Annotated in this window: 58 protein-coding genes and 1 other annotated feature (2 of these 59 running past the window's edge); of the genes, 23 read left to right on the forward strand and 35 right to left on the reverse strand. The window is 37.6% G+C overall.

Features of this window, described 5'->3' with window-relative positions; translation table 11 throughout:
* From AC4D4B_RS09435 to AC4D4B_RS09480, 10 genes are all read left to right on the forward strand, one after another.
* Positions 1–452, forward strand: partial view of an acyl-CoA dehydrogenase family protein gene (locus tag AC4D4B_RS09435; protein WP_490999782.1) — the final stretch only. 739 nt of this gene lie to the left of the window's left edge; the window shows 452 of its 1,191 coding nt (coding positions 740–1,191); its start codon lies beyond the left edge, outside the window; it ends in the stop codon at positions 450–452.
* Positions 453–473: 21 nt separating this feature from the next.
* Positions 474–1,610, forward strand: a complete 1,137-nt coding sequence (locus AC4D4B_RS09440; RefSeq protein WP_490999783.1) for an acyl-CoA dehydrogenase family protein — start codon at positions 474–476, stop codon at positions 1,608–1,610.
* Between the two features lie 46 nt (positions 1,611–1,656).
* Positions 1,657–3,126, forward strand: a complete 1,470-nt coding sequence (locus tag AC4D4B_RS09445) for an aldehyde dehydrogenase family protein (protein ID WP_490999784.1) — start codon at positions 1,657–1,659, stop codon at positions 3,124–3,126.
* A 73-nt stretch (positions 3,127–3,199) separates the two neighbouring features.
* Positions 3,200–4,945 (forward strand): class I adenylate-forming enzyme family protein, encoded by a 1,746-nt coding sequence (locus AC4D4B_RS09450; protein ID WP_490999785.1) that lies wholly within the window; start codon positions 3,200–3,202, stop codon positions 4,943–4,945.
* A 309-nt stretch (positions 4,946–5,254) separates the two neighbouring features.
* Entirely contained in the window at positions 5,255–5,695 is a 441-nt protein-coding gene (locus AC4D4B_RS09455) for a MaoC family dehydratase N-terminal domain-containing protein (protein WP_490999786.1), read from the forward strand.
* A 20-nt stretch (positions 5,696–5,715) separates the two neighbouring features.
* Positions 5,716–6,135, forward strand: a complete 420-nt coding sequence (locus AC4D4B_RS09460; RefSeq protein ID WP_490999787.1) for a MaoC/PaaZ C-terminal domain-containing protein — start codon at positions 5,716–5,718, stop codon at positions 6,133–6,135.
* Positions 6,136–6,161: 26 nt separating this feature from the next.
* Positions 6,162–7,322, forward strand: coding sequence for a thiolase C-terminal domain-containing protein (locus AC4D4B_RS09465; protein WP_490999788.1), 1,161 nt, complete (start codon positions 6,162–6,164; stop codon positions 7,320–7,322).
* A gap of 12 nt (positions 7,323–7,334) precedes the next feature.
* A complete protein-coding gene (locus tag AC4D4B_RS09470; RefSeq protein ID WP_490999789.1) occupies positions 7,335–7,751 on the forward strand; it encodes a Zn-ribbon domain-containing OB-fold protein in 417 nt (138 codons plus the stop codon).
* Between the two features lie 318 nt (positions 7,752–8,069).
* The gene (locus tag AC4D4B_RS09475; protein ID WP_490994530.1) at positions 8,070–8,516 is read left to right on the forward strand and encodes a YaiI/YqxD family protein; all 447 of its coding nucleotides are present in this window, start codon (positions 8,070–8,072) and stop codon (positions 8,514–8,516) included.
* A 35-nt stretch (positions 8,517–8,551) separates the two neighbouring features.
* Entirely contained in the window at positions 8,552–8,743 is a 192-nt protein-coding gene (locus AC4D4B_RS09480; RefSeq protein WP_490999790.1) for a hypothetical protein, read from the forward strand.
* A gap of 1,437 nt (positions 8,744–10,180) precedes the next feature.
* Here AC4D4B_RS09480 and AC4D4B_RS09485 read toward each other — a convergent pair.
* The 3 genes from AC4D4B_RS09485 to AC4D4B_RS09495 all read right to left on the reverse strand — a co-directional run bounded on the left by AC4D4B_RS09485 (position 10,181) and on the right by AC4D4B_RS09495 (position 12,823).
* Positions 10,181–11,290 carry a metallophosphoesterase gene (locus tag AC4D4B_RS09485; RefSeq protein ID WP_490999845.1) on the reverse strand — a complete coding sequence of 370 codons (1,110 nt, stop codon included), beginning with the start codon at positions 11,288–11,290 and terminating at the stop codon, positions 10,181–10,183.
* Positions 11,291–11,737: 447 nt separating this feature from the next.
* A complete protein-coding gene (locus AC4D4B_RS09490) occupies positions 11,738–12,268 on the reverse strand; it encodes a hypothetical protein (RefSeq protein WP_490999791.1) in 531 nt (176 codons plus the stop codon).
* Between the two features lie 390 nt (positions 12,269–12,658).
* Positions 12,659–12,823 carry a hypothetical protein gene (locus AC4D4B_RS09495; protein WP_490994533.1) on the reverse strand — a complete coding sequence of 55 codons (165 nt, stop codon included), beginning with the start codon at positions 12,821–12,823 and terminating at the stop codon, positions 12,659–12,661.
* A 249-nt stretch (positions 12,824–13,072) separates the two neighbouring features.
* Between AC4D4B_RS09495 and AC4D4B_RS09500 the strand changes: the two genes are divergently transcribed.
* Both AC4D4B_RS09500 and AC4D4B_RS09505 read left to right on the forward strand, forming a co-directional pair.
* Entirely contained in the window at positions 13,073–13,459 is a 387-nt protein-coding gene (locus AC4D4B_RS09500; protein WP_490994534.1) for a hypothetical protein, read from the forward strand.
* A 117-nt stretch (positions 13,460–13,576) separates the two neighbouring features.
* A complete protein-coding gene (locus AC4D4B_RS09505; protein WP_490994535.1) occupies positions 13,577–13,825 on the forward strand; it encodes a hypothetical protein in 249 nt (82 codons plus the stop codon).
* A gap of 88 nt (positions 13,826–13,913) precedes the next feature.
* Here the strand turns inward: AC4D4B_RS09505 and metG are convergent, their stop codons facing one another.
* Positions 13,914–15,551: a methionine--tRNA ligase gene (metG, locus tag AC4D4B_RS09510; protein WP_490999792.1), complete on the reverse strand. Its 1,638-nt coding sequence runs from the start codon at positions 15,549–15,551 to the stop codon at positions 13,914–13,916.
* 60 nt (positions 15,552–15,611) lie between these two features.
* Positions 15,612–15,877 (reverse strand) — a binding site (T-box leader).
* A gap of 144 nt (positions 15,878–16,021) precedes the next feature.
* Positions 16,022–16,324, reverse strand: coding sequence for a MerR family transcriptional regulator (locus AC4D4B_RS09515; protein WP_490994537.1), 303 nt, complete (start codon positions 16,322–16,324; stop codon positions 16,022–16,024).
* Positions 16,325–16,551: 227 nt separating this feature from the next.
* Between AC4D4B_RS09515 and AC4D4B_RS09520 the strand changes: the two genes are divergently transcribed.
* From AC4D4B_RS09520 to AC4D4B_RS09535, 4 genes are all read left to right on the forward strand, one after another.
* Positions 16,552–16,881, forward strand: coding sequence for a MerR family transcriptional regulator (locus AC4D4B_RS09520; protein ID WP_490994538.1), 330 nt, complete (start codon positions 16,552–16,554; stop codon positions 16,879–16,881).
* A 146-nt stretch (positions 16,882–17,027) separates the two neighbouring features.
* Positions 17,028–18,302: an ammonium transporter gene (locus AC4D4B_RS09525; RefSeq protein WP_490999793.1), complete on the forward strand. Its 1,275-nt coding sequence runs from the start codon at positions 17,028–17,030 to the stop codon at positions 18,300–18,302.
* Positions 18,303–18,360: 58 nt separating this feature from the next.
* Positions 18,361–19,353: a DUF294 nucleotidyltransferase-like domain-containing protein gene (locus AC4D4B_RS09530; protein WP_490999794.1), complete on the forward strand. Its 993-nt coding sequence runs from the start codon at positions 18,361–18,363 to the stop codon at positions 19,351–19,353.
* On the forward strand, positions 19,340–20,074 hold the full coding sequence (locus AC4D4B_RS09535) for an exonuclease domain-containing protein (RefSeq protein ID WP_490999795.1): 735 nt from the start codon (positions 19,340–19,342) through the stop codon (positions 20,072–20,074). The genes AC4D4B_RS09530 and AC4D4B_RS09535 overlap by 14 nt, the downstream gene beginning before the upstream one ends.
* A 113-nt stretch (positions 20,075–20,187) precedes the next feature.
* Here AC4D4B_RS09535 and AC4D4B_RS09540 read toward each other — a convergent pair whose 3' ends face one another.
* From AC4D4B_RS09540 to AC4D4B_RS09550, 3 genes are all read right to left on the reverse strand, one after another.
* A complete protein-coding gene (locus AC4D4B_RS09540) occupies positions 20,188–20,412 on the reverse strand; it encodes an NINE protein (protein WP_490999796.1) in 225 nt (74 codons plus the stop codon).
* A 266-nt stretch (positions 20,413–20,678) separates the two neighbouring features.
* Positions 20,679–20,870 (reverse strand): YkvA family protein, encoded by a 192-nt coding sequence (locus AC4D4B_RS09545; RefSeq protein ID WP_490994543.1) that lies wholly within the window; start codon positions 20,868–20,870, stop codon positions 20,679–20,681.
* 15 nt (positions 20,871–20,885) lie between these two features.
* Positions 20,886–21,548 (reverse strand): hypothetical protein, encoded by a 663-nt coding sequence (locus tag AC4D4B_RS09550; protein ID WP_490994544.1) that lies wholly within the window; start codon positions 21,546–21,548, stop codon positions 20,886–20,888.
* Positions 21,549–21,702: 154 nt separating this feature from the next.
* Between AC4D4B_RS09550 and AC4D4B_RS09555 the strand changes: the two genes are divergently transcribed.
* Both AC4D4B_RS09555 and AC4D4B_RS09560 read left to right on the forward strand, forming a co-directional pair.
* Entirely contained in the window at positions 21,703–22,185 is a 483-nt protein-coding gene (locus AC4D4B_RS09555) for a glutathione peroxidase (protein ID WP_490999797.1), read from the forward strand.
* Positions 22,186–22,191: 6 nt separating this feature from the next.
* Positions 22,192–22,623: a MarR family winged helix-turn-helix transcriptional regulator gene (locus AC4D4B_RS09560; RefSeq protein WP_490999798.1), complete on the forward strand. Its 432-nt coding sequence runs from the start codon at positions 22,192–22,194 to the stop codon at positions 22,621–22,623.
* Between the two features lie 46 nt (positions 22,624–22,669).
* Here AC4D4B_RS09560 and AC4D4B_RS09565 read toward each other — a convergent pair whose 3' ends face one another.
* On the reverse strand, positions 22,670–23,629 hold the full coding sequence (locus AC4D4B_RS09565) for a YsnF/AvaK domain-containing protein (RefSeq protein ID WP_490999799.1): 960 nt from the start codon (positions 23,627–23,629) through the stop codon (positions 22,670–22,672).
* Positions 23,630–23,933: 304 nt separating this feature from the next.
* On the opposite strand from AC4D4B_RS09565, the gene AC4D4B_RS09570 reads away from it, so the two are divergent.
* Positions 23,934–24,137 (forward strand): hypothetical protein, encoded by a 204-nt coding sequence (locus AC4D4B_RS09570; RefSeq protein ID WP_490999800.1) that lies wholly within the window; start codon positions 23,934–23,936, stop codon positions 24,135–24,137.
* A 63-nt stretch (positions 24,138–24,200) separates the two neighbouring features.
* Here the strand turns inward: AC4D4B_RS09570 and AC4D4B_RS09575 are convergent, their stop codons facing one another.
* The 10 genes from AC4D4B_RS09575 to AC4D4B_RS09620 form a co-directional block, all read right to left on the reverse strand.
* Complete coding sequence (locus AC4D4B_RS09575; RefSeq protein WP_490999801.1) at positions 24,201–25,175, reverse strand: Gfo/Idh/MocA family protein; 975 nt, start codon at positions 25,173–25,175, stop codon at positions 24,201–24,203.
* 178 nt (positions 25,176–25,353) lie between these two features.
* Positions 25,354–27,420, reverse strand: coding sequence for a thioredoxin domain-containing protein (locus tag AC4D4B_RS09580; protein ID WP_490999802.1), 2,067 nt, complete (start codon positions 27,418–27,420; stop codon positions 25,354–25,356).
* A gap of 257 nt (positions 27,421–27,677) precedes the next feature.
* Complete coding sequence (locus AC4D4B_RS09585) at positions 27,678–28,346, reverse strand: hypothetical protein (RefSeq protein ID WP_490999803.1); 669 nt, start codon at positions 28,344–28,346, stop codon at positions 27,678–27,680.
* 349 nt (positions 28,347–28,695) lie between these two features.
* Complete coding sequence (locus tag AC4D4B_RS09590) at positions 28,696–29,952, reverse strand: exo-beta-N-acetylmuramidase NamZ family protein (protein WP_490999846.1); 1,257 nt, start codon at positions 29,950–29,952, stop codon at positions 28,696–28,698.
* 25 nt (positions 29,953–29,977) lie between these two features.
* Positions 29,978–32,068: a glycoside hydrolase family 3 protein gene (locus tag AC4D4B_RS09595; RefSeq protein WP_490999804.1), complete on the reverse strand. Its 2,091-nt coding sequence runs from the start codon at positions 32,066–32,068 to the stop codon at positions 29,978–29,980.
* Between the two features lie 8 nt (positions 32,069–32,076).
* Positions 32,077–33,729 carry a serine hydrolase domain-containing protein gene (locus AC4D4B_RS09600; RefSeq protein WP_490999805.1) on the reverse strand — a complete coding sequence of 551 codons (1,653 nt, stop codon included), beginning with the start codon at positions 33,727–33,729 and terminating at the stop codon, positions 32,077–32,079.
* 446 nt (positions 33,730–34,175) lie between these two features.
* Complete coding sequence (locus AC4D4B_RS09605; protein ID WP_490994554.1) at positions 34,176–34,937, reverse strand: sporulation protein; 762 nt, start codon at positions 34,935–34,937, stop codon at positions 34,176–34,178.
* A gap of 192 nt (positions 34,938–35,129) precedes the next feature.
* The gene (locus AC4D4B_RS09610; protein ID WP_490999806.1) at positions 35,130–36,560 is read right to left on the reverse strand and encodes a sensor histidine kinase; all 1,431 of its coding nucleotides are present in this window, start codon (positions 36,558–36,560) and stop codon (positions 35,130–35,132) included.
* A 461-nt stretch (positions 36,561–37,021) separates the two neighbouring features.
* Entirely contained in the window at positions 37,022–37,183 is a 162-nt protein-coding gene (locus tag AC4D4B_RS09615; RefSeq protein WP_490999807.1) for a hypothetical protein, read from the reverse strand.
* A 423-nt stretch (positions 37,184–37,606) separates the two neighbouring features.
* Entirely contained in the window at positions 37,607–38,368 is a 762-nt protein-coding gene (locus AC4D4B_RS09620) for an ion channel (RefSeq protein WP_490999808.1), read from the reverse strand.
* A 462-nt stretch (positions 38,369–38,830) separates the two neighbouring features.
* Here AC4D4B_RS09620 and AC4D4B_RS09625 point away from each other — a divergent pair, with 462 nt between their 5' ends.
* Positions 38,831–39,655, forward strand: a complete 825-nt coding sequence (locus AC4D4B_RS09625; RefSeq protein ID WP_139891957.1) for an STAS domain-containing protein — start codon at positions 38,831–38,833, stop codon at positions 39,653–39,655.
* Between the two features lie 80 nt (positions 39,656–39,735).
* Here AC4D4B_RS09625 and yutH read toward each other — a convergent pair whose 3' ends face one another.
* Entirely contained in the window at positions 39,736–40,764 is a 1,029-nt protein-coding gene (gene yutH / locus AC4D4B_RS09630; RefSeq protein ID WP_490999809.1) for a spore coat putative kinase YutH, read from the reverse strand.
* A 109-nt stretch (positions 40,765–40,873) separates the two neighbouring features.
* Between yutH and AC4D4B_RS09635 the strand changes: the two genes are divergently transcribed.
* On the forward strand, positions 40,874–41,371 hold the full coding sequence (locus tag AC4D4B_RS09635; protein WP_181161997.1) for a phosphatidylglycerophosphatase A family protein: 498 nt from the start codon (positions 40,874–40,876) through the stop codon (positions 41,369–41,371).
* Between the two features lie 188 nt (positions 41,372–41,559).
* On the opposite strand, the gene AC4D4B_RS09640 is transcribed toward AC4D4B_RS09635, so the two are convergent.
* Complete coding sequence (locus AC4D4B_RS09640; RefSeq protein WP_180349962.1) at positions 41,560–41,733, reverse strand: hypothetical protein; 174 nt, start codon at positions 41,731–41,733, stop codon at positions 41,560–41,562.
* A gap of 350 nt (positions 41,734–42,083) precedes the next feature.
* On the opposite strand from AC4D4B_RS09640, the gene AC4D4B_RS09645 reads away from it, so the two are divergent.
* On the forward strand, positions 42,084–43,850 hold the full coding sequence (locus AC4D4B_RS09645) for a glycoside hydrolase family 3 protein (protein ID WP_490999810.1): 1,767 nt from the start codon (positions 42,084–42,086) through the stop codon (positions 43,848–43,850).
* A 60-nt stretch (positions 43,851–43,910) separates the two neighbouring features.
* Here AC4D4B_RS09645 and AC4D4B_RS09650 read toward each other — a convergent pair whose 3' ends face one another.
* The 13 genes from AC4D4B_RS09650 to AC4D4B_RS09710 form a co-directional block, all read right to left on the reverse strand.
* Positions 43,911–45,560 (reverse strand): FAD-binding dehydrogenase, encoded by a 1,650-nt coding sequence (locus AC4D4B_RS09650; protein WP_490999811.1) that lies wholly within the window; start codon positions 45,558–45,560, stop codon positions 43,911–43,913.
* Between the two features lie 180 nt (positions 45,561–45,740).
* Positions 45,741–46,148 (reverse strand): hypothetical protein, encoded by a 408-nt coding sequence (locus AC4D4B_RS09655; RefSeq protein WP_490994559.1) that lies wholly within the window; start codon positions 46,146–46,148, stop codon positions 45,741–45,743.
* 614 nt (positions 46,149–46,762) lie between these two features.
* Positions 46,763–47,377, reverse strand: a complete 615-nt coding sequence (locus AC4D4B_RS09660) for a PH domain-containing protein (protein WP_490999812.1) — start codon at positions 47,375–47,377, stop codon at positions 46,763–46,765.
* A 110-nt stretch (positions 47,378–47,487) separates the two neighbouring features.
* Entirely contained in the window at positions 47,488–47,622 is a 135-nt protein-coding gene (locus tag AC4D4B_RS09665) for a DUF6254 family protein (protein ID WP_219847586.1), read from the reverse strand.
* A gap of 67 nt (positions 47,623–47,689) precedes the next feature.
* Complete coding sequence (locus AC4D4B_RS09670) at positions 47,690–47,836, reverse strand: hypothetical protein (protein ID WP_490994561.1); 147 nt, start codon at positions 47,834–47,836, stop codon at positions 47,690–47,692.
* 218 nt (positions 47,837–48,054) lie between these two features.
* Complete coding sequence (gene panF, locus AC4D4B_RS09675; RefSeq protein WP_490999813.1) at positions 48,055–49,503, reverse strand: sodium/pantothenate symporter; 1,449 nt, start codon at positions 49,501–49,503, stop codon at positions 48,055–48,057.
* Positions 49,500–49,772 (reverse strand): YhdT family protein, encoded by a 273-nt coding sequence (locus tag AC4D4B_RS09680; protein WP_490999814.1) that lies wholly within the window; start codon positions 49,770–49,772, stop codon positions 49,500–49,502. Before AC4D4B_RS09680 ends, panF begins: the two co-directional genes overlap by 4 nt.
* A 210-nt stretch (positions 49,773–49,982) precedes the next feature.
* Positions 49,983–50,234: a GlsB/YeaQ/YmgE family stress response membrane protein gene (locus AC4D4B_RS09685; protein WP_490999815.1), complete on the reverse strand. Its 252-nt coding sequence runs from the start codon at positions 50,232–50,234 to the stop codon at positions 49,983–49,985.
* Positions 50,235–50,416: 182 nt separating this feature from the next.
* Entirely contained in the window at positions 50,417–51,421 is a 1,005-nt protein-coding gene (locus AC4D4B_RS09690; RefSeq protein ID WP_490999816.1) for a MupG family TIM beta-alpha barrel fold protein, read from the reverse strand.
* Positions 51,418–52,782, reverse strand: a complete 1,365-nt coding sequence (locus tag AC4D4B_RS09695) for a PTS transporter subunit EIIC (RefSeq protein WP_490999817.1) — start codon at positions 52,780–52,782, stop codon at positions 51,418–51,420. Before AC4D4B_RS09695 ends, AC4D4B_RS09690 begins: the two co-directional genes overlap by 4 nt.
* Positions 52,783–52,804: 22 nt before the next feature.
* The gene (locus tag AC4D4B_RS09700) at positions 52,805–53,665 is read right to left on the reverse strand and encodes a MurR/RpiR family transcriptional regulator (RefSeq protein WP_490994567.1); all 861 of its coding nucleotides are present in this window, start codon (positions 53,663–53,665) and stop codon (positions 52,805–52,807) included.
* 25 nt (positions 53,666–53,690) lie between these two features.
* Complete coding sequence (gene murQ, locus AC4D4B_RS09705; protein ID WP_490999818.1) at positions 53,691–54,602, reverse strand: N-acetylmuramic acid 6-phosphate etherase; 912 nt, start codon at positions 54,600–54,602, stop codon at positions 53,691–53,693.
* Between the two features lie 188 nt (positions 54,603–54,790).
* Complete coding sequence (locus AC4D4B_RS09710; RefSeq protein ID WP_490994568.1) at positions 54,791–55,651, reverse strand: HAD family hydrolase; 861 nt, start codon at positions 55,649–55,651, stop codon at positions 54,791–54,793.
* Positions 55,652–56,226: 575 nt separating this feature from the next.
* Between AC4D4B_RS09710 and AC4D4B_RS09715 the strand changes: the two genes are divergently transcribed.
* A complete protein-coding gene (locus AC4D4B_RS09715) occupies positions 56,227–57,219 on the forward strand; it encodes an aldo/keto reductase (RefSeq protein WP_490999819.1) in 993 nt (330 codons plus the stop codon).
* A 158-nt stretch (positions 57,220–57,377) separates the two neighbouring features.
* Here the strand turns inward: AC4D4B_RS09715 and AC4D4B_RS09720 are convergent, their stop codons facing one another.
* Positions 57,378–57,671, reverse strand: the end of a protein-coding gene (locus AC4D4B_RS09720; protein ID WP_490999820.1) for a sugar ABC transporter permease. It continues 615 nt past the right edge of the window; 294 of the gene's 909 nt are visible here — the last part of the coding sequence; its start codon lies off the right edge, out of view; it ends in the stop codon at positions 57,378–57,380.

Here is a 57,671-nt window from a genome sequence, read left to right on the forward strand (position 1 = left end):
ATGAACGAACTGGAATTGGCGCACAAATATTCACTCTGGAGAAGCAATTTTCTGATTTAGTGTTGCTAACGAATGAACTGAAGGAAAATGGCCAACCGCTTATAAAGGACCCATTTACACGACAAAAAATGGTTGAGCTCTATACTCGTTGTCGAGGTGTACTTTTAACCTATTATCGCAATATTACTACCTCAATGAAAAGAGGCTATCCTGGTGCAGAAAGCTCGATGGATAAATTAATGAGCAGTGAATTAACAAAGGATTTGTTTGAGTTTGCTGTATCCATTCAGGGTCATCAGGGTGTTTTATGGAAAGAAGATGCACTGGCCAATCCTTTTTGGCAATTAGAATATTTATCATCCTTTGGGGTTACGATTGGCGGAGGTACAAGCGAAGTACAGAGAAATACGATTGGTGAAAGATTATTGGGATTGCCAAAGGATTTACGTTAATGAAACGGAGGTGCAATAAAAATGGATTTTTCTTTGAGTGAAGAACAGGAAATGTTTCGGGGATCGGTCCGAAAATATTTAGATGGCGCAGGGCAAACAAAGATTGCCCGGGAATTGGCGAGAAATAATACGAATTTGCTCACTAAGACATGGAAGGGTCTAGCACAATTGGGCTGTATGGGAATCACTGTGAAAGAAGAATACGGAGGAGCTGAATTAACTACAGTTGATCAAGTTCCTGTACTCGAAGAATTAGGACGTGCATTATTACCAGGATTGTATTTAGAAACCGTCGCATTTGCCGCTCCGATGATTGAAAAGTTTGGCACAACCGAACAAAAAGAAAAATACTTACCTGGAATTGCAGACGGTTCAAGAACCATTTCACTTGCATGGTTAGAGCCAGGGAAGAGTTTTAACCTGAACGATATTCAAATGACAGCAAAATACGACGGAGACACGATGATTCTTAACGGATCTAAAACATTAGTTCCTGAAGGCAATCTGGCAGATACATATCTTGTGCTAGTCCGCCCTGAATCAGAAATGGATGGAAAAGGTATTTCTTTTGTCCTTGTAGATAGAAAAGATGATGGTGTAGATTATCGGGTACTTCAATCAATGGATGAAACTCGTCATCTAACAGAAGTTAACTTCAAAAATGTAATCGTTTCCAACTCTCGAATTCTAGGTGAATTACATAGAGGCGAGGACACCATTGAGGAAGGGCTTTTATATCTGAACGCCGCCCTTGCTTCAATTATGGTTGGAGGCATGGATAAAATCGTCGAAATGTGTGCCGAATATGCAAAAATCCGTGTTCAATTTGGCCAGCCAATCGGACGTTTTCAAGCGATAAAGCATCGAATTGCAGATATGAAACTGGATTTGGAGACGGCAAGATCGTTAAGTTACTACGCTGTTTGGGCTCTGGATGAAAAGGCAGAGGATGCAGCAGTGGCAGTTAATAGTGCCCGGGCATTTATTACTGAAGCGTACCTTCGTTTAGCGGGACATGGGATTCAAATTCATGGTGGCATAGGAGTAACAGAGGAAATTGACTGTCATCTGTATTTAAAAAGAGCTCAATACTATCAAACATATCTGGGAAATTCAAGATTATATAGAGAAAAGGCAGCTACAGCTCTTAATTGGTAGATTTTCAGCCTAAACCATCTTTAAAAACAGGAAGGGATGAGTAAGTATGCCTGTAATCAATGAACTAAAAGAATATAAAAATATTATTAACGGTAATGCTGTTCCGTCAACAACCGGTGAATTTATTGAAAGTTTCAATCCCTCTATAGGTATTGCTTGGGCAAGGATACCGAGAAGCACGATAGAAGACGTGGAATATACAATCCAAGCTGCCCGCAATGCATTTCCCGATTGGGCTGCACTTCCACCATTACAACGGGCTGAATTATTAAGACAAATTGGCGATCGACTGACTGATCATGCTGAAGAATTGGCAACTCTGGAAACAAGGGACAATGGATGGGTCATAAGCAACACAAGCTATACGCTTATCACTTCATTAAAACAAATTTGGTATGATGCAGCCGGGCTTTGTAATTATGCGAGTAGAGGGGATACCATCCCAAAGGGGCCCACAACGTTTGGTTATACGTATCGTGAACCTCTGGGAGTGGTTGTAGGGATAACACCATGGAATGCCCCTCTATTTACTTTCACTATGAAAGCTGCCTATGCTTTGGCAGCAGGCAATACAGTTATCATTAAACCTTCTGAGCATGCGTCTGTTTCTTCCTTACGCTACGGAGAAATTTTGGCATCCATCTTACCTCCAGGTGTCATAAATGTCTTATCTGGATATGGAACTGAAATCGGTGATGCTTTAGTAAGCAATAAGGAAATAAATAAAATCAGTCTTACTGGCTCAAAAGCTACTGCAAGCGCAATTACCAGGGCAACTGTCAATAATCCAAAACCATTCATCTTTGAATTGGGCGGTAAATCTCCAAATATTATTTTTGAGGATGCAGACCTGGATAAAGTAATGGAAAGATTATTGCCTTATTCCATTTTTACCGGCAACGCAGGACAAATATGTGTGGCTGGATCCAGGATATTAATTCAGAAGTCCATCTTTGAAGAAGTAGTAAAAGGATTCAAGCAGGCTATGGAATCCGTAAAGCTTGGAAATACGTTAGATATGCAAACAACGATGGGCCCAATCGGTAATCTATCGCAATATAAGAAAGTGATTTCCTATATAGAGCTTGGAGAAAAAGAAGGAGAAATTATTGTAGGTGGGAAATCTGGCGGTAATGTCTTATTACAAGGAAATCAGGAGTTAGAAAACGGATATTGGGTAGAGCCAACTCTGATAAAGGTGGATAATCACCGTTATCGTGTATGCCAGGAAGAAATCTTTGGGCCTGTAGCAGTGGTCATACCATTTGAAACCGAAGAAGAAGCTATAGCCATGGCTAATGATACGGATTTTGGTTTGGCAGCAGGAATCTGGACGACTGATCTAGCCCGTGCAAAGCGATTAATAAGCAAGATAGATGCAGGAAATGTATGGGTGAATACGTATTCTCAGGTTGGAATTGATTTACCCTTTGGAGGATTTAAAGACAGTGGCTTTGGAACAGATTCGTTTATAGAATACACCCGGGAAAAAGCATGTGTAATAGAAATTGGATAAAAATATATCCCACTAAAGTAGACATCTATTAAGTTATGCTTACCTATTCTAATACCAATTGGAGTTGATAAAAATGTTTAATTGGTCAGATGAACGAATTTTTGATCCAGATATGCCAAGGACTATTGACTATCCTAATTTACCGGTAGGAGCGATTTTAAAAGGAAGCGCCAGCCGTTTTGGAAACCGAACCGCTTTTATTTATCGTGATACCCATATTAGCTATGAACAGGTTTACCGTGATTCACTGCGGTTTGCTTATTCATTGAAGAAGCTTGGCGTAGAAAAAGGTACAGTCATTTCAGTACATTTACCAACATGCCCTCAATATATTGTTGCTTATTATGGAATTGTTTTATCCGGTGCTATATATTCACCAATTAATCCTTATTTTCCAAAAGATGATGTCTGCTTTCAGCTTCAGGATTCGGATACTGAAATTATCATCACTCATGAGTCAACAGTGAATGATATACAAAGTCTGCAAGCAAACTTAAATTTAAAGAAGGTAATTGTGACTGGAGACCAGGAAATGTTTTCATATGATAACCCAGTGGATGTAAAGGATTACGGAAAGGATTGGTATAGCTTGGCGGATTTGATTGCTTCAGGTATAGAGGAGGAATTTGATCCCGGTATTGATCCAAAAAATGATCTTGTCCATATTGCGTATACGGGTGGAACAACAGGTAGACCTAAAGGTGTTATGATTACACATTCTAATTTGATCAGCAGTTTTCTGCAGACGGCAGCCTGGACGGCTGGATTATTGCCAAGAATTACAGACGATGGTGGACTTGAAGTTGTAAGAGTCGAGAAAGATATCGACAAATACCTAGCTAAATACCCGTGTATGACAGAGGAAGCCATTTCACTCAGTCCTTCACCTTTGTTTCATATATCCGGTGTCTATTCTTGTATGGCATATCCAATGTTAGTAGGGTACACTGTCGTTCTCATTGATCGTTTTAAACCGACTACATTTCTTGAATATATCGAAAAATATCAAGTGACACATGTGAGTGGTTCTCCATCCATGTGGAATGGCTTATTCGGTCATCCAGACATACATAATTATGATTTTTCATCTGTAAAGAATGCCGGATCCGGTTCCGCCCCATTAGTACAAGAGGAAATGAAACTATTAGCAAAAACATTTCCAAATGCCAAGATTGGAGAAGGCTATGGACAAACAGAAGCTACTGCAACAATCACCAATACCGTTATGTTCTGGTCTGGATTGCAAAAGATCGGAACAGTTGGACATCCACTTTTTGATACAGAAGTGAAAATCATCCCTGCTGATGGCAGCAGCGAAGAATCATTACCTACTGGATCTACAGGTGAAATATGTGCAAAAGGTCCACAAATTATGAAGGGGTATTATAATAAGCCCGTCGAAACAGAAGAAGCGCTTAGAGACGGCTGGCTCCATACAGGAGATATCGGTATGCTGGACGAAGATGGATTCATCACCATCGTTGACCGCAAAAAAGATATGTTGATTTATAAAGGTTATAACGTCTATCCAAGCAGGCTTGAGGATGCGCTATTTAAGCATCCTGCAGTAAGCAACGCCACCGTAATAGGGAAACCTTCAGCAGGTGTTGGAGAAATCCCAAAGGCATTTGTTATTCTCAAGCCGGGAGCAACGGCAACAGTGGAAGAACTCATCGATTTTGTTAATCAGGAAGTCGTTCACTATGCAAAAATACGAGAATTGGAGATTGTTGAAGAGTTTCCTGTATCACCAGCAGGTAAAATTCTCAAACGAATCCTGCGTGAAAAAGAATTAAAGACAATAAATAGCCCAATATGAAATAAATCATTTAATTTTTTCAGGAGCTTTACAAGACTACTGATTAGATTGAATCATTCTATGAAATTTTGAGAACACATATTTAAAAGTAGTTATAAATCTGTTAAATAAAAACAAATTTTTATCATTCAACTACAGCACAATGTGGTTTGTCCATGTAACGCTATCTACTATTGTAGTGTAGAACATTACAAGACTTTGTGGATATTTATGTTGAAACCTACATTGATGCTACATGTATATTATCTTAAAATTTGCATAAACAACCGTCATTTTTACACATAAAGCCTATTAATGGGAGGCAAAGCTATGGAGCTTGATAAAAGTATAATTGGTTTAGAAGGACGCACTTTTTCCGTTGAGGTAGAAAAGCGACATATTCGTCAATTTGCGGATGCTATAGGAGATCCTAATCCTTTATATACTGACGAAGAATATGCTAAAAATACATTTTATGAGGGCATTATTTCTCCTCCAACCTTTTTAATTGCCTTAAGCAGTGAAGGAAATCATCTTCCTCTAAAACTGGACGAAAAGCGGATGCTTCATGGAGAGCAGGAGTTTATTTATTATCGTTCAATTCGGCTTGGAGATCGACTCATTTGTAAAAGCAAGGTAGCGGATATATACGAAAAAGACGGAAATAGCGGTAAGATGCAATTTCTTGTTCTTGATACAGAATTCAAGGACGAGAGCGGAGAGATGGTAGCCATCAGCCGTATGAATATCATTTATCGAGCTGCTTTATGAAAAGATAGGGGGTCAAATGGATGGAGTTACAATATCAAGATTTAAGAGAGGGACAAGCGCTTCCTGTCTTAAAAAAACCGCCCATTACAAAGGTTCAATTAGTCAAATATGCCGGTGCATCCGGTGATTTTAACCCGCTACATACTGACGATGAATTTGCGCAAAAGATTGGCATGAATGGTGTAATTGCTCACGGAATGCTGATTATGGGCTTTTTGGGCCAATACATTATGGAGCTTGCAGGCACCACATCTGAAATTATACAGTTTAAAATGCGATTTGGAGCGATGACAATTCCGGGTGACTTAATTACATGTTCCTCAACTGTAGAAAAAATCTATGAGGAAGATGGCCTAAGAATGGCAGATTTAAATTTAATAGCTGAAAAGGAATCAGGGAAAGTTGTTGGTTCTGGTAAAGCTACTCTAAAATTTCGTTAACTTGTTCAGGAAAAGGAGGCATTAATGTGGGGGATATAAGCAATCGCTATGCCATTGTAGGAGTTGGAGAGAGTGAACGATCAAGAAAATCAGGAACCACACCACTCCATATGGCCTTGGTAGCTGCACGGAATGCATTGGAGGATGCTGGGCTTGAAGCTAAAGAAATTGACGGAGTTATGAGCTATAGCACTGGTGATTCCTGCTCTTCACACCAGCTAGCAACTTATTTAGGAATCCGTCCCAGTTATGTTAATGACGTCATGGGTGGCGGAAGCTCGACAGAAATGTTAATTGCAGATGCAGTTGGATTAATAGAAGCAGGCTTAGTAAAAACGGTATTAATTTGGAGATCAATGAATGGTTCTTCCGGAAAAAAGGTCGGTCGAGGATATGATCCTGATATGATTCAGGAAGCAATTGATGGAGGAAGCTTCATTATTCCGTATGGTTCTGCAAGTCCATCTCAGTGGTTTGGAATGTTTGCCACAAGGCATATGTATGAAACAGGAATTACACGTGAACATCTGGGCCATGTTTGTGTAGATTTTTATGAACATGCCCAACGAAATCCTAAAGCTTTCCTTAATGGTCATCCATTAACAATGGAGGAATATATGGAAACGCCATACATTAGCTATCCGTTTACTAAACACGATTGCTGTGTTGAATTGGATGAAGCGAATGCGATCATTGTTACGTCAGCTGAAAGGGCTAAAGACTGTAAGTCAAAACCAGTTTATATTATGGGAATGTCAGCAAGAGAATGTCATCCACATGCCCACTATTGGTCCGATTTGACTCAGGTAGCATCAGATTATGTCGCTCCACAGTTATATAAATCCGCCGGTGTACAACCATCAGATATTCAAGTAGCCTCTATATATGACTGCTTTAGCTGGGTTGTACTTCGCCAGCTCGAAGCCTTTGGGTTTGCTCCACGTGGAGAAGTGGGGGATTTCGTTGCTGCAGGAAACTTGAGGATAGGAGGGAGCCTTCCTACCAATACAGCAGGTGGAATGCTTTCAGAAGGCTATACTCATGGAATGAATAATGTACTTGAAATCGTTAGACAAATTCGTCACGAGTACAAAGGAACTGATCGTCAAGTTGAGAATTGTGAAATTGGAATCTGTACAGGTTGGGCAGGTCCAGATATAGCCGGTGCTATGATTCTTAGAAATTAGGAGGGATATAAAATGGCCTATCAAAAACCCATTCCACTAAAGAACCAGGATAACAAGCCTTACTGGGATTCGGCAGACAAACATGAACTTTCCATTCAAAAATGTGACTCCTGTCAAAAATATCAGCATCCTCCTGGTCCAGCCTGCTCAAAATGCGGTAGTCCTGAACTGAGTTGGGAATCATTCGGTAGCGAAGTATATGGAACTATTTATTCCTATATTATTTCATACCGACCATTTTTGCCTGGTTTTCAGGACGATCTGCCGACTGTTATTGCTCAGATTGAACTTGAAGGTCATCCTGACATCAAAATTACAGGTAATGTTTTAAACTGTAATCCTGACGAAGTAAAGATTGGCTTAGATGTACAAATGTTTTGGCAAGATATCAACGAAGAACGAGCTCTTCCTCAGTGGAAAATGAGGTAAATAATAAATTGTTAGACTGAAACCATGATTCTTTGGCAGCAAAGAGTTATGGTTTTTGTGTTTCTTACTATAATAAAATTATTGTTTAAATCTGGGGTATATTGGTAGCTAAACAGTGACATTCTAATCAAGTATTTAGTTCTAAGGTATCTTTTGTTGGCAATTGGAACACAATTCTATAAAGTATAATATAAGGATATAAAAAAACAGCAAAAGGAAGAACTCTTTGTTATTTTTAAACAAAAGTCATCAGTCCCTTTTATAGTTTAAAAAGATTAAGTTAAATAGTAAGTCGAACTTCTAAATGGGAGGGGAAAGATGAAAATTTATGTGGATGCAGATGCTTGTCCAGTGAAAGATATTATTATTTCTGAAGCAAGCGATTTTGAAATACAGGTTATCCTTGTTACAAGCTTTTCTCATTTTTCTAATGCAGAACAGCCATCAGGAGTGAAAACCATTTATGTTGATTCTGGAGCAGATGCTGCAGATTTTCGAATTGTGAAGTTAGTGGAAAAAGGAGATATTATCGTTACGCAAGATTATGGTCTTGCATCACTAGGTTTAGCAAAAGGAATTATCGTCCTCCACCATAAAGGTTTTAGATATACAAATGAAAATATTGACCAATTATTACAAACACGTTATTTAAGTGCACTGGCTAGAAAAGGTGGACAGCGAACAAAAGGACCAAAGCCTTTTACAGCTGAAGACCGGGAGCAATTTAGGAATCTTTTTAAACAGGTTATTTCTGTTAAAAATTAGGCTAAACTCAGAGATTTAAAAAGGAGATAAATATTTTGAAGTATTCAAAATCGCAAATGCAACAACTAATTAAGGGAAATAAAGAACTGCATACACGCTTTAAAGAGTTAAAGGTTGAGCATGGTCTTGAAAAAAACAATGCCATCAAGGCCTTGTACCATTCAGAAGTTGCGGATGGAGGAAAGTATCAGGCAGCTTACCAAGCACTTGATCAGCTCAAAAAGTAGATTCTTATATCTTATTTACACTTAAAAAATGCTGAAGATATAAGTGGATTAAGTTAGTAACCAAAATATGAAAGTAGGTTGCTGGGTAATACAAGGTTACTGTTCAATAGAAAAGGTTATTCAGCAATCGGGCGCTTTCCCTTAAGAAGGATAGCACCCATTTTTACATTTAAGGGCCAGTTTGTGGAAGATCGAACTTTAAGTATTTAAGAGTTTGGGAAGAAATATATTTATTGTAAAGATGAAATTAGCGGAGAAACAGTTGTTATTTGAAACATATTTAATCACTTAGTAAGAGTGAGTGATTTAGGTTTAATCAGACTTGCTTGTGGGTTCCCAGTTGATGCTGGATAAAGCGACGGACATGGGTCATGGTGATTGAAGCCAAATCAGTTGAACAGTTAAAAGTTGTTTAGACTATAAATCATTATGTAAAAATTATCATTATCGTTCAAGAGGAGAACTATCGTTCACATGAAAACGGTCCTAAATTATAAGGAATCTGCATTTCGAATGTACCAAAGTACAGATATTATTAAATACCTTGACTAACGACACAAATGTGTTGTCTTTTTTTTGTGTATAAAGAAGGTTTTTGTTTATAAGGGCAATCGTTATATGTCATTTTTTATTGACGTATAATAGATGCCCTTATGAATTTTTGACATATAATAATATCCCTTTATAACGATTTCTGCCATATCACTTTGGATAATTATAAAAATTCAATAAGATATGTCCGCTGTATATATACATAAAGAACTTTTTATAGATGATGACTCAAAGAAGAAAGGGTGATTTGTATATGTCATTAAGGAATATATCTATATGTCATTAGTCACATACCTAGGGGAAACCTCTAATCATTGTGTATTTTTTCTAGTTTACATAATATATATTATAGGAAGTTGTGAAAACCAATTAAACAAGCGTCTCATTAATCAAGATTACTTTAGCAATTGAGACAAAATAGAAAAAATTTCAAATATGGATTTCAATTTTATATATTTAATTATATTCTTTAATTTATTTGTTATTTAATCTGTATTATCCCTGGTTGTATTAATAATTTGTTTTTTTGATTTAATTTTGAACAGATTATCTATAGAATTTTAATTTTACTTTGCTAAAAAACCATGAACTAACTTAAAAATGTTAACTTGTATGTGAATTTAGATTTAAATCAATAGATTAGATTTTATAGTCTTGCTACCAAACTTCCATCTGATACACTTTTTAGTTTACATAATGTTATTATGGCAACTTTACTTCTCGTTTATTTATTAACACAATAAATTAGTAGCAATCGATAAAAATTACTTTGTTAAGACTTTTATATACGAACATCACTTCATTCAACAATAAAGTTTACAAATTGCTGCCATAAAAATAAGATCTCATGTTTTAATGAGATCTGCGGAATAATTCAGTACATTATCAGTATGTCTCCATAAGAACCTCTTTTGGTATCCAGCCTACCATTCCATCTTTTTTTATTAAGGTATACGCACCACAATTATTATCCAATATAGAGACTATATCTCCTTTGTTGACGTTTAATTGAGCACAGGAGACGTCCGTTCTAACTTTATAGCCTCCATCTTCATGCTGCTTTATATATTCATTTTTGATATAAATCCTTTTGTCGGTTTGATGCTGTCTGCAAAGTGTGAAATGCTCCCCTTCTTCTATTATAGATATTCCAAATAAAGGATATGATATCGAGCCTGTCATTTTGGGATCAGCCTTGATCTTATAATCTTTTTTAATCTCACATTTTGTGAAACGGTCTACATATGTGTAGGAATACTCATTTCCGAGCGGCCTTTTATTGATAATTAAAGCGTTTAATTGACCAGTTTCCTTAATAACATTTCCCCCATCAATTGCAATTATTTTCTTATCAAAATCCATAATCGGATTATAGGATGGGATTTCAGCTGGATAATTGATTACTGGCCAATGTCCGACAACAACCAATTTATTTGCTTGATGAGCTTCATCTAGGAAAGATGGCATTCTAAGAGCATTTTCTCTGCTAGTCATTTTCCAATCTTGAATGGAATCTAAACCGGCGTGTACAAAGATAAAATCTTCGGTTTCTATTGCTGTCGGTAAATCATTAAGCCAATTAAACTCTGGTGAAAAATTCTCCATAATAATCTCGTTTAATTCAGATATATTGCGAATGGTATCCATATTAACTCCTAGGTGTTTTAGACAATCATTCAGCAATGTATACTTTCTTTTGGATATGTAATTAAGTAACCAAGGGTCTTCTTCTAATAAGTTTTCTACTAAAGTATCACAGTTGCCTTCTAGTACATGTACCTTAGGGTTTTCTTCTGATAACTCCATAATATATTTTACAACAGCAAGACTGTTAGATCCTTTTTCACAAAGATCTCCATTAATGATTAAATAATCTTCCCTGTTGTAATTCACTTTTTGCAATAAGCTTTTTAATAAATCTATTTCCCCGTGTATATCTGAAATAACAACCACTCTTGCATAATCAGGTAATGATACGGACTTTATTTTGTCTATGATAAACCACTCCATCCCTTAATTGCGTGTGTTCAGCCTGCTCCCGCTCCACTTTAATTAAACCTTCTTTATTATTCAATAAAAAATAAAAAATTCCTTCTTTCTACATAAAAAGACAATAAGGATGCAATCAATTATTGGCTATATGATAGAGTATCACCTCGATATAGGAGGAAGTGTTTTGAGCGAACGATTGCTAATGTAGGTATAATACCGTAATAACTTAGTTATTGATTCTTTTTCTCTAGACTTTACTAAATAGTTCAATAAACTTTATTACGGCATTTCGCTAAATCTGCAATAATTTCACCAATAAAAAAACTGCCCATAAAGTATGATTCACTACTTTAAAAGACAGATTAATCTAGTATATGAAACTATATTTTCTATACAAATTACATGAACTGAATAACTAGCTGCAGCCATGACGGACTTTTGAATTGACCGTTAATTAATCATAGATTTATATAAATCCTCTAAACGGATTAACATCGTTTCAATTTTATGTTCATCATTTAAATTGGCTTGACCCGTTACGATTTGATCTTTTGATCCTTCAGTGCCTGCTTTTTGGAGCTGTATTTCTAATGAGAAATCATACACGCTATCTTTTTCATCTACCTTTTCATAGTCAATGGTTTTAATTTGCAATTTGTAATCATTTTTTAGTGGATCTATCATAACTGTTGAACCGTAGCGATTAACGAATTCAGTATATGATGTTTCATTCGCAAAATAATCTTTAAATAGCTTTTCTTCATATTCCCGTAAAGCTGCAAGTTTCTCTTCGCTTTCTTGATCCACTATTTGTTTCAATTCATCACTTGGACCTGTAAGACTATTCTGTAATACAGCTTCAATGGTCTGAATATTTTTATCTTGTGTTTTCGCTTCCTTTTCTTCGGTACAACCCACTAACATTAATAGAAGTAAAGTTAATAAAACAGTTGCTAAGACATTACTCAGTCGTTTTTCCACATAAATCTCCCCCTTTTATGCATAAACTAATGTTACCTTTTAAAATACTTGTTTACAGGCGAACAACCTATAACTGATTATATCTCTAAATGTATTTATTTACCAATTACATCGAGGGTGTTTCCCTTCTTTCGTTAGGTTTTTTCAAGCATCAAATCAAGGAACTTCTTTATGTAGAAAGGTATCGGCACGTGTTTTAACAACACCGCATAAATGTATGGGGTGTTGTTAATTTGTATGCATATATTTAATGTTGATGTGTTAATTATATGTGTAAATTCAATAAAACATTGATTTAACTCCCTAATTAATTCGTTATTTGTTGTTTTCTCCCCATTAACCGAACCCGGTTATTTCTTTCTACGTCTCTTAACAATCTTAGATGGAGATTCACAAATGCTCTGTATTAATCCGATTCTTTTCATAAGGCTCGACTGGAGGAACTTCATATTCTAATTCGATATCAAATGAGGAGTCCTGTAGCGTGGATTCTATTGAATCCATTTCTTCCTTTTGTTTTCTTTCCATTTCTGTTTTACTATTTTTCTTATCCATATTTATACCTCCTATATTTTATGTACATATAGGTTTACCAGGTAACCCTTTATATATGCCTAATAGCATGCTCCTTTAATCTCCCGCTCCTATTAGGCATAATCATTTATAATTAAATAAGTTTAAAAATTTGCAGCATTCGGATCTATCTTGATACAGCTTTTTATTTTAGTTCTCTTCTATTCAAAGGACATATTCTCTTCTCTACCAAAATAACCTATAGTAAACAGGTTAATTTGGAGGGATCATATGAATAATACTCTTATCACTGCTGATATGATTACGAGATTTAATGAGCTCAGCAAGAAGAAAAAAGAGATAGAAATGGAAATGGAAAAACTCAAGGAAGTTTTTCATACGTATTTTGACCATCATGTAGGAGTAAATAATAAAGGTGAATTAATCGACAATGGTATAAAGCTTCAAAGGCAGATTCGTAAATACGAAAAATACAGTACTGTACCAACTGTATATAAATTAGAAGAACTAAATATGAATGAATTAATTAAAACGGTGAAAATCCCTGATGAAGAAAAAATGAATGCTGCTATTAAGCTTGGCTTCCTTAAAGAAGAGGATTTTGAAAGCTGCAAGCTGATCACTTACTCCAAGGCTATTTCAGTAAAAGAAGTATAACAAGCATATATTAAGTAAAATGTACGTTAGAAAGGTTAACAAGATTAGAGACAGATTAATTTGATTCCTCTACACTTATAATAAACTTATGTTAATAAGGTGGAAGGATGATACAGTATGAGAATAGAGAATGAAAGGCAACTGGCTGAAATGATTATCCAATTGGATTTATTACGTGATCAGCTCTATGAAGAGTTACAGAATAATTTTGGATCAAGAAGCCAGGATTTTCTACGTACTGTGCAAAATAGTTCATTACAGCATGATATATCCATGCATTATACAGTTGAAGATAGGCGCGGTATATCCCTTGCTTTATTGGAGATTATGTTCATTACTGCAAAACAAAAAAAGCAGATAGGATAAAATATAATTTTGACCAAGGTAATCCGTTATAGATCATAGATGTATTCTGTATGGTAAGGGCATAGGTAATCCGCTATGCCCTTTTTGTTTATGATAAACTTTGCTGCTGTAACCGCTCCAATTCTTCCTCGATTTTAACTGGGTCGATTCGTTCAAATAAAGGTTTTACGTTCGATAAATATTTAGAAGGAACAAAAAACGGTTTCCACTCAGTTACGTGTATGTTTAACATCCCCTTGATTTTTTCACTTGAAAAAGGAAGAAACGGAGTAAGGATTTGAGCTAAGTTCGCAATTAAATAAATGCATACACTTATAGTTTGCTCGCATGATCCTGGATTTTCTTTAATTTTTATCCAAGGCTTTTGTTCATCAAAGTATTTATTTGAGTATCTGACTAGTTCAAATGCTTTTTCCAGTCCATGTTTAAATGAAGCCTTTTCAATACAAAGACCAACTTCCTTATATAAATGATTAACCCTCTCCTGTATAAGCAAAGGAATGTCTGAATGAGGAATTGCACCATCGAATGATTTTTCAATAAATTTTAAAGTCCGATTGACTAAATTCCCATATGCCCCTAATAACTCACTATTATGGCTATAAATGAACTCCTTCCATGAAAAATCGGCATCTCTGCTTTCAGGTGCGTTGATTGTAAGGAAGTAACGTATAGAATCTGGGTCATACCTTTCCAGCATGTCAGGAACCCAAACAGCCCAATTTTTGCTTGTCGATAATTTTTTCTTTTCTAATGTTAAATACTCGTTTGAAACAATATGCGTAGGCAGTGGCTCTACCGCCAGACCAGCAAGAATTCCTGGCCAAATAATTGAATGAAATGGGATATTGTCTTTCCCATGAACGTAATAAGATTTCGTGGATGTATGCCAAAATGCCGAATCATCCCTATTCGTTTCCTTCGCCCAAAGTTTACTTGCTGTATAGTAACCAGATACAGCCTCTATCCAGACATAAATTTTCTTATCCTCATATCCGGCAACTGGTACACTTACCCCAATGGGCAAATCCCTCGAAACCGCTCGATCCTGCAGCCCCTCCTTTAAATACCGTTTCGAAATGGCAATCGCATTTTCTCGCCAACGTTTTTCAACCCCCGCTTCTTCAATTAAGTTTTGTAAAACTGTTTGGAATGAACTTAGTGAAAAGTAAAAATGCTCGGTAAGTCTAACAGTCGGTTCGTTATCGCAAATTTTACATTTCCTTTCGATTAAATCCATTGGGTCTAATATAGTTGAACAGTGATCACACTGGTCTCCGCGAGAGGGCTTTCGACATACAGGGCAAATCCCTTCAACATAACGGTCAGGCAAAAATTGCTCACAATGCTCACAATAGGACTGTTCGATTTCTTTTATATATATTAATTCTTTTGCGAGTAACTTTAAGAAGATTTCTTGTACAAGCTTGTGGTGATGATTGGTATCCGTTCGTGTATAAAGATCATAGGAGAAGCCTAATTTTGAAAAGCAATCCTCGAATTCTTTATGATACCGGTTTGCAATCATATTCGGATTAACACCTTCCTGTTTAGCTCTTACCGTAATCGGTGTCCCATTACAATCACTGCCTGATACATATAAAACCTTTTCTCCTTTAAGGCGAAAATATCTAGCCAAAATATCGCCGGGCAATAAACTTGAAACATGCCCTAAATGTAATGAGCCGTTAGCATACGCCCATGCCCCTCCAATAAAAATACTCATAAACTTCCCCCCTGATCTACTATTTTAAAAAAACAAAAAACCTCGCCTTAACAGTTAAATGTTAAGGGCGAGGTTTAATTCCACGCGGTACCACCTTAATTTGCAAATCGTTCACACGAGTTGCCTCTGCAAGTACGGAGTATGGTTACTCTTATACTGTGACATGGATAACGAGTGCCAAATCTCGTCGTAGCCTACTGGTAACAAGTACGTTCAGTACGAAGCTCAGAGTCCATTGTTCAAATGTTTGTTTTTGCTTCTTTTCAGCTACCGAAGCTCTCTGTATAAAATCCAGAACATTTTACTTTTCTCTTCATCGCTTTTAGAAAATAATTACAATTATCTTATTCATTATTGCTAATAAAGTCAATAGTAAATTAATACTTTCCTGATAGTAGTCGCAACAATTAATACACAAATATCTAGTAGTCTTTATATTTAAAACAAATGTTGTTTATATGATATTCCATCTATTTATCTGAGTTCCGAAAACGGAAATGAGCATTTAATTGTCCCTTAATCATTTCATCCCGAATTTTTCTGCGTTGCATATCATTTCTTATTTCTGCTGTTTGTACACCTTCCTCCATCTTTTCTGCTATCTTCATTAAGGTTTCCACATCTTGAAATGAGTATTTTCGTATACCTTTATTTGATCTTTCAGGAAAAATCAATCCGCGTTCTTCGTAATAACGAATTTTCCGTTGGGAAATACCAGTTAGCTCGCTGACAATGCCTATAGATATAACCTTCTTATCCTTATATGAAGATATGGCTCCCTCACCCCCTAAACAAGGTTATATAAATCGCTATATAGATGATTATTACTTGTTTACAGTTAATCTCAAGGTGTTTGGGAGATGTTCTGACATATATTTTTTACAGCTTCATAAATTATAAATAATTTTTAGTAATGATTTTTGAATTTTCAATATATTTAATTCCATCTATGTGAGATAATATCACAAGGTACATTTTACTATATTTAGGAGGATTGCGGATGAGCCAGGAGACTACATATAAAGATAAAAAAGTCATAACAATCGGTGTTGTTAAGGAATTAACCGGGTTATCGGAAAGGCAAATCCGTTATTACGAAGAACGTAAACTCATTTTTCCTGCCAGAAACAATGGTGGGAGTCGGAAATACTCTTTTACAGACATTGAACTATTAATGGATATAGCTGAAAAAATTGAAGATGGTATACAGACCTATGAGATCAGGCAAGAAATGCTCAGGGAAAAGAAAAAAGAAGATGCGGCTAAAACGCATAAAAAAATGATCCAAGGTCAATTAAATGCTCAATTTGGTGTACAAAAATACAACTAGCTCACGGTTTATTCCCATACTGTAAATAAACTTCCGCTCCTTTCCAAAAACCACGTTAGGTTTCCTTACATGGTTGTAGAATTTCCATCCTTGATGATGCGACAATACAGACAGTAAAGGAAAACTTATTAGGAAGGTGTGGAATTATGGATACGATTTTTTTAATGAATAGTCTTTGGGTGATGGTGGGAGCGGTGTTAGTCATCCTGATGATTGGTGGCTTCATCCTGCTGGAGACTGGATCCACTCGAATGAAAAATGCTGGTCACATCGCAGGTAAAACGATTCTTACATTTGGTATCTCTTCTATAGTCTTTTGGGCTGTGGGCTTTGGATTCATATTTGGGGATGGAGCTGGTCTAAGTCAATTCATTGGTTTATCTGACTTCTTCTATTCTGGCTACGATCTAGAAAGTGTTGGTTTATCTGGAGCTGTCTTTTTCTTATTCCAAACAGCCTTCGCCGGAATATCAATAACCATTGCATTTGGTGGATTTGCAGAACGAGCGAAAATGGGTGTATATGTACTCTTCGCCATTTTATTCTCTGCCCTTGTTTACCCACCTATCGCTCACTGGATTTGGGGCGGTGGCTGGTTAGCGGATCATGGAAAACAGGATTTTGCCGGTTCCACTGTTGTTCATTTAACGGGTGCAATGGCGGCTTTGGCAGCTACGATCCTTTTAAAACCGCGTATCGGTAAATTTAATAAAGATGGCTCAGCTAATAACTTATATGGACATAACCAAGTTTACACAGCTTTAAGTGTTTTATTGCTTTGGGTTGGCTGGTTCGGATTCAATGCCGGCAGTACGGTAGCAGTGGATGCAGGATTCTTTGGATTTGTTGCAGTCAATACAAATCTTGCAGCGGCTGCAGGTACGATAGCTGCGATGATTATTTCTTGGATTGTCATGGGGAAAGCAGATGTATCCATGATGTTAAATGGAGCATTAGCTGGTTTGGTTGCCATCACGGCATCCTGTGCATTCGTTGAAGCATGGGCATCCGTAGTCATTGGATTTGTTGCTGGAATTCTAGTATTTTATAGCATCCGTTTCTTTGAAGCTCGAAAAATCGACGATCCTATCTACGCTCTTTCTGTTCACGGAGCTGCTGGGATATGGGGTACCTTATCTACAGGCTTTTTTGCTACAAAAGAGCTGGCCACTGTCGGAAAAGCTGGCTTATTTTACGGCGGCGGCTTTAGCCAATTAGGTGTTCAAGCTTTGGGTGTCGTTGTATGCGGAGCATTTGCTTTTCTGGTATCCTATATTCTTTTGTTAGGTATGAAAAAAGTAATGGGCGGCCTTCGAGTTACGGAGGAAGAAGAAATTATGGGATTGGATATGAGTGAGCATGGCGCATATGGTTACCCTGAATTACTTAAAAATGAAACAACTGATAAATCTATCATGTAAATGGTATCCCCTGAACTGTGCTTAGTTCAGGGGATCATTTCCATTAAGGAGCGTCTGAATGGAAACCGAAAATCAGGACTATTCAAAAATATTGGCTTATCGAATACAGCAATTTAATTCAATGACCTTAAGCCCTGATGAACTGAATTTGCTGCACGACGAGATCATAAGGCAGACCATCACGATAGCTTTTAATAAGACAACCCAAATATTTGGGCCTCCTCCCTCCCCTTTTTGCTTTTTTGTTATGGGCAGTGCCGGTCGAAAAGAACAAGGTATCTGGAGCGATCAGGATCATGGGATCATTTATGAACATAACCATCCGGAAGTACGAAATTATTTCTTAGCACTGGGGAAAGAAATATCCGAGGGTTTAATGGAAGCGGGATATAGCCTCTGTGAAGGTAAAGTAATGGCAAGTAATCCTTTCTGGTGCAGACCATACGACCAGTGGCAGCAACAATTAAATGATTGGATAGACGATGCTTCATGGGAATCTATTCGTTATTTGCTTACTTTTATGGATAGTCGAGCATTTCTGGGCGAGGAAAGGTTTATACGGCAATTAAAACAGTATTCTTATCAACTAATTGATGAAAAACATTTATTAACCCGTATCCTGGATAATACAATGCATATTAAAAAAACGATTGGTGTATTCGGACAGTTACTTTTAGAAACTCACGGCCTATATTCTGGCTGTTTAAATATAAAGGAATCTGCTATATATCCCTATGTGAATGCTGGAAGAATTCTTGCAATTCATGAAAAATTAGATATAACCGCCACTATTGACAGGCTTAAAGGTGTACCAGATTCCATACTACCAAAACAAGTCCGAGAAAAATATGCTAATCAGTTTGCTAAACTACTAACATATCGGCTGGAATATGGAATTCATACAGACTATGAATCCGGACATTTCTTGGCTGTGAATAAGCTTTCAAAAGTAGAAAAGAGGAATGTAAAGGAAATAATCAAGGATGGGATTCAACTGACTGAATATGTGAAAAAGCTTGCGGCAAAGGATGATAAAAATGGGAATGAATGATTTTATCGAATTTTTCAGAGGGATGGGCGGTAAGATTAATTCGAACGTACTCGCCGGTGTACAGGGGCAAGCCTCTCCGCAAAACATCTCTTTTTTGCGGCAGCTAGAAAAAGAAGCCCGTAAAAAGGACGATTTAAATTGTCCTCTTGATCAGCTTGATGTGGTCGTGTTTGATATCGAAACAACAGGATTTTTCCCTGACAAAGGTGATCAGATGATCTCTATAGGTGCTGTGAAAATGCACGGAAGTGAAATATTAACTGGAGAAAGCTTCTATTCACTGATTAAGACGGATATCCCTTTATCTCCTGAAATTACTTCCTTGACGAGTATTACAGATGAAGAACTTCAAGCCGCTCCTGACAGTTCAGATGTCCTGATGAATTTCTTTAAATTTGTCTCGACTAAAAGTCTGGTTGCCCATCATTCTCAGCATGAGCAAAGCTTTATGCACAAGCTCACCTGGGATGTGACACGGACAAAATTCCAGCATAGAATCCTTGATACTTCATTCTTAACACAACTATTTAATCCCGTCAGCAACTCAAATGCCTTAGAAGATCTATGCACTGGATGTGGGATAGAAATCAAAAATAGACATCACGCATTGGGAGATGCCTTCATGACGGCCCGCTTATGGGGCTATTATCTATCAAAAGCCCAGGAAGCAGGTTTTAAAAACCTTAGTGAAATATATAATCACATAGCCAGATATAGGTAAGGGCCATATATCTTTTAATAATCCATTTAGACTATTAAGTAAAATAAATTGAGTGTAATAAAACTACAAAGAGGGGGTTCTTAACCCCCTCTAGCATTAAATACTACATAAATTTAAACCCCATATTTACCGCAGTCGTAGTAATACTGTCTATCAATCATACCTTTCAATCTAAACAGATCAATCCATAGAATGATAGAAAATGTACACATAACCGCTAACCAATACCAAAAGATATAATGGATACGTTCATGTATATACATTCTATGAGCTCCAATGGTTCCGAGAAGAAACCATAGTAGTAACGCGATTCCAAATGATTTTCTTTGTGCTCTCAAAATAAGTCCTTCTTTCTCTATATTATGTATAATATCAAGTATTCATAGCCTTCGCCCATCATTATGAAAGAAGCAAACAGCTATGTCTACCTGCTAAATTTAACAATTATACATAATACTAGAAGGAGTAACCACTTTTACAGTACGCATCTGAAAACAACCAGTTCTCAATGCTAATTATCTTATCAGCAAGTTTTCATAAACTACATCTGATTTGTACGAACACTCAATTGCCGGACATTCCATATCACATATTCCTCAATTAGTTACTGATTAATAGCTTTTTTTGATTTTTTAAGATCTTCATAGATTGTCTTAAAAACAAAGCCTGCAACGGCTAAATCATCTACTTGGCCGAAACCGATGATAAAGTCAGGTATCACATCTGTAGGTAATACTAAATATAATCCGGCTGCAGCGATAGCAAACTTTGATTTCTTCGATAATTTTTTCAGCATAGGATTACCTCCATTTTATTTTTGGCGTTTATTTAAACCGAGTTCACGGACGATCGGTTTTACCAGTGTATCCAAAGGATTAATAATCTCAAGACCTGTTTGTTTAGCACCATCATACATAGATAGTTGACCAACTGATAGGATATCTTGAGATTTTTGACGATATAACGTAATATATTCCGCTATTCTTTCGTTATATTGTTCGGTCTTCCCCTTCATCATTAAATCGAATGTACCTTCTATAACATGAACATTAATAGGTAATGTCTTACCCTTTATAGCAGCATATTGATGAAGTCGGTCCATCGTTCCCTTTACAGTTCCTGGATTCGAAAAGAATATAGTCTGTGGTTCAGTAACCCCGCAGATTGCCTCGAAAAAAGGCTCGTCTATTTTAAATATGGGTAGTTTGGATGTTACATGTTCTTCCTGTAACAGAGCAATATAATTTGTACATGTCAGAAGAATCCCATCTACCTGACAGCTCTCCATCCAATTTATTTGTTCTGCAATTTTCATTCCAGCTTGTTCTTTTTGAAAAGATAAATCATGAGTTAAACGACTCATTAAACCTGGATCCACAAAGTGTACAAGGTCTACCTCATAGGGTGAGAATGCCTCGTCAATATAATGAATATTTGAATGATGTGCATGCATACACGCCAATCGTTTTCCCAAAATCATTCACCTCTATTAAGTTTATAATAGTTTACCAGCTATACTTTTCCCTGTCTATTTCCTTCTATTACCTTATACGTAAGGCTTTAAAATTTGTTTCGAAATACCATATATTGTATAATTATATCGTACACGATATAAAAGGAGGAATATGATGAAAAGTGTTTACGATTTTGAAGTAAAAAAGACAAATGGCAAAATGCAGTCTTTGAAAGATTATGAAGGAAAGCCTCTCCTTATCGTTAATACAGCCAGTAAATGTGGGCTGGCGCCTCAATTTAAAGGACTTCAGGAGTTATACGAGAAATTTAACAGCCAAGGGTTTGAAGTATTAGGTTTCCCATGCGACCAATTTAATAGTCAGGAATATGATGATATTAATAAAACGACCGAGTTTTGCCAAATAAACTATGGTGTTACATTCCCGATTTTTTCGAAAATTGATGTAAATGGTGATCATGCTGACCCGCTTTTTCAGTATTTAACGACTGAACAGAAAGGTCTCCTTAGCAAAAAAATTAAATGGAACTTCACTAAATTTTTAATTGATAAAAAAGGTCAGGTTATCGAGCGTTATGCTCCAACCACCGCTCCCGAAAAAATTACGAAAGATATCATGGAAGAATTGGAAAAGTGATAGGTTATGGAGAAGGAAGTTACATTAAATAAACAGTTATGCTTCGCTTTATACGAAACTACCAATGAATTTACGAGGCTATATTCTAATGTTTTAAAGCCATTTGGCTTAACATATCCTCAATACTTAGTATTATTGAGCTTATGGGAGCAAGATCAAGTTCCAATGAAAGAGCTTGGACAAAAGCTGAATATGGGAACTGGGACGTTAAATCCCATTATTTCAAGGATGCAGCATAGCGGATGGCTGATAAAAGAACGATCTAAGACGGACGAACGCATGAAGATGATCTCTCTGCAAGAAAAAGCATATAAGCAAAAAAATACTATCATTGATTCCATTAAGTCAAAAATTGAGGAATGTGGATTAGACATCGAGGAGTATCAAGCATTGATGGAATATGTAAATAAACTCAATGCCAAGTTAAAAAGTCTTTAATATAAAAAAAGCTGCCTCTAATGAGACAGCTTTTTCTATATTAATCTTAAAGATTATCCGTATCAATCGTATTTTTTTGATATGGCTTTGTAGTTAAACGGTCTGTATCTTCATCTGTTAACGATGAATCCTGTACAGAAGCACCTTCCATACGAGTAGTTGTATTATGATCATTTACAAATGGATTACCATCCTTGTCAACATGAACATCTTCTTTTTTAACGGTATCTTGAACCGTTTTGGTATCTGTAACTTTTTCTTTACCGATGACAATCTCATCAGTCACAACTGGTTTTTTAGTCACTTCAATTCTTTCCTCTGTCACAGGGATACGGATTTCTTCATTGTCAGTGATAGCTCCCAAATGATTTGCTGTATCTTGATCTGTTACTTTACGGCGTTCAATATAAACTTCTTCATGGTCCACTGGTACTTCAACTTCTTTTTGTCTTTCCGTTACTTCTTTATTAACAATTACTTCTCCGGTTTTCACTTCATTTTTATCAACGTTTAAACGTTCTTCGCGAAGTTTAATTCTTCTTTCTTCGTCAGTTAATGTATCATCATTCGCCAAACGATCAGTTGTATTAAGAGCGGCTGAAGCATTTGCTCCTACATTCACATCTTCAGTACGATCCATGCCCATTGTATCTCCAAGCTGTGCATCCTGATCAACAAGAACTAAAATTTTTCCGTTGTTCACTTCTTCTGCATAGCGTGCGCTTTCTTCAGAAGTAAAACCATAGTCCGTTCTCATTGTTTCTTCAACTGGATTATTGGTATCCAGTGTAAAGAATTTTGCTACTTTATCCATAAAGGAATCTTCATCATTTGATACTGTTTTAACATCTTTATCTATCATGTAATTTCCCATTAAATCCAATCTGTTTGCATTATCTGCGACGACAGTAATATCAGAACCATCATACCCTTTTGCTTTCAAACTATTAATAGCCTGTACGACTTCTGCACTTTGTGTATAAACTCCATATACTGTTTTATTCATGTTAAATTCCTCCTAGCATTTTTTGTTCGAATGATTCTTGCTTCACAGTTAAGGTATACCCGCGCTAGAAATCAATAAACAATATAGTGGAGATCAGCGGCTCCATTATGTCAAGTTTTTTTTTCGCATATATGGTAGGTTTTCGTTCTTATTTTTTTAAAATTTTTTTATTATCTTTGTCATTTTAGGGTTATCGAGCAAATAAACAGCCCTTCTCAATCCTTCATACTCATAAGAACAATTGGATATATATGTTAAAATGAATAAAGAAGAGTGTGAAGTATATTTTCGGAGGTGAATGAAAATGGAGACTTTAACAGCCATCATCATTGGTATTTTTATTATGTTTATTGGTTTTTTGGTATTAAGGAATAAAGCCCTCTTCTTAGTGAATCTTGTTTTGTGGAACGGTATCTCAGGTGACGAAGAATTGTTATCTCGTATTTTTGGAACGATATTATTAGTGGTTGGTTTAATCGTGACCCTACTGCCCATTTTCTTGACTTAATTTATTTAATACAATTCGTAATCAATAAATCCTCTAAAAAAAGAGAGCCTAATGGCTCTCTTCTCAACCTTTCAAAACATTATTAGCAAATATTTGATCGACGATATCCATGACTTCAATAGAATCCTGCCAAGTCATTTGTGGACTCTCAAGCATTCCTTCTTGAAGGCATCGGCCGACCTCGCGAATTTGATATTCAAATCCAGTAAATTCAAAAGGTTCTTCAATCGTCCATTCTTTATTTGCCGTGGTGACTGTTGCGGACTGGGCATTTGAAAAATACGGTATATAAATACTGCCATCTGTGCCTAATAGACTTGCATCTTTTCGTGTATTTGCCCTTATCGTACAGTAAATTTGAGCAAATAATCCGTTATCATAGCTTAATTGTACAGTTCCATTCTCATCTACATCTGTAACTCCATATTGTAATGAACTTTGAACCAATTTTGGTTTATTTCCAAGTAAATAAGCGCAATATGAGATAGGATAAATACCGATATCTAATAAAGCTCCACCGCCCAGTTCTCGGTTAAATATCCGTCCCTTCGGATCAAATTCCCCTTTAAAGCCGAGTTCTGCTCTCATGAAAGTAGGCTCTCCAATAGCACCTTCCTTTACGAGCTTTCTTATTTCTTTATTAACTGGCATAAAGCGTGATTTCATCGCTTCCATAAAGAAGACTTTATTCTCTTTGGCTGCATGAATGACATCCTGAACTTCTTCTTTATTCATTGTAACAGGCTTTTCACAAAGCACAGCTTTTCCATGGTTTAAACAACGAATCGCATTTTCTTTATGAAAAGGGTGTGGCACAGCAATATAAATGGCGTCGATTTGTTCATCCTGTATTAGGTCATCATATGTACCATAGCAAAATTTTTCTTCAACCTCGTATTTCCGGCCGAATTCGAGCGCGTGATCCTTCGTCCTGGATGCGACTGCTTTTAAAGTAACGCCATCCATTGCTTTCACTGTTTTTGCAAAACGTTCTGCAATGTTACCAAGTCCTATAATACCCCACTGAATTGTTTTCATAAAATCCCTCAATTTCAATTTATTTAATTTATAGAATATTTACATTCATTATAATATAAATAAATCATAGATGAGACAATTAGTAGTGGAAAGACACAAAATAAAATAGCACACCAAACATGATGTACTATTTTATCCTATATTTTATATAGCCAGCGCAGCTGTTATTTAATAAAACTTATGACTCTTTGTCGCCATTTATAAGCTCGATTGCTTCATCTTCACTGGTCAACGGTCTGTGGCAAACAAAATTTTCACATACATAATAGGTTGCCTGATCATTAACCATGGAATAACCTGCCGCAAAATCAGCAACACCACTAAATAAAGAGGAATCCTCGTTTGCCAGATAGGTTAAGTGTGGATGAAACTCCTTGTGTAAATGTGAAATAACTTTATTCTCTGAATCCGCGCTTCCCAATACAACGACTTCTTTCATTTTCATCTGGGTCGTCAAATACGTCATTAACATATAGGTATGGCCCATTGGGTAGTGAATGACATCATCTCCGAATGCGTCAAAAACGTTCTGTACCTTATCCTCTAATGAAAACTCACCAGTTAAACGAGCCAGCCTCAGCATTTGCAAGGTTGCGACACTATTGCCGGATGGTAATGCTCCATCATATACGTCTTTTGGACGAATCAGCAATTCCTCATTATCCTCTCCATAGAAATAGAATCCACCATTTTCCTCATCCCAAAATAATTCAATCATTTGATGCGTAAGTGTTTTTGCTTTATTGAGATAGGATAAATCAAATGTCGTTTCATAGAGTTCAATGTAAGACCAAAGAAGATACGCATAGTCATCTATAAATCCTTCCTGCTTAACCTCACCATCTCTGTATCGGACCATAACTCTTCCGTCCACGATTAAATTCTGTTCAATAAATTGGATAGCACTTTTTGCTGCATCCAGTGCTTCATTATGATTGTAAACTCTACCAGCTTTGGCTAGAGCGGCAATCATTAATCCATTCCAGGCAGTCAATATTTTGTCATCCTTATGTGGATGAACCCGCTCCTCGCGAACATTAAATAAGACTTTCCTTGCTTCCTCCAGTTGTTTACGAACCTCTGCTGGATCTAAATCATTATGAGCAGCAAATGAGTCAATTGGTTCACGAATTAGATTCGGAATATTTTCACCTTCAAAGTTTCCTTCAGGGGTTATATCATAAACAGCGCAATATAATTCTGCTACGTCTTCATCGAGGTGATCAAAGATTTCAAAGTAGTCCCATATATAGAATTTCCCTTCCACACCCTCTGAATCTGCATCCTCAGCTGAGTAAAATCCGCCATCAGGATGTCGCATGTCCCGTAAAACATATTCGATGATTTGTTCAGAAATCACTTTATGCGAATTTTCTCCGTTAACCTGATAGGCTTCTGTATATGCCATTAAGAGCATGGCATTATCATATAGCATCTTTTCAAAGTGTGGGACTAAGTATAGTTCATCAGTGGAATAGCGAGAAAACCCGTATCCGATATGATCGTAAATCCCACCTCTTGATAGCCCTTCTAATGTCTTTACTACCATATTCAATACTTCCTGATCCTTCGTCATATGATAGTAACGCAGTAGGAACATTAAATTATGTGGAGTAGGAAACTTTGGAGCCGATCCAAACCCGCCGTACTGTTCATCAAATACCCGCTTAAATTGTTGAACGGCTGCATTGATTGCAGTCATCGTTAATTTCTCACTCGATGTCTCCTGTTTCGTTGGCATAATCGCATCTTTAATCCGCTCACCCGTCATTTCAATTTTATGTGGCTCATTAATATACGTATCGTGTAGCTGAGTAATCACATCTATTATTCCAGGACGACCATACCGGCTATGCTTAGGAAAATAGGTTCCCGCATAAAAGGGGACCTGATCAGGAGTTAAAAACACATTGAGCGGCCAACCGCCTTGTCCCGTCATCACCTGGCACACGGACATATAAATCGAATCCAAATCAGGTCGTTCTTCTCGGTCTACCTTTATGGAAATAAACCGCTCATTTATAATCGACGCCACTTCTTCATCTTCAAAGCTTTCCCTCTCCATCACATGACACCAATGGCAAGTAGAATATCCTATACTCACAAACACAGGCTTATTCTCCTGTTTCGCTTTTTCAAAAGCCTCCGGTCCCCATGGATACCAGTCAACAGGGTTATAAGCATGCTGTAAAAGGTATGGTGATTTCTCATTTATTAGTCTATTTGGTTTGTTATTATTTGACATATGGACATCATCACCTTCTTCTCAGTTAATTTACACATATCATTACATTACCACAAAGCTATTCCTTTAATTCATTGCTTAAATATATGTAAGTGATTTTTAGTTAAAGTGTTGCTTAGGAAAACAGCTAATTATAGGAGATAATATTGAGTAATTAACTAGCGGTATACTAGTTAGAGGAATTAAAGTGATTTGACGATAACAAAAAACCAGACTCGTAGAATCCGGTTTTTTTAAATTTCATATTTATTAACTTATTATTCAATAGGTGTAAATTTGGCTGATATAGTTAATTCAATCTCGTCACCCTCAAAAGCTTCAAATACATATTCTGATTCACCAAAATCACCAGAACCTAAGATTATGTTCACATCCATACCATCATTAACAAAAAAGTTACCAGGTGATTGGCCATTTGGCGTTACTTTATATCTTCCTGCAGGAATGTCTTTTCCTACTGTGAATTTACCTGCACTTAATACTTTTGGTTGCCCTTTAGCTTCTTGTATTTTACCAGTTAAGGAATTTAATTCAGACTCTTTATCCTTTAATGACTGTTTCAAATCATCCTCTTGCTTTTTTAATTTATCGACTTCATTTTGTGCTTTCTCTATTTCTTCTAAAGCTGCATTCTTTTCTTGTAAAGCTGTATCTTTTTCATCGATAATACTTAATGCTTCCTCATACTCTTCAAAAAGATAATCATAATTAGACTGAGTAATCTCTATATCAGTCTTTATTTTGTCTAATTCTTCTTCTTTTTCTTTTATCTTTTGATTGATTTCATCATATTTTAACTTTTCTTGGTCAATTTTTGTTGAAGCGCTTGTATTCCCAATGAAAAATGATACAAAAATAAGTGATACAACTATGATTACTAATAATAGTATACGTTGTTTAAATAAAATATCTTTTATCTTGTTCATTTTCCCTCGCTCCTTCAATTGTATTTTTATCTAGTACTATATACCTAATTTTATCATAATGTACGATCAATTTGTAATATTCATAACCTTTTGTGATAGATCTTACAACCTAACTATTGCCTTCTATTAACTTATATGACTGGGAAGTCTCATTTTCATATAGTTGTGTTGAAGTAAAGAAACAATAAGGAAACAAGCCTTCACTCACTTTTTCTTTTTTAGCAGCTGTTCACATAGATAAATTTTACACATGTAATTAAAATTCTCGTACTCCGTGTATTTTTTCTCTATTTCTCATTTTCTCCACAAAAAAAGAGCTCAAAGGCATAAACCTTCAAGCTCCCCTCCCTTATCTATACAGCAAATATTTAGAGCGTAGCTTCATGAAGTCTTTCAAATCATTTTCCCATTTCTGCTTGATTTGTTTTACGGATCTACCTGCTTCAATATCATCTCGAATCCAGCCATTGCCGACAAGCAAGTCGAAATAGGAAATTCCTTTGCTGTCCTCTGCACGGAATTCGAAATCATCCGGATACATGTCATGAATGGTCTTGATGATATGAAGACCTGCCTCAAGAGGCACGAAATCATTATAGTCTGTTATATGAACCTGAACACCATGGGTTAGGATTCCACTATGCTTCGAGAATGTTGGCGTGAACGAGGCTGCTCGGAATTGAACACCTTTTAAGTTTAGCTTGTTTAGCTCCTTTGCCAGCTCTGTTCCGTTTATGAATGGGGCTCCGAGCAATTCAAAAGGTTTCGTAGTTCCACGCCCTTCGGATAAATTTGTTCCTTCAATTAATCCTGTACCCGGGTAAGCATAGGCTGTGTCGAGTGTCGGCATGTTAGGAGATGGAAGCACCCATTCTAGCCCTGTATCTTCATAATTCATATAACGCTTCCAATTTTTCATTTTTACAACGGTTAAATCCGCCCCAATGCCAAATTCCTTGTTAAATAGTTTCGCGAGTTCTCCAACAGTCATTCCATGTCTGAGCGGGATTTCGTATTGCCCGATAAACGATGCATATTCAGGTGCTTCAAGAATTGGTCCTTCTACTTTCAATCCACCTAGGGGATTCGGGCGATCAAGGACGATGAATGGGATTCCTTGTTCCTTTGCTGCTTCCATCGCTAATGCCATTGTGTAAATGTACGTATAGAAGCGTGCGCCTACATCCTGAATATCAAATACAAGTACATCGATATCTTTTAGCATTTCCGGTGTTGGTTTACGAGTTTTTCCGTAAAGGCTGTATACAGGAAGACCTGTAGTTTCATCAATGTAGAAATCAACATAGCTGCCGGCCTGTGCGTCTCCTCTAACTCCATGCTCCGGGCCATATAAAGCGGTGAGATTGATGTCCTCATCCTCATAGAAACGGTCAACAATGCTGTTAAGTTCTTGATCTACACCCGTCGGATTTGTGATGAGACCGACCCTTTTACCTTCCAGCAATTCTTTTTTATCACTTAGAATAACGTCGACGCCTAGTTCTAAATCCTTCTTTTTATGCCTGTCCTTTTGACCTGCCTGGGCGAAAGAAATTGTCGATAAAATCATGATTAATGTGAATAGGACTGCGAAACCTTTCTTCAGCATATGAAGCCTCCTTAGTTATCAATTAGTAGGATAAACCGTGGCCAAATGGATATAAAATTTCCTCTTGCCCGTTCGGTATGGTGACTGGGAGCTTACCAGATGGATTTATCTCACCGAAAATGGCCGCTGCAGTTGCTTTAAAGCTTGCGGTACGGAAACCATATTGAGTGATATATGCATCAACCTGAGGATAGGACATAATGTCATATGGATTACGAATCGCAACAGCTATAGAAGGTGCATCATAGTTGTCGATAATATCATTAATTCTCTGCATTTGAGGATGGGTAGGTAATCGCATTGCTACATTTGATGTATGGCTGCCAATAATAATATAATCCGCCTGACGGAGCTGCTCCTTCTGTGCATCTGTCAGTTGATAGTTAGAAGGAAGAGTAATCTCCTCAGTGTTTGCATGCTTTTCTTTAATTGCGTTATATAAATCTTGGTTGTATGTCATACCGATAACAACAATCTTTCCGGATTCCTCAACGTCATTTAAAGGCAGAATCTGATTGTTATTCTTGACGAGGGTAATCGATTTCTCTGCAGCTGTTTTCTCAATCGCCTTATGCTCTGGTGAACCAACAGTCTCAAGCGCTTTTTCGATTCTTTCGTCAAGTGGCTCTGGTGATTCTTCCTTAAAAATGCCTCTTTTAATTTTGAGTGATAGTATCCGTTTTACAGATGCATCAATTTGCTTTACTTTAATGTCACGATTTTTTACTGCATCAAGTAGACCATTACGAACATCCTCTAATCCAACAGGCATAAGTACAATGTCCGTTCCTGCCTTAACAGACATGATGGCCGCATCGACAGTTCCATAATGCTCGGTGATAGCCCCCATATTCATGGCGTCTGTAACGATCAATCCATCATAGTTCATTTCCTCCCTAACCAACCCAGTTAGAAAGCGGTTGGATAGAGTAGCTGGTACGGAGACCTCCTCACCGGTCTTTTTGGAAATGACTTTCGTGTCATCTACCTTCGGGAAGGTGATATGCGCGGTCATGATGGCATCAACACCAGAATTCATCACTTGCTGAAACGGGTATAATTCCACTTCCTTTAACCTCTCCATCTCATATGGAACCTCTGGAAGTCCAACATGAGAATCAACAGCCGTATCTCCATGACCTGGAAAATGCTTGGCTGTTGCAATCGTACCTGTTTCCTGCATGCCTTCAATATAAGCAGTTCCGAGTTCAGCGGTAAGTTTCGGGTCTTCACTGAAGGAACGGACACCAATGACAGGATTGTTACTATTATTGTTGACATCGAGCGATGGGGCAAAGTTTGTATTAATGCCAAGCGAACCCAGCTCATCGCCAATGGCACGCGCAACATCTTTCGTGATTGTCCCAGACCGTGTAGCTCCTAAGGCCATATTGCCGGGCATATCAGTTCCAGATTGCAGCCTGGTCACAATTCCACCCTCTTGATCAATTGAGATGAGCATCCCATATTTCTCGGAGGCAAGCTGATACGCATCCACTAGACGGGCGGTTTGCTCAGTCGTTACGACATTTTCACGGAATAGAATAACTCCACCCAAGTCATAATCCTTAATTTGCCGTTCTATCTCAGGCAGCATTTCCGTCACATTTCTACCGTCCCAGTTCCGATAATCAGGCATGAGCATTTGTCCGATTTTTTCTTCTAACTTCATTTTGCTAACGGCATAATCAGCAAGCTGATACCGTTTCTGCTTGATAGAACGAAATGTGGCCTTTCCCTTTTTATCCACCACCAAAAAAGCTGTGTCTATCTTTTTTCCCGATGTTGCAAGAATGACTGCCACTCCTGATTTCCCTGTAATCGTCAAGGTTCCATTAGAACTGATTTTCGCGATACGTTTATTTGCAACCGACCATTTTACCTTATTTGTCTTTGTAAAATGACCATCATGGTAGACGTTCACTGCCTTCATTTTGACACTGTTGCCGCTAATCGTTTTATCAACCTCATGCAGATTTTGATAGATGACAATATCTCGCACACCATCATTTGGCTTAGCTGGTTTCTTCGTTTGGCTGCTGAATCCGGCCGTCAGGAATACACTCATCATAAGTATAATCAAGAACCATTTCCTATTTTTCAATATTAGCACCTCCCCATTTAATCTGTTCTACGTTCAAATCCATTGCTCTCGAAGGTCAGTCGTTCCTTCTTTCCATTTGTTTTTATGCTTGCGTCTTGAACATACCAGCCGCGCCCGTTCACGCTTTCATCAGTTTTATAGGAAAAACGAATAAATTTCGTGCCGGCAGGAATGAGGACATTCTTCTTCTCCCATCCATTGCTTTTTCCTGTGAAGCTTTGAATACTTGTAAATGCTTTTCCGTCAGTCGATGTTTCCAAATATCCATAATCACTCTCCTCTTCAATACGGAACCAGGTATCGAAACTCAAATAAGCATCTCTTTTTAAATTCACTTGAGCTGAAAGTGTGTTATCTAATTGATCTCCATAGCTCGCGAACCAAGCCATTTGTCCCTTTTTCACATTTATAGGTATGCTGTCTCCCACACCTCTAGCGAATGTTCGTCTGATAGGATTAATGGAAGGTGTATTTCGGGATGGATGTACCCGGTTTGTAAGTAAAATAGCAACAGTCTGATTAGATGGACTCATCACAAGAGCTGTACCGGTGTAGCCCGTATGGCCGCCGGTGAATGTGTCAGAAAGCGAATCCATGTACCAGCCCTGATTAAGCTCAAAGCCTAATCCATGGTCATTTCCTGGAAACTCAGCGTTATAGTTCTTCATAATTAAGTCAATCGTTTTCTTCTTTAGAATGCGTATCTTACCGTATTTACCATCATTTAGATATGCATGGGCGAGAATCCCTAAATCCTTGGCTGTGGAGAAGACGCCTGCATGACCGGCCACACCTTCAAGCGACCACGCATTTTCATCATGAACCTCGCCCCAGACAAGCCCTCTCCCTATCTTTGACTGATATTCGGTTGCAGCTATACGTTTCTTTAATTTTGCCGGAGGATTATACATCGTATCCTTCATACCAAGCGGCTCTGTGATGGCTTTCTTAACAAACTCGTCCTGCCGGAGACCACTCCATTTCTCGACTAGCGCCCCAAGCGTTATCATGTTCAAATCACTGTATAAATAGGTGGTCCCAGGCTCGTTAATCAAACCATGTTGTAGTACGGACTGGATGCGACTTTCTCGAGTGCCCTCTTGCATATAAAGAGGCATCCCAGCTGCAAAACCTGAAGTATGGGTTAAAAGTTGTCTGATTGTGATGTCTTCTTTGCCGTTTGCAGCGAATTGTGACAGATGCAACGCAACAGGGTCATCGAGTTGGAAAATTCCTTGCTCATAAAGCATCATGACCGCAGTAGTTGTAAAAAGCTTACTTATAGAAGCAATATCAAAAATTGTATCCGCTTTCATTTTAAGAGGTGTTTCAATTTCCGTGAAGCCATCATCCTGATAGAGAGCCGCAAACCCATATGCAGCTTTTTGAACAATATGACCGCTTCGTGCCACAAAGGTGACCGCCCCTGGAATTAAGCCGCTTTCGATGTATTGGCCGATTGTCACATCTATGTCATCAAGTGCAGACTGCTTCATACCTGCCATTCTGGCATTTGAAGGTAGGAGTATCGGTAGCATTCGACCTGGTTCGTCCCAATATGAGGCATTGTCGGAATGTCCCTTAGCACTTGTCATCATTAGACCATCGGATGTGTTAAATGCAGACACAGTAATCATCGTGCTGAATGCAATTGAGGTGATTTTTTTCATATCATTCCTCCTCTTTTTTTATCACAAAGCGAGTGAACAAAACGAAAGAAAGGTTGATGAAGGCTACGGAGATGGATCTTTGGGGATGTATCTAGATAGATTCCTCTCACTCGAGAATACATCCATCTTTCTTATTTTTCCATCCGGCATAAGTACTTACTTCATTATTACCCTTAGGTCTATCTTAATGTAGAATCAATTATTCCATGTTAAAATGACAAACTTCTGTACATTTCCCTCATTCTTAATGCTTAGTTTACCTCTATGGATATATTCTTAACTAAGAGATCCTTGGTTTCATTTACTTATATCTAATTTCTCAGCTAACTATTTTTATAAATAAATAGATTTCTATATAAAAAAGAAACTGCCAGTGAGCAGTTTCTTTCATCGAAATATAAAAACCATGTCAAATTTTATTGAATCTGACTGGTCGAACCCATATATCAGCAATATTTTCTAATGATATCTCCCAATGTCCGGTCTAGCGTGCCAATGTCCGACTTATCAAAAGTGAATTTAACAAAGGATTCGTCCATGTTTAGTGATTCAGCTAAAAAGCTTGAGAAACCTCTTGCTCTTCGATCTATTTGAAGTAAAACTCTTGCTTCATTTTCTGTCAGCTGGAATACAGCTTCTAGTTCATCCAGTTTTCTCGCAAATTCACCGGATGTAGCTTTGAATTCAAATTCCTGAACAAACGGTAAGCCGTTTCTGAAATACGAAGGAGTCTTTTCACAATCTACCTGACGTAAGCGGAACCCTAATCTTCCTGCAGCATCTATAAATTCTCTTACAAGCGGATGTGGCTTTATATCTAAAAAGTCTTTATCTTGAGGGTCAATTGCCATTTTAATATCCAAGCCGGTTTGAATCCAAACACGGGTACTTCCCATTGTAACAGGTGCTTCATAAGGGACATTTATCTGGAATGGCACCACTTTATCTTCATTTGGAGCTATTGTAAAGCGCTCAGTCAATAAGATTTTGTCCAAGGCAACCGAACGTCTTACCTTTTTATCATCAACTTCCACCACATAGTCGGTCATTAATGTTAAATAGATATTATCAATGTCCTGCTCGTTTTTTCCTCCCTTGATGAAAACTTCCCCTTCGATTGTCTCCCCGACAGTATAACTCTTTTTCGCAAGCCTGGTATCAACTTTGGCAGCACCGATACCTATGGATGACAGCAGTTTATCAAACATGATAATCCCTCATTTCCTTTTTATAAGTCTATTTTACTATACTTCTAGCGGAAAATAACACTCTGTAATTAATATATCGTATAAATCTCCTGAGTTTCACAGAAATAATAAGCAATCTATTTATAAATACACTTACTGATCATTCCTTTTAAAAATAAAAGATTTAGAAACGAAACGTAAAAAAGCGACCTCCTACGAAGAGATCGCTTCATCCTCAAGTGATTTTTGTTCTACAATTTTATAATGCTGAAAAGCAATCGCAAATCCTGTGGTATTTGTTGAACTTTGCACATGTACGTTGGCATTATAGATGTCTGCAATACTATTAATCAGCCAAAGTCCAATACCTGCTCCACTCGTTTGCGCTTTAGCCGAATTTGTACGATAATACTTTCCAAAAATCTTTCCAAGATTATTATAATCTATACTCGAACCAGAATTTATGACTTCAATAACGATCTTTTTGGTCTGATTATACTCACGGATACCAATAAAGATGGAGGAGTCTTCTTTTGAATATTTTATGGCATTATCAAGCAAGTTTCTGATCATCAATTCGATTGAACCTTGGTCAATCCATATATGAATATTGGGGTTAATACTATACTTGAAATGAAATTCTCGATTAGGGTATTTTTTCTTATATTCCTCAAAAATAGGTTTGATTTTCTCGATTGGATTCAGCCAACTATCTGGAGGGGAACCCCCTAAATAATACATATCATAAATGATTTTTATGCTAGATAATAAGGAAGTGATATTTTCCGTTTCATTTATAACGGATTGAAGTTTCTGTTTCATTTCCTCATCTGCTTCAGGTAGCATATCCTCTATCAATTCAAGTTCATTCTTAATATTATGGGCTGGATTTTTAATTTCATGAACCATTTCATCAAGGAAGGATTTGGTCTCTTTAATCCCATCCTGCAGTTCCAACATCGTCGTATTGACTGCGTCAATCGTCTTTTCTATTTCTGGTATAACAGGATTTTTGTATACGAAACTCTCTAAATGAAATCGTGACATTTTCATAAAATGTTCTCTCATTTTTATTAGAGGGGTATAGTAAAGATTTCTCATAATTTTATAGTTAATGAAAATTAAAAGCACTGATAGACTGATGAATAGCAAGCATTGAATAGTCACTATTTTGAACTCCTGCAAGAGAGCATTACTAACATTACGGTAAGTAACGATCTCACCCTTAAAAGCATCTGTATTAACCTCATGGCCGATGTTGATTAAAATAGAATTACTTTCATTAAGTAATTTCAGATCCAAATTTTGTTTAATAAACACATTATAGACATCCCCTATATCGACTTGCATTAACAGTTTGTTTAACAATAATAATAAAAGACCATCGAAGCCTTCAACGTCATCGGCAAGTACTGTTGTGTCCTTATAATATAATGCCTTTGACTGAGTATCTTGATTATAAACATAGATATACTCGTTATCTTTTGGAATAGTTTGCAAAAAGTCAGTTAATTCTTCGGTATCAAGCTGATCTTCATATAGAGCATGTTCTAGCCAAATATGAGTTGGGAATAATTCAGATGCCTCTTTCCTAAAGAGAGTCGACATCCTGTTGTAACCAAATAAAATAGTGGTAATAAACACCAGCGATATGATTGAAAAGTATGCAACTTGCTTAAACACTCGCTGATTATTTATTAAATTCTTTTTAAAACTAATCATTTTATATCTTAAGTGTTCCTTTCGCCTATTCAATTAAATTAACAGAGGATTTCATTATATCAAAACTATAAAGGCTTTTTATATGTATATAATTCCAATCCTTTCGCTATGTGTTAGCACCATCATTCATTAGAAAATTAGTTAAAAATATGATTATGAAAGCAAAAATAAAACGCCGCTCCGATTGGAAAGACGTAATAAAAAAGGATATCTACCTAAAGAATATTTTTATAAATAGATAGAGCAGTCTGCAATTAAAAATTATTAATTTGATACACTATCAACAAGGAGGGCCCTTTAGTTTATACCTATACCTACAACTAATATTAATATAAAAAAGCCAACCCATATAAGGGCATTTAGAAGGATACCAAAAATCATGCTTACCATTTTTTAGATAAAATAGCAAAGACGATTCCTGCTATAGATAAGATGGTAGCCATTAACAAGAACAATCTAGGATATGCCATAGTATCCGTTATAAAATAGGATAAAACTATACAGATGCCTACTGTTAATAAAGATAATTTGCCGTATGTGTTCATAGATATCCTCCTTTCCAATTTAATTCTATTGATATATGGTAAAATCCTTCATTAATAATGCGAAAAAGCTACTTTAAATTCTAGAAGAATAATGATCCTCTTATCTGATGGATTAGTAAATTCTGACTTCACTAAAATAAGCATGGCCTAATGACCATGCACCAATTTCAGATGATTAATCATCTATAATTTTAAGTTAATAATTAGACTTCCTGAGTTCTCTTTTTAAAAACAAATATTGAAATAAATAGAATAATAACAGCATAGCCAAGTACCCACCATAGATGCGGAAACATATTTCTATAAACTCCGCTTAATGTAGCTTTTCCAGCTTCAACAGCATGAACAAACGGCAGTAGATAAGCGATATCCTTAAATAATCCACCTACTAGCTCTAAATTTATGCCTTGCCTGTTATCTCACTTACATTGCATCTACTACCATCTTGGCAATCGTTCCATTGGATAATATAAATTTATCAATATTAATATGTGAGAAATTTTCAACATGCTCTTCTCTTTCAATTTCGACAACTGTATGGACATGAGAGGCGATTCTTTCAACCGCACATGCAATCATTAATGACTTTCCGTCAGTTAAGGTTTGATTCTGAATCCGATCATCAGAGAAAATCAAGATAGATTTTGCATTTTGGATATTGGCTTTCTTTAATACCTCAACATTCGAGGCCTCTCCTCTTATATAATGGATATTTCCATTTACATAAGATAGCTTTTCAAGCATATCTATAACCACTATTTCCGCCTTTTTATTCTTGTCTAAAATTTCCTTAACTGCGTTTTGCGCCTTATGTGACCAATCTATGATAACAATATGATTCTTTCCTTCATACATAAGCTCTCCACCCTCTTTACGTCTTCTGTAAACCGTAAAACTTTCCATAACTTTTCCGATAAAAGTGGCGAATAAACCAATACCAACCACATACAAAAATAGGATTGTAAATATTCTTCCTTCTATAGTAGTCGGTGACATGTCTCCATATCCAACCGTCAACATGGTCGTCATTGTGAACCATAACGAGTCCATATAGGTAGTAAACGTATCTGGTTCAATCAACCTGAGCATAAGAGTACAGAATACGATTAAAAATATGGTTGATGTGGTCAATAATAACCAAGACATATGTGTTAGTTTAAAATATAAATTACGTAAGATAATCATTCAAACACCTCTTCTTACTCTGAACAGGATTTTTTTCGGTTAATGCGTATATAATTAATATATACTCAATTCCATTTTATTCCTTTTATTATTCAATATAATGCTGTCCTAAGTTAAGTTATTTAGCGTGTCCCTCTTTCCTCTCGTATGCTTCTGCAATTCCAATTAAAATATTTGCCTACATATTTCAATTATTTACTACCCATATACCGGGTTACTCTATCTCTAACTACGCAAATCTTAAGATAATTTGGTTAAATGTGAAGCATTTTGTAAATAGGTATTTCTTTACAGTTTTTTCTCCAACTGTTATGTTAGAGAAAATAATATACATTCTTTGTATAAGGGTTATTAGCTTATTGGATATGCGCTTAAATATTTTCAAAATTAATCCTTCTAAAGGGTTTTTTTCTTTGCAAAAAAACAATGGGTCATAAATCGCGGTAATTAGGAGCTGTTGATATGCATAGCATTGATAGTAGCATACATGTGTTTTTAGAAGGTGTTTCAACTCACATAATCTCTTCAGAAGATACTCTTGCAGATTTACGATTTAAAGACGATACGAATACATATTCTGAGGAAATCAATAGTATGGTTAAAACTTGGCGAAAAACCCTTATAGAGATATATGGATTTTCAATTGCCCAAGAGCAAAACGAAACCTTTGCAGTTTTAAAAGAATGGGGAAAGGAAACCGTTGATTTACTCATAAACTTAAATTTATCACTTGCTGATGCAATAGAAGAAGTTAGATTTTATCGTGATAAAATTGGCGGTATCATCAAGGACCAAGCTAAAAAATATTCAGTAAGTCTGGACGTTTTCTATGAAATCATTTCTAAATTCGATTCAGTTGTTGATAAAGCGATACACTGGCTTAGTATTTCTTATTCTTCACAATATTCCAATAGAATCGTATTGGCGGAGAGGACTGCTTTTGAACTGTCTATTCCTGTTGTTAGGATTACATCCAATATCGGGATTATTCCAATCATTGGAGTATTAGACACTCAACGTGCAAGCCACTTGATGGAAAAAGCATTACAGGCTGGAAGTGAATATGATCTAAGTTATATTATTATTGATCTATCAGGAGTTCCGATTACGGACACAATGGTCGCTCATCAGATATTTAAAGTTATTGATGCATTGCGACTCATCGGTATCGAAACGCGCTTATCCGGTATCCGAATAGAAATTGCACAAACAATGGTAAACCTCGGAATTAAATTTACAGCTAAAAGCTACTCTAGCTTACATTTGGCTGTTAAAGATATCCTATGATAAATTTCTCTCCCGCACATACAGTCGGGAGTATTTTTATTTAAAACAAAAAAGACACTCAAAGAATGTCTTAAAATAGACTAAATAGTTCTCCTGTTCATGATCCATTCAGGAACAACCATTTTGATATTCCCCTTTAGTATACCAGCCAGTTCATATATTTCACTTAGCATTCTTTCATACATAGTAGAGTGCTTCACGAAATTTTCTAATCTTTCCTCCAAACGAGTCTTTTCTCCTTCTGATTTTGTTACATAATACTGCTCAATAATTTCAAAATAATGAACCGGTAAGAGCAACCTTGAGAATAACATCCGTGCAGAAAATGTTGATAAAGGCGTAATCGATTGATATTGGCGCAAAAATGACTCAACACCCTGATGGTATGTATTTGGCTGTTTAAAATAATAAGCGCGTATCCACTCAGCAATATCCCTCGCACTATGGTCAAAAACCCATTCACTAAATAATTTGCCATTTGAGCCAGATCCCCAGGTTTCTGAAGTAAAGCGATCATAACAAACGGTCCCAGCATCAACCATCTCCGGGTTTTCATCTATTTCAGTATCAACTAAATATTGGATTGCGTTTTCCGAAAGGCCTGCGTAATAAGGATAGCTGTCAATAAACAGTTTTTCAAAATCGTTTTGTGGCTTTGCTGCCAATTTATCTCTCCAAACTCGTTCAAGCTGATCGACACGCTGCTCCCACATTTCCTTCCATTTTCCGATTCTGCTGCAAAAAACGATTCGTTGCGGAATAGACCTGCCACGATAATGAAATATTGCCAGCTCTCTGCCCACTTCATATGATTGAGGAATTTCCATTTCATTTATACAAACCACATAATCGTTACTTTCCAGTTTTGTTAATAGCTTTTGTTCCTTGTTTAACAGGGGAAGCCATACTCCCTTCTCCCCTTTGTTATGCATATGGTACGCCAAACTGCTTCGTTCCTGGAGCTCTTGCTCTTCCATGTTTATGGCAAAGCTCATGAATACTCTGCCTCCACCGTTATATATGTTTATTGCCCCACTGCTTATTTCTTGATCAACTGTAATTCCATATTGTTCGTGTAGTAATTGTTTGTTCATCACAATATTGTTCATCACCTCTAATTCCTTGCTTACTATGATAAGTATATGGGCAAGATAACTGTTATATGTGGTTAACATCAAGATTTATACTTACTATATGCATGGGAGTTGGTGTCTTCGTATGAAAGGGAAACCTGTAGATATGACTGAACAAACAGCAAGAAAATGGTTGCATGATCGAGGGGTGACAGTTACAGATATTGGTGAATTAGTTTTATACCTTCAGCATCAATATCATGAAAATCTGCTATTGGATGAGTGTATTAAAAATGTGGAGCGCGTACTCTCAAAACGCGAAGTCCAAAATGCCATTTTAACTGGCATACAACTAGATATGCTTTCCGAAAAAGGGATGCTTGAAGAACCTTTACAATCCATTATCCGGACTGATGAAGGATTATACGGGGTTGATGAGATTTTAGCATTTAGCATTGTGAATGTATATGGTTCCATCGGCTTTACCAATTATGGATATATTGATAAAAAGAAACCAGGCATACTGGCAAAATTGAATGATAAATCCTCCGGTGAATGCCATACCTTCCTGGATGATATTGTTGGGGCGATTGCTGCTGCCGCTTCCAGCCGTTTAGCTCACCGAGTAGAGAATGTAGAATAAATATAAAATCCTGAATTTATACTTTGAGTTTTTCTTTTATAAGGTAATTAAACCGAGTCGGTTAATTTCCTAACAGTCTAACAAGTAAGAACGAAAGAGCATACCTGCCCTTTCGTTCCACTGTTTAGATATTTATATGAATTATGTGTAATACACATCTTTGTGAATTCACTTAATCGCTTAGGTAATCATAAGTGAACTAACTCAAATTCCACATTGTCAAACTCCATTTCAGCTGCAAGCTCTATTGTATAATAGACAAAGGCAAGAGCAATCAGTGCTGCCAATATGAGCTGCTGATCAATAAGGGTAATTGCAAAAATGATATCGAGTAAGATTAGTATTGAAAATCTTAGAATCATCGTCTATCCCCCCTTTTTCTTCTATTATCATTATTCCCGTTATCAAACACTATACCTATAGGTATCTTGACAATTGTATGGCTTTTCTAAATATTAATCTTTATTATTTAAATCCTGAATAAGTTTGTGAAATATTGAACTTTCTATAGAAATCCTTAAACTAGTATGCTAGAATACTAGTGGTTGAGTTAAATTACTTTTTTGTAGTTTAAATGTATGGCTAATTTATTTGAAGGTCGACGCCTTCGTCTTTAATTATGAAAGCCTAAACATAAATAAAGGAAAAAACGTACATACTACATGATGATAGAAATTTTTCTCAAATATTTAGTAAGGGAGTATTACATAGGATGACTAAAGTGGATTTAAAAGCAAAACCCTACCATTTATCTGATGAAGATATTAAATGGGTACAAGACACAATTAACTCCATGACAATCGAAGAAAAGATTGGACAATTATTCGTAAACATGGGAGCTAGCCGTACTGAAGAATATTTAACAGGCATGCTAAACAACTACCATATCGGTGCTGTACGTTACAATCCTGGTAAAGCTGAAGAAGTTTACGATCAAAATAAAATTCTTCAAGAAAACAGCAAAATTCCATTGCTAATTGCAGCAAACACAGAAGCAGGCGGTAATGGCGCTTGTACAGACGGTACTGAAGTTGGTCTTGAAGTTAAAATCGGTGCAACAAAGGATGCTAAATGGGCATATGAAATGGGCCGAGTTTCTGGTGTAGAAGCTTCTGCAATCGGTTGTAACTGGAGCTTTGCGCCAATCGTTGACATTCACATGAACTGGCGTAACCCAATCATCTCCAGCCGTACTTTTGGTTCTGACCCTGATCAAGTTTTAGAAATGAGCTTGGCTTACATGAAGGGTATCCAGGAAAGTGGAATTGCACCAGCTGCTAAACACTTCCCTGGTGACGGCGTAGATGAGCGTGATCAACATTTATCCTTCGCTCCTAATAGCTTATCTACGGAAGAGTGGGATGAAACTTTCGGAAAAGTATACAAAGGTTTAATTGATGCTGGCCTACCTTCTATCATGGCTGGTCACATCCATATGCCTGCTTATTCCAAGCACTTCAACCCTAGCCTTAAAGATGAAGATTTGCTGCCTGCAACTCTTTCTAAAGAGCTAATCACAGACCTATTACGTGGTAAATTAGAATTCAATGGTGTTGTTGTTACAGATGCGAGCCACATGGTTGCAATGACATCTGCGATGAAACGCAGTGAAATGCTTCCTACTGCTATTGCAGCTGGTTGTGACTTATTCTTATTCTTCAACGATCCAGATGAAGACTTTGGTTACATGATGGACGGATACAAAAACGGTATTATTACAGAAGAGCGTTTAGAAGCTGCTCTTACTCGTATCTTAGGTCTTAAAGCGTCTTTAGGACTTCACAAAAAAGCGAAAACTGAAATCATGATGCCGAAAGAAGAAGCACTTAAACAAATCGGTCTTCCTGAAAACGTTAAGCTATTTAAAGAAGTTACAGATCTTGCCATTACATTAGTAAAAGACAAACAAGATATTTGGCCTGTTACTCCTGAAAAATACAAACGAGTATTACTAGTTAATGTTAAAACAGCTGAAGGTGCATTCAGTAAATTAATCAGCGGTAACAAACCTAAGCCAATTGACCTTCTGAAAGCAGAGCTTGAAGCCCAAGGCTTTGAAGTGGAAATTCACGAATCTCCAATGGATAAAATCGCGGACCTTCCACCAGAAGAGCAAATGAAGAGCATCATGAACGCATATGCAGCAAAACGCCCTATTAAAGAATTAACAGATAAATATGATTTAATCATTAATATCGCTAATATTAAAATGGGTGAAGTTGTTCAACGTATGACTTGGAATGCGTTAAAAGGAACACCTGATATTCCGTTCTATGTACACGAAGTACCAACAATCTTTGTTTCTGTAAACTACCCATTCCACTTAGCGGATGTTCCACAAGTGAAAACATACATCAACACGTATGACGGTAATAAAGAAACAATTGAAGTACTAGTAGAAAAAATGATGGGTAAATCACCATTCAAGGGTGACAGCCCAGTTGACGCTTACTGCGGATTAAAAGACACATACATTTAATCTGTCAAAGGCAAAAAAAGGATTAAACCTTCTTCGGGTTTAATCCTTTTTCACTTTTTTTTAAACATAAGAAGCGATTGCCCTGCCTGCTACCCTGCCTGTAAATAAACAGCCTCCAAGAAATGTCCCCTCTAGCGAACGATATCCGTGAACTCCTCCCCCTCCAAATCCAGAAACCTCACCAGCTGCATAAAAGCCAGGTATTGCCTCACCCTTAGAATTGAGGACTCGTGCTGATAAATCTGTTTGTAGCCCGCCTAGAGTTTTGCGACTTACAATGTTTAAACGAACAGCAATCAACGGTCCATTTTTAGGATCAAGTATTTTATGCGGTTTGGCGACTCGTATTAATTTGTCTCCTATGTAATTTCTCGCTCCCCTTAATGCTGTAATTTGCAAATCCTTGGTGAATGTATGATCCATTTCACGATCTCTCGCTTTTATTTGTCTTTTGATTTCTTCGTAATTTAATAGATTCTCTTTTGTTAATTCATTCATTCCTTTCACCAGTTTCACTAAGTTATCTGCAATGACAAAATCCTCGCCATGATCCATAAATGCCTTTACCGGACCAGGAGGACCAGGAAGTACTCTGCTTAAGACCTTACGAATACTTTTATTCGTTAAATCCGGATTTTGCTCAGAACCGGATAGCGCAAATTCTTTCTCAATTATTTTTTGTGTCAAAATAAACCATGAATAATCAAACCCTGTTTTTTGGATAGCCTCCAGGGTGCCAAGTGTATCATACCCAGGAAAGTTGGGGGCCGGGAAGCGCTGGCCTGTTGCATTCAGCCAAATAGAGGACGGACCTGGCAAAATTCTAATTCCATGGTTTTCCCATACCGAGTTCCAGTTTTTGATTCCCTCTGTGTAATGCCACATACGATCTCGATTTACAATACGCCCACCTGCCTCTTCTGATATCCCCAGCATTCTGCCATCCACATGTGCCGGGACCCCTGAAATCATGTTCTTTGGAGGCGGCCCCAGCCTTTCTGGCCAGTTTGCACGGATTAAATCATGATTGGCACCTATACCGCCGCTCGATACAAGAACTGCTTTACCTGAAAACTCAAAATGGCTAATAACGTCCCTGTTGCTTTTCTCACCTCTTAAAGCCGAACTGGCTGCCAGTATCGAACCCTTTACCCCATGAATTATCCCGTTATTGCTTATCAGTTCATCTACACGGTGGCGAGGGCGATAATCAACTAATCCATTTTTAATATGCTCTCTTACCCTTTTCTCAAAAGGCGCTACAATACCTGGACCTGTTCCCCAAACAATATGAAATCTTGGTACTGAGTTACCATGTCCTTCAGCCAAATAACCTCCTCTTTCGGCCCAACCAACTACAGGAAAAAAGCGAACACCCTGTTTTTGAAGCCAGGCGTGTTTTTCCCCAGCAGCAAAGTCAATATACGCTTCTGCCCATTTTTTACCCCAATAATCTTCATCATCTCGATCAAACCCTGCAGTACCCATCCAATCCTGCCAAGCCAATTCCTTAGAATCTTTAATACCAAATCGGCGTTGTTCCGGGGAATCCACTAAAAATAAACCACCGAATGACCACCAAGCTTGTCCGCCTAATGAAGCTTCAGGTTCTTGATCCAGCAATAATACCTTTTTCCCTGCATCTGCAATTTCTGCTGTAGCCACCAAACCGGCCAAACCAGCCCCAATAACAATCGCTCCGAACTCCAATGTATTTCCCCCTTTTTGATAAACGTTTATACTCTTATATTAATCTATAGTTCCATAATTTGGGTATGTATACTGATATAAAAAGAAGAATTTACTTTGCTTAAAATGATGAGCCATAAATCAACAGTTTTATATTCCTCCCTTTTTATAAATAAAAAACCAGCCTAGTACCAGACTGGTTCAATAATCATCTTCCTCATCTTCCTCTTCCTCATAATCGGAGAAATAATCCACGAATTCATATTTTACTTCATCATCTGTTCGTTCCACTTCTGTAGCTTGATATTCCCCCATGTTCTCTTCAACTATTACTATATACATCACTCTGCGTCCAGCCTCATATTCATCATTGACTTCCATGAATCCGCTCACGACATAATAATCTTCATCCTTGTTGTACTCGACTTTGCTATGCCCAATAAATTCAAAAGTTTCATCCTTTGATGAAGCATCTTCCACTTTATTCTTGGCGACCCTGGCAATTTTGTTTTCCGCGTCTGAGTAATATTTATAACTTGCAAAGGCCGCTATCCCTAATATCAATACCGCAGCTGCTATGATAATCATCACTTTATATTTCTTAGCCATCCTATCCTCCCCTTTATGTATTATAGAAATATTCTTCCACAGACTCCGTCGTTTCTCCTGATAGTTGCCGACAAGTTCCAATTTACTTCATTCTTATAAAATTGGTATTCATCCTCCTGCCGTTCATACGATTATATGGCTCTCCACAAGATTTTATATCGTTTATTAATGAATTGTCCCAAGAGTTTCAGATTTAATGAAAAATAAGAGGACAACCACCTCTTATTTCCAATAGACCCGATTATGTATTCTATGGTGTATTTATGAGGAAATTAGTTAATTTGGAATTGGAATTTTCCTCTGCGTTGCAGAAGAAATTAAAATACGTCAGTGTATACTTCCGCAAATCGAAGCGAAAGTCGATAAGTTCGATAAGTAAGTGGACTAAACTATTTATGAGGCGAAAATGGGAAGACAGCAGATGCGAGTGCATTGGCTCAAGGATTCATCATCCCTAGTATGTTAACTTACATTTATTTATGAGTCTTCTATTGGAGTAAGTTATTGAGGGTACCAGAAGAATTAGTAAAAGAGGAAGGAGTCCTAAAATAAATAGACTTTAGAACTCCCCTTTTAGTTATTTATTCATAAATTTGCACTCTATCCAGGCAAAATTAATTATTAATGTATTTTTCAAAAACTGCACCAAAATCTTTCATATGATATTCATTATAGGAGGATTTTAACCATTCAAATGTAAATTCAGTTATCCCTTTATATGTGCCTGTTAATGAAGCTTCCTCAGATCTTGAATGTTGGAGTGTTTGAACCGCTCGATCGAGTCCTTCTTTGGCATAATTCATTTGAATGGAGTTTTCATACGTGATTTCCTCAATTCGCAGTAATGCTTTATACAAATCCTTTAATTCTTCAATTTGATTTTTCTTGACGTCAATATCAAAATGAACATCTCCTACATCAAACTTTATTTCTGTATCCAAATCTAATCGCCCTGCAGTTTCAAGCATGACATTTGAAATCTTATACTGAGAATATGGGTATCGTTTTAATAAACGTTTAGATGAGACAGCATTTTCGCCATCTACATGAATTAATGCTAGATTTGTAAAGCAATATTCGTCTGCCTTCGTTTTGATAATGAAATAAATCTTCTCATTATCCTCGTGCATAACATAGTCGTCTGCATCCGTTTTGTCATAATCTTCCGGCGGAATAATAACACCTACGTCAGACAAACCCAATGCATCAGAAGCCATTTTCTTTAACATGTATATCACCCCATTGTAGTTTATACTTTTACTATATCAGAAAAGTGATTAGTATAAAATTCATTTAATGCTCAAGAAAACACATGGATGGTCCATGTGTTTTTATGTCATTATTCATCATATTTTTTTGTTATTTTTGCTATTTCTTCACCAAGCTTCTTATAACTTTTTACTTCGTCATGAGGATGCTGTGAATTTTTTCGTTGCTTCCAGTGTCTTTCTTCTTCTTTTTTTGAATGTGACATATATATACCTCCGATTAAAAGACTAAGCGGCTATGAACCTGACACATACCGCTCTATTTCCTTTATTTTATAATTTCTTTGCCTTTTTAGATTTATTCTTATAGGCTTGATTTGCGTTGGCACTTCCAAATTCCTCAGAGAATTCAGCATCCGTTTTACTGGAATCAAACCCCTGTTTACTTTTTTGAGCTGCATCATGCTTTCTTTTCGGCATACGATCCCTCCTTCTCTCATTTAGTATTAGAAAGTAAAGAGTAAATATGCACTGTCAGCTTGAATTGTTGTTGTATCTTCTTTCAAAGGACGACTACTCCTTTTTCTTTTCCAATGTTATCTGATCTTGGATAAAAGAAAAAGCAAAGCATGCTCTTACTCTGCATTCTTTGCTTGATTGATCTAAATATTGAGACCGCCCTTGACTGTGCGATTATCTTACTTGTTATTGAATAGATAATGTTGTTTTGCATTCGTCAGTTTACTCATTAAAACATAGGTAAAAAACGATAAAACAATCGGCAGTACGACCGTATGCATCCCGAAAGGATTTGGATAAAAACGATCTATAATCATAAAGCTGCCCATCCCTACAATCATAGATGAAACCGCACCGTATTTATTCCCGCCTGGCCAATATAATCCCATAATAACTGGCCATATAAACACTGATTCTAAGCCTCCAAATGCAAACAAGTTTAACCATACAATTAAATCCGGTGGACTCAACGCAAATAATACAACAGCGATTCCGATTGCTGATGTGACCCAAAAGCTGATTCTTTTAATCTGCTTCTCAGTAGCATCTTTTTTTATGTAATTGATATATACATCCTTTACTATAGTTGCGCTTACCAATATTAAAAGAGAATCAACTGTGGACATGATTGCAGCCATGGGAGCGGCTAAGACAATCCCAGCAATAAATGATGGCAAGACCTCCATAGTCAATGTAGGCATTACCATATCACCTATTTCTATCCCAGGTATCAAAGGACGCGCTAAAATTCCAATTAAATGCATTCCCAGCATCACAGTACCTACTACAATTGTTCCGGTTATTATCGCTGTGTGCATTCCCTTCGAATTTTTATAGGACATCGCTCTCATGCTGATTTGCGGTAGACCCACAACGCCTACACCAACTAAAATCCAAAAAGATGAGACATATAAAGGCGTTAAATCTTGTTCTGCACCAAAAGGAGTAATTAGGTTCGGGTTTTCAGCCATTAAGTCTGACATAATGTTCGATATTCCTCCGCCAGCAATAATGGTGGCGATTAAAAGGATGACGGTTCCGGCTAACATCACTACTCCTTGAACACTATCTGTTAAAGCGACAGCTCTGAAACCGCCAATAATCACATAAATTAAAACTGAAACGGCGAATATAAAAAGAGCTGTCTTATATGAAAGACCTGTTAAGGATTCAATCAAACGCGCTCCTCCAACCCATTGGGCAGTCATCGAAGCGAATAGAAAAATGATGATACTGACGGCAGAAATAATAACGACCGTATCACTTTTATATCTGCCTTTTAGAAAATCAATGATCGTGATCGCTTTATACTTACGGGCCATAATCGCAAATTTTTTTCCTAAGACCATCAATACAAAATAGCCGGTTGCCAGTTGAGCCATAGATAGTAAAACCCATCCGAGTCCACGTGTATAGGCAACACCCGGTCCGCCAATAAAGCTCGAAGCACTACCGTATGTTGCCATCATAGTCATTGCAAGCACAAACCCGCCTAATTGTCTCCCGCCAAGAAAATATTCCTGCAGGAAGGAAGAATCAGAGGTTTTTAATTTTCCATTTGCCCAGAATCCTATATAAAAAATAATAACTAAAAAGATCAATAAAGGAGCAATGACTTCCCACTTCATGATTGCTCCTCCTCTTCGTCATCTACATCAAAGGATACTTCTTCAAACAAAAATGTGACAGTAAGAGTAACAAGGACTACCATAACAAGAAAGCCGACTACACAACTTAGAAAAAACCAAGCTGGCAAACCTAAAATATATGTATATCCCTCCGGACTACCCGACCCTAGCCCATACGCAAATCCAAACCACCAGATAAAATTTATAATGATAAGTACGACACCTATGATTGCTTCCCTATGGGCTACTTTAAAACGTCTATCTTTCATATCTTCCTCCTTGCAATAGCACCATTAGTTTGCCCGCCATTATTTTTTGTATAATACGTAAACAAACAACATTACCATTAAACCAAGCTATACTCTTAAAATGAAGGTACAAAATTTGGTAAAATAACTTATAATGCATAGCTTAATAAAATACCTATACTACGCAAAGAAGCCTCAAAATCAGATTTTGAGGAGACAGATTATATAATTTCACCATTTACTTGTCTTTATTAAAATAAAGCTCACAATTAGGGTAAGGACAAGAGCACCTGTGAATGCTGGAAATAGATAAAATCCTCCAGTTTCAGGACCCATTTCACTGAGAATCCCTGTACCAATCCACGCACCAATTATGCCAGCCAGGAAATTCCCTATCATCCCGTTGTGAACGTTTTCATGAATAAGTAACCCCGCAATCCAACCAATAAAGCCACCAACAAACAGGATGCCAATAAAGGACATTTTTAGCTCCCTCCTTCATGGACAGTATATGCTGGTAAGGTCTAAATGGCTTTATTTAGCAGGAAAGAGGGCTACTTTTTCTATACGATATAAATACGTCGAAGAGAAAAGCATTTATCATGAGCCATGTCTCCCTACAAAAAAAAACTCCAACCCATTGTTGGGTGGAGTTTACAATATTCCTATACTAATTCAATAACCATACCCGGCTTCACATGATTCAAAATCAGCAAATCGCTTTCTGCCACCCTTCCAACGACATTGAGCCGTTCGTCAGCAGGTAAATCTGTCAGCGTAATCTGCATTTCACCGCGATAGCGTCCATAAAGGTCATTATCAATAGTTATGCTCCCTTTCGGACGGGGATTATTTTGCAGTGGCGGTAAAGATTCCGCAACCCTTGTATCCATAAAACGAAGAACGTCCCTGGAAGCATCCGGCCGCAAACGGTATTCACCATAATTTCTGAATCCTTGCTCTGTCTGGATGATAATCTTTCCGTTATCAAAGTCGACCATCCTTTTAAGTAAGTCCTCTCCAGGCTCCGGATCACCAACAAATACATATTCCGTTCCTTCATTATATAGTTCAAGCGCGGCAATAAAAGGGGATATATATCGATGCTTCTCCAGAGTCGGCAGGCCTTCAAATAAAGGGCCGCGTTTCTCGCCTCCTCCCGGTACAAAAGCAAAGACCGGAATGTCATATCGCTTGTACAAAGCATTTTGCTTCCGGAAAAACGATTTACTTAGTCCCGTTTCCCTCCGAGGGTAAAAATTATGCCAACCGATTAACTGTTCACTTTTAAGTCCGTTATCCAGAAGGATCTTTATATCACGCTCGAACAGTATACTGGAATTAACTGCAATTTTAAATTCCTTTGCCAGACTAGCAATAAAACCATGGTCAAAGAAATCGTCCAGTCTTAGCCCAGTGACACCCAACTCCTTCAGATGAAACAAACTTCCGATTCCCAAATGGCCTGGTGTTTTAAATGAAACATCGGCATATACATCGATTCCCTGTTCTTTAGCCAGGAGGAGCAGCCTTTTGGCACGTACTGCCAGTTCGCCTGCTTCCTCCGGGATATGAAGCGAGGTAAATCCCCGCTTCACTCCCATTTGGCCTGCAAGGATAATACGTTCCTCAGCCAGAGGATCATTCAAATAAAAGGAAATCCCGATCAATCAAATTCACCAGCCATTTCATCTTTAAACCCAAACAGGTAAGTAAAGATGAAGCCAGCAACATAAGCAATTAATACTCCGACTAAGTAAAGCAGAACCTCACCATTATTCACAAGGAATGCAAGCGGTAAACCAGATACCCCAATTGCTGTCGTTGCGATATTGAAATGTGCCTGGAAGGCTGCACCAACGCCCGCCCCCAAACATGCGGTCAAGAACGGCCGGCCGAGCGGCAATGTAACTCCGAAGATCAATGGCTCGCCGATACCAAGAATACCAGCTGGAAGTCCCCCGCCAATCGCTCTTTTCAAGCGTGTTTTCTTTGTTTTCATATAGATAGCGAACGCTGCACCAACCTGACCAGCGCCACCCATTGCAAGAATAGGCAATAATGGGTCATCACCGATTGTATTGAGTAATTCCAAATGTATAGGTGTGAGACCTTGATGCAGACCTGTCACGACCAATGGCAAGAATGTCGCTCCAAGAACGAACCCTGCAATAGCTCCTCCAAAATCAAGCACCGCAGTCAATCCATCTGTAATCACATCAGAGACAAATCCCCCGACAGGCATAAATACCAGATACGTCATAATACCTGTAAGCAAAAGGGCAATAGTCGGTGTCATGATAATATCAAGCGACGCTGGAACAAACTTACGGACATTCTTCTCAATAAAAGCCATAAATATCGCAGCAAACATGACCCCGATTAAACCACCGCGCCCAGGCAGTAATTCTTCCCCGAACAAGACAATCTGGGCAGCAGCAGGGTTAATAATCAATATAGCGGCTAACCCGCCAAGTGCAGGGGACCCACCGAACTCTTTCGCTGTATTGATCCCTACAAAGATTCCTAAATAGGTGAATAAACCTCCACCGATAACTGTTAAAATAATTGCAAGTTGTGATTCAGCCGATAACCATCCTGCTTGAATGACAGCCTTAGAAATACCATTGACCAAACCGGAAGCTACTAACGCAGGTATCAAAGGAATAAATATACTAGCAATTTTTCTCAAAAAGAGCTTAAACGGCGTGCTGTTTTTCTTTTTAAGCTCACCCTTCAGGCTGGAAGCCCGCTCATTAAGATTGATGTCTCCTGATTCTTTGAGCAGTTTCTCAAATTCGTCTGTTACCTTATTGACATGCCCAGGACCCAGAATGATTTGCAGCGTTTCTTCTTCAACAAAGCCGAGAACTCCATCGATTTTTTTTATGGCTTCTTTGTTAACGAGTGATTCATCATAAGGTGTGACTCTAAGACGTGTCATACAGTTCGTAAAGGCTTTAATATTCTTCGCCCCGCCCAACTGCTCCAAGATTTTTTTAGCCAGAGTTTTGTAATCTTGACCAGCCATTTTCTTTCCCCCCAAAAACTGATTATTTGTATGTTTTGCCTTTCATAAATCTTATAGCCTCTCTCGTCTTATCGATGGCTCTGACCGTTTCTTCATATTGCTCTGTCGCCATGCTCAAAAACAAAATATCAATCATGAACAGCTGAGCTAACCTTGAAGAAGTGGCCGCACTCCGGAACGGAGCTTCCTTCGAATAGGATGTATATAAATTAATATCGGCTAATGCTGCAACCGATGAGGGCCCATATTTAGTCAAACTGATTGTTTGGATACCTTGTTCCTTTGCGAGTCTTGTAACTTCGATGACCTCGATTGTTTCACCAGAAAACGAAATGGTGAACACCACGTCATCCAGCTCGGCGTTAGCAATCAATGTTGCTACAAGATGCGCATCCGAAAATGCTGTTGCGCTTTTATTGATCCGAAGCAGTTTTTGCTGCGCATCCACGGCGATGATTGATGATGCCCCGATTCCAAAGAAATGGACATTTTTCGCTTTCAACAGCACATCGACCGCTTTTTTTAGTTCTTCGTAGTTGATTACTTCAGAGGAATCACGCAAACTTTGTATACTATTATTCAAAGTCTTTTGGACGATCATCTCGGCGGTTTCATCCCGTTCAATGTCTCTGTATCCCGGTTCCTCCGGTCTGCCGAGATCACCGGCAATACGGACCTTCAAATCCTGGAAGCCATTCAGCCCCAGTGACTTGCATAGCCTGATGACCGCTGCCCCGCTTGAACTCGTCTTTTCTGCCAATTCATTGACTTTACAATTGACAACCTCATACGGATTTTCCAGTATATATTCAGCAATTTTCCGTTCAGATGCAGGCAAGTGTTCTACCCTGTTTACTACCATTTTCAATACTCCGGAAACCACTTATTATCACCTACTTGTGTTTAAATCAATCTGAGAGCTCGGCTTCAATGGCTTTTCGGACATACCCTCCAGATTGCTCCAGAATCAGAGCCGCTTCTTCTTTCTTAATATCCTTTTTAAGCATGACTAAGGCGACCTTTACTTGATGATCAGCATCCTCTAATGTTTGTCTCGCTGTTTCATAGCTTACTCCTGCGATTTTGCTAATAATGCCGATAGCTCTTTCTTTGAGCTTCACGTTGCTGACATGGACATCAATCATTAAGTTTTCATACGCTTTGCCGAGCAAAACCATTGAAGAGGTTGAAATCATGTTTAGAATCATTTTGTGAGCGGTTGCAGATTTCAGTCTAGTAGATCCCGTAAGCACTTCCGGACCTACGACCACCTCGATGGCATGATCTGCTTCTTCACTGATTCTAGCCTGTTTATTACACGACAGTGCCACTGTTTTGGCTCCTACCGACCGTGCGTAACGAAGTGCACCAATAACATATGGTGTCCGGCCGCTTGCAGCAATACCGATAACCGTATCATTCTCAGTAAGGGTGATGTCTTTTAAATCCTTCTCGCCATCCTCCGGCCTATCCTCCGCTCCTTCAACCGCCTTTATGAATGCGCTTTCTCCGCCGGCGATAATACCCAGTACCATCTCTGGCTTGGTACTGAATGTCGGCGGGCATTCAACAGCATCGAGTACACCAAGCCTTCCGCTAGTCCCGGCTCCCATATAGATAAGGCGCCCTCCATTTTGGAAAGATGAAACAGCAAAGTGAACGGCTATTTCAACATCTGGTAAAACCTCTTGAACTGCAGCGGCTACTTTTTGGTCTTCCTCATTCATAATTCGCAGAATTTCCATCGGACTGGAAGTGTCTATCTGCATACTTCGATCATTGCGTGATTCCGTGGTTAATAGATTAAGATTTTCTTTCATTAATAAGACCTCCAGGTAGCTCCTTTTGCGATTACCATTTACTAGTAACTCGACACTTCCAATATACTCCAACTGAAATTGATATTCAATAATTTTATTGAATATTTAAAATTTTATTTCATTCTAATCCAAAAAAAGAAGCATATTCTCATATGCAGAACTACATAGGATATGCTAAAAAAACCTTTTTATAGTATATATTTTTTGATTGCATGCGCTACTCCCATTCGGTCATTAGGCTCGGTCACAGCATCAGCTGCTTCCTTAACTTCCTCCGGCGCATTTCCCATAGCAATGCCAAGTCCCGCTGAAAGGAGCATTTGTCTATCGTTAAAGTTGTCACCGATCGCAGCCACCTCAGACATATCCAAGCCAAGCCTTTTTGCCAAATATTCTAAAGCAGAAGCCTTAGTAGTCTTTGGTGGAGTAATTTCAAGGCTTGTGAAACCGAAGCTGCTGCTCACTTCAAAATGATTTTCCATGTTGAATAGCCGATCCATAAATCCCTCATAGTCTCCTTGTTCCTTCCGAAAAGCAGCCAGCTTTTGAATGGCAGGTTCGTTTTCTTTCACATATTCATCGAAAGAATGAAACAGCCTGATTTCGCACTGAGCCCGGAATCGTTCACATCCTCCCATTTCTGCACCGGTTCCTTGTAAAGGCAGGATATTATTCTCAATCCATTTTTCATTCCACTTATTTTTCTCTGGAACTAGTAAACAGTCACCCTCATACAAATGCCCATATACCCCATAGCTTTGGCACGCATCTATAAAGGCCAACAGACTTTCTTTTTTAAAGGTAGATTGCTGAATAATCTTCCCGTCCCGCCCTTGTATAACAGCTCCGTTGTAGGCAATGATTGGATCGGATAAACGGATAGCCTCCGCAATCCACCTAGTCGCCAAAGGCGTTCTTCCGCTGCAGATGATTACCTTTCCTCTCCTTGATTTAAAGTCATGCAGGGCCTCTATCGTTTCTTTGTCAATATCCATCTTCGCGTTCAACAAGGTTCCATCCAAATCAACCGCCAATAATTTATACTCCATCCAGTATCCCTCCCAGGTCCCTATATACTTGCAGATTATCATATTTTACCGGCAACCACACAAAAGATTCGCATTTCCAATCCCTCATAGTAGGAGAACAACACCTGTGTACCTATTTATTACTCGTTAAACTAGATAGCAATGTATATCGTACCTCTTAGATAGCGGGATTACCGATTATAAATCTGGCTAATTACAGAGGATAATTTTCACCTTGTTGCAAAGGAACTGACTGGGCAAAAATACAAACCGAAAATCAAGCATGCTGAAAAGCTAAATGAAGAACTGTGAACAAGAAAAGACAATGTTAATCTATCTTACAAAGGAGTATATTAGGAGATTTTCTAACACCTCTAAAACAGAGAGATTCACTTATAGAGAAGGTAGTAGAAATACTATCTACACATCATATAGTTTTCCCCAAGAATTCTTCCATACTCGAATAGACTCCCCTTCCTCCATATAAATTTAGAATGTTTAAATTACTCTTAAAAAACAAAATACTACGCTTGACTTCAAGTCTACTTGAAGGCTACGCTGAGTAAAGTAAGAGTATTTAATATAGGAGGGAAAACATGTATCAGGCATCAAGACAACGTTATAAATCTATGACATATTTCCACTGTGGTAACAGTGGACTTCAATTACCAGCTATTTCATTAGGATTCTGGCACAATTTCGGCGATACAGCTTCATATGAAAATATGAAACAACTCTGTTTTACCGCTTTTGATAATGGAATTACTCACTTTGATTTAGCAAATAACTATGGACCAGAACCTGGGAGTGCTGAAAAAAATCTAGGACTTATTATGAAAGAAAACTTTGCAGCATATCGTGATGAACTTATCATCAGTACTAAAGCAGGATATGATATGTGGGATGGTCCATATGGAAACTGGGGAAGCCGAAAATATCTTATTGCAAGCCTCGACCAAAGTTTAAAGAGAATGGGATTAGAATATGTTGATATTTTTTACCATCATCGAATGGATCCCCACACACCATTGGAAGAAACGATGAATGCGCTAGCCCAAATCGTTAGAAGTGGCAAGGCATTATATGTAGGTCTCTCAAACTACGATGGAAAAACGTTAGAAAAGGCGACTGAAATTTTACAAGAATTACATTGCCCATTTATTATAAATCAGAATAGGTATTCAATTTTTGATCGAACAATTGAACAAAATGATTTGAAAGATACATCTAAAAAGTTAAAAAAAGGTATTATTGCGTTTAGTCCTTTGGAACAGGGAATGTTAACCAATCGATATTTATATGGAATTCCGGACGACAGTAGAATAAAGACGGATGGACGATTTTTAAATGCTTCTGCCTTATCCGAAGACCGATTAACTCAAATTAAAAAACTCAATGAGATAGCTGAGGAGCGAGGGCAGTCACTTGCAGAGATGGCGATAAGCTGGATTTTGCGAGATGGAATTGTGACCAGTGTTCTCATAGGAGCTTCCAAACCTAGCCAGATTCTTGATAACATTGGAGCTTTAAAAAATATCACATTCACAGAAGAAGAGTTACAGCAGATTGATAACATTTCTTTAGCATAACTGAACAAACCAGTTTATTTTCTGAAATCAATTTGGAATGAACTTAATGAATAATCAATGGCCAACCAATATTACGGCATCATGTTCTTTCGTGATTCTACTAAATGCCGAACAATTTTTGCTCTCAAAATACCTGCCATCGTAAGGGGGCTTGGGGCTTATTTATTCGCCCCAGCCTTCAACCCTTCTACCATGTATTTTTGGAACGCCATAAAGATAATCGTGATAGGGAGTGCAACAAGCACTGCTCCAGCCGCAAATGTCGTAAATTCCGTGTTTCCTCGTCCCGTCACCATCTCAAACAACCCAATCGCTAAGGTTTTATTTTCATTAGATCGTAAAACCAGTCGGGCGAAGATAAAGTCCATCCACGGACCGATGAAGTTCGAAACCGCTACGAAGACGAGAATTGGAACGCTCAATGGCATCATCACTTTAAAGAAAATAGTGAA

Source organism: Pradoshia sp. Z6_59 (genome assembly GCF_058267515.1).

Coding starts and splice junctions, on each gene's coding strand:
- AC4D4B_RS09440 (WP_490999783.1), top strand. CDS start 474: ATGGATTTTTCTTTGAGTGAAGAACAGGAAATGTTTCGGGGATCGGTC.
- AC4D4B_RS09445 (WP_490999784.1), top strand. CDS start 1,657: ATGCCTGTAATCAATGAACTAAAAGAATATAAAAATATTATTAACGGT.
- AC4D4B_RS09450 (WP_490999785.1), top strand. CDS start 3,200: ATGTTTAATTGGTCAGATGAACGAATTTTTGATCCAGATATGCCAAGG.
- AC4D4B_RS09455 (WP_490999786.1), top strand. CDS start 5,255: ATGGAGCTTGATAAAAGTATAATTGGTTTAGAAGGACGCACTTTTTCC.
- AC4D4B_RS09460 (WP_490999787.1), top strand. CDS start 5,716: ATGGAGTTACAATATCAAGATTTAAGAGAGGGACAAGCGCTTCCTGTC.
- AC4D4B_RS09470 (WP_490999789.1), top strand. CDS start 7,335: ATGGCCTATCAAAAACCCATTCCACTAAAGAACCAGGATAACAAGCCT.
- AC4D4B_RS09475 (WP_490994530.1), top strand. CDS start 8,070: ATGAAAATTTATGTGGATGCAGATGCTTGTCCAGTGAAAGATATTATT.
- AC4D4B_RS09495 (WP_490994533.1), bottom strand. CDS start 12,823: ATGGATAAGAAAAATAGTAAAACAGAAATGGAAAGAAAACAAAAGGAA.
- AC4D4B_RS09500 (WP_490994534.1), top strand. CDS start 13,073: ATGAATAATACTCTTATCACTGCTGATATGATTACGAGATTTAATGAG.
- AC4D4B_RS09505 (WP_490994535.1), top strand. CDS start 13,577: ATGAGAATAGAGAATGAAAGGCAACTGGCTGAAATGATTATCCAATTG.
- metG (WP_490999792.1), bottom strand. CDS start 15,551: ATGAGTATTTTTATTGGAGGGGCATGGGCGTATGCTAACGGCTCATTA.
- AC4D4B_RS09520 (WP_490994538.1), top strand. CDS start 16,552: ATGAGCCAGGAGACTACATATAAAGATAAAAAAGTCATAACAATCGGT.
- AC4D4B_RS09525 (WP_490999793.1), top strand. CDS start 17,028: ATGGATACGATTTTTTTAATGAATAGTCTTTGGGTGATGGTGGGAGCG.
- AC4D4B_RS09530 (WP_490999794.1), top strand. CDS start 18,361: ATGGAAACCGAAAATCAGGACTATTCAAAAATATTGGCTTATCGAATA.
- AC4D4B_RS09535 (WP_490999795.1), top strand. CDS start 19,340: ATGGGAATGAATGATTTTATCGAATTTTTCAGAGGGATGGGCGGTAAG.
- AC4D4B_RS09545 (WP_490994543.1), bottom strand. CDS start 20,870: ATGCTGAAAAAATTATCGAAGAAATCAAAGTTTGCTATCGCTGCAGCC.
- AC4D4B_RS09555 (WP_490999797.1), top strand. CDS start 21,703: ATGAAAAGTGTTTACGATTTTGAAGTAAAAAAGACAAATGGCAAAATG.
- AC4D4B_RS09560 (WP_490999798.1), top strand. CDS start 22,192: ATGGAGAAGGAAGTTACATTAAATAAACAGTTATGCTTCGCTTTATAC.
- AC4D4B_RS09565 (WP_490999799.1), bottom strand. CDS start 23,629: ATGAATAAAACAGTATATGGAGTTTATACACAAAGTGCAGAAGTCGTA.
- AC4D4B_RS09570 (WP_490999800.1), top strand. CDS start 23,934: ATGGAGACTTTAACAGCCATCATCATTGGTATTTTTATTATGTTTATT.
- AC4D4B_RS09575 (WP_490999801.1), bottom strand. CDS start 25,175: ATGAAAACAATTCAGTGGGGTATTATAGGACTTGGTAACATTGCAGAA.
- AC4D4B_RS09580 (WP_490999802.1), bottom strand. CDS start 27,420: ATGTCAAATAATAACAAACCAAATAGACTAATAAATGAGAAATCACCA.
- AC4D4B_RS09585 (WP_490999803.1), bottom strand. CDS start 28,346: ATGAACAAGATAAAAGATATTTTATTTAAACAACGTATACTATTATTA.
- AC4D4B_RS09600 (WP_490999805.1), bottom strand. CDS start 33,729: ATGAAAAAAATCACCTCAATTGCATTCAGCACGATGATTACTGTGTCT.
- AC4D4B_RS09605 (WP_490994554.1), bottom strand. CDS start 34,937: ATGTTTGATAAACTGCTGTCATCCATAGGTATCGGTGCTGCCAAAGTT.
- AC4D4B_RS09615 (WP_490999807.1), bottom strand. CDS start 37,183: ATGAACACATACGGCAAATTATCTTTATTAACAGTAGGCATCTGTATA.
- AC4D4B_RS09620 (WP_490999808.1), bottom strand. CDS start 38,368: ATGATTATCTTACGTAATTTATATTTTAAACTAACACATATGTCTTGG.
- AC4D4B_RS09625 (WP_139891957.1), top strand. CDS start 38,831: ATGCATAGCATTGATAGTAGCATACATGTGTTTTTAGAAGGTGTTTCA.
- yutH (WP_490999809.1), bottom strand. CDS start 40,764: ATGAACAATATTGTGATGAACAAACAATTACTACACGAACAATATGGA.
- AC4D4B_RS09635 (WP_181161997.1), top strand. CDS start 40,874: ATGAAAGGGAAACCTGTAGATATGACTGAACAAACAGCAAGAAAATGG.
- AC4D4B_RS09640 (WP_180349962.1), bottom strand. CDS start 41,733: ATGATTCTAAGATTTTCAATACTAATCTTACTCGATATCATTTTTGCA.
- AC4D4B_RS09645 (WP_490999810.1), top strand. CDS start 42,084: ATGACTAAAGTGGATTTAAAAGCAAAACCCTACCATTTATCTGATGAA.
- AC4D4B_RS09655 (WP_490994559.1), bottom strand. CDS start 46,148: ATGGCTAAGAAATATAAAGTGATGATTATCATAGCAGCTGCGGTATTG.
- AC4D4B_RS09660 (WP_490999812.1), bottom strand. CDS start 47,377: ATGTTAAAGAAAATGGCTTCTGATGCATTGGGTTTGTCTGACGTAGGT.
- AC4D4B_RS09665 (WP_219847586.1), bottom strand. CDS start 47,622: ATGTCACATTCAAAAAAAGAAGAAGAAAGACACTGGAAGCAACGAAAA.
- AC4D4B_RS09670 (WP_490994561.1), bottom strand. CDS start 47,836: ATGCCGAAAAGAAAGCATGATGCAGCTCAAAAAAGTAAACAGGGGTTT.
- panF (WP_490999813.1), bottom strand. CDS start 49,503: ATGAAGTGGGAAGTCATTGCTCCTTTATTGATCTTTTTAGTTATTATT.
- AC4D4B_RS09680 (WP_490999814.1), bottom strand. CDS start 49,772: ATGAAAGATAGACGTTTTAAAGTAGCCCATAGGGAAGCAATCATAGGT.
- AC4D4B_RS09685 (WP_490999815.1), bottom strand. CDS start 50,234: ATGTCCTTTATTGGCATCCTGTTTGTTGGTGGCTTTATTGGTTGGATT.
- AC4D4B_RS09695 (WP_490999817.1), bottom strand. CDS start 52,782: ATGGCTGGTCAAGATTACAAAACTCTGGCTAAAAAAATCTTGGAGCAG.
- murQ (WP_490999818.1), bottom strand. CDS start 54,602: ATGAAAGAAAATCTTAATCTATTAACCACGGAATCACGCAATGATCGA.
- AC4D4B_RS09710 (WP_490994568.1), bottom strand. CDS start 55,651: ATGGAGTATAAATTATTGGCGGTTGATTTGGATGGAACCTTGTTGAAC.
- AC4D4B_RS09715 (WP_490999819.1), top strand. CDS start 56,227: ATGTATCAGGCATCAAGACAACGTTATAAATCTATGACATATTTCCAC.